Origin of the sequence: Exiguobacterium sp. Leaf187 (assembly GCF_001423925.1) — a bacterium.
Lineage (GTDB): Bacteria > Bacillota > Bacilli > Exiguobacteriales > Exiguobacteriaceae > Exiguobacterium_A > Exiguobacterium_A indicum.
This window is the reverse complement of the sequence record NZ_LMPR01000014.1, coordinates 58,017-104,164: the sequence shown is the minus strand read 5'-3', so window position 1 is coordinate 104,164 and position 46,148 is coordinate 58,017. Positions and strand designations below refer to the sequence as shown.

48 protein-coding genes and 5 riboswitches (1 of these 53 only partly in view) are annotated in these 46,148 nt (G+C 48.5%); of the genes, 22 read left to right on the top strand and 26 right to left on the bottom strand.

What is annotated here, in order from left to right; genetic code table 11:
- Window positions 1–306 precede the first annotated feature (306 nt).
- The 12 genes from ASF99_RS16910 to mtnK all read right to left on the bottom strand — a co-directional run bounded on the left by ASF99_RS16910 (window position 307) and on the right by mtnK (window position 15,899).
- Window positions 307–1,218 (bottom strand): proline dehydrogenase family protein, encoded by a 912-nt coding sequence (locus tag ASF99_RS16910; RefSeq protein ID WP_023467063.1) that lies wholly within the window; start codon window positions 1,216–1,218, stop codon window positions 307–309.
- A gap of 83 nt (window positions 1,219–1,301) precedes the next feature.
- Window positions 1,302–2,606 (bottom strand): NCS2 family permease, encoded by a 1,305-nt coding sequence (locus ASF99_RS16905; protein WP_035398981.1) that lies wholly within the window; start codon window positions 2,604–2,606, stop codon window positions 1,302–1,304.
- 135 nt (window positions 2,607–2,741) lie between these two features.
- A riboswitch (purine riboswitch) is annotated at window positions 2,742–2,843 on the bottom strand.
- A gap of 151 nt (window positions 2,844–2,994) precedes the next feature.
- Complete coding sequence (locus tag ASF99_RS16900; RefSeq protein ID WP_055970225.1) at window positions 2,995–3,528, bottom strand: hypothetical protein; 534 nt, start codon at window positions 3,526–3,528, stop codon at window positions 2,995–2,997.
- 296 nt (window positions 3,529–3,824) lie between these two features.
- Window positions 3,825–5,345, bottom strand: a complete 1,521-nt coding sequence (gene guaA, locus ASF99_RS16895; RefSeq protein WP_051353615.1) for a glutamine-hydrolyzing GMP synthase — start codon at window positions 5,343–5,345, stop codon at window positions 3,825–3,827.
- Between the two features lie 129 nt (window positions 5,346–5,474).
- Window positions 5,475–5,576, bottom strand: a riboswitch (purine riboswitch).
- Between the two features lie 40 nt (window positions 5,577–5,616).
- Window positions 5,617–7,689, bottom strand: a complete 2,073-nt coding sequence (locus ASF99_RS16890; RefSeq protein ID WP_035398986.1) for a transglutaminase family protein — start codon at window positions 7,687–7,689, stop codon at window positions 5,617–5,619.
- Complete coding sequence (locus ASF99_RS16885; protein WP_055970223.1) at window positions 7,686–8,768, bottom strand: DUF58 domain-containing protein; 1,083 nt, start codon at window positions 8,766–8,768, stop codon at window positions 7,686–7,688. Before ASF99_RS16885 ends, ASF99_RS16890 begins: the two co-directional genes overlap by 4 nt.
- On the bottom strand, window positions 8,765–9,721 hold the full coding sequence (locus ASF99_RS16880) for an AAA family ATPase (RefSeq protein WP_023467045.1): 957 nt from the start codon (window positions 9,719–9,721) through the stop codon (window positions 8,765–8,767). Before ASF99_RS16880 ends, ASF99_RS16885 begins: the two co-directional genes overlap by 4 nt.
- Window positions 9,722–10,086: 365 nt before the next feature.
- On the bottom strand, window positions 10,087–11,091 hold the full coding sequence (locus ASF99_RS16875) for an ABC transporter permease (RefSeq protein WP_055970220.1): 1,005 nt from the start codon (window positions 11,089–11,091) through the stop codon (window positions 10,087–10,089).
- Window positions 11,088–12,596: a sugar ABC transporter ATP-binding protein gene (locus tag ASF99_RS16870; RefSeq protein WP_055970217.1), complete on the bottom strand. Its 1,509-nt coding sequence runs from the start codon at window positions 12,594–12,596 to the stop codon at window positions 11,088–11,090. The genes ASF99_RS16875 and ASF99_RS16870 overlap by 4 nt, the downstream gene beginning before the upstream one ends.
- On the bottom strand, window positions 12,593–13,675 hold the full coding sequence (locus ASF99_RS16865) for a sugar ABC transporter substrate-binding protein (RefSeq protein ID WP_029340727.1): 1,083 nt from the start codon (window positions 13,673–13,675) through the stop codon (window positions 12,593–12,595). Before ASF99_RS16865 ends, ASF99_RS16870 begins: the two co-directional genes overlap by 4 nt.
- Window positions 13,676–13,686: 11 nt before the next feature.
- On the bottom strand, window positions 13,687–14,736 hold the full coding sequence (gene mtnA, locus ASF99_RS16860; RefSeq protein ID WP_023467041.1) for an S-methyl-5-thioribose-1-phosphate isomerase: 1,050 nt from the start codon (window positions 14,734–14,736) through the stop codon (window positions 13,687–13,689).
- Window positions 14,733–15,899 (bottom strand): S-methyl-5-thioribose kinase, encoded by a 1,167-nt coding sequence (gene mtnK, locus ASF99_RS16855; RefSeq protein WP_035398993.1) that lies wholly within the window; start codon window positions 15,897–15,899, stop codon window positions 14,733–14,735. Before mtnK ends, mtnA begins: the two co-directional genes overlap by 4 nt.
- 78 nt (window positions 15,900–15,977) lie before the next feature.
- A riboswitch (SAM riboswitch) is annotated at window positions 15,978–16,081 on the bottom strand.
- Between the two features lie 205 nt (window positions 16,082–16,286).
- A riboswitch (SAM riboswitch) is annotated at window positions 16,287–16,388 on the top strand.
- 70 nt (window positions 16,389–16,458) lie between these two features.
- On the opposite strand from mtnK, the gene ASF99_RS16850 reads away from it, so the two are divergent.
- The 6 genes from ASF99_RS16850 to ASF99_RS16825 all read left to right on the top strand — a co-directional run bounded on the left by ASF99_RS16850 (window position 16,459) and on the right by ASF99_RS16825 (window position 20,904).
- The gene (locus ASF99_RS16850) at window positions 16,459–17,649 is read left to right on the top strand and encodes a 2,3-diketo-5-methylthiopentyl-1-phosphate enolase (RefSeq protein WP_055970214.1); all 1,191 of its coding nucleotides are present in this window, start codon (window positions 16,459–16,461) and stop codon (window positions 17,647–17,649) included.
- On the top strand, window positions 17,646–18,305 hold the full coding sequence (locus tag ASF99_RS16845; protein ID WP_055970212.1) for a 2-hydroxy-3-keto-5-methylthiopentenyl-1-phosphate phosphatase: 660 nt from the start codon (window positions 17,646–17,648) through the stop codon (window positions 18,303–18,305). Before ASF99_RS16850 ends, ASF99_RS16845 begins: the two co-directional genes overlap by 4 nt.
- The gene (locus ASF99_RS16840; RefSeq protein WP_023467033.1) at window positions 18,302–18,922 is read left to right on the top strand and encodes a methylthioribulose 1-phosphate dehydratase; all 621 of its coding nucleotides are present in this window, start codon (window positions 18,302–18,304) and stop codon (window positions 18,920–18,922) included. Before ASF99_RS16845 ends, ASF99_RS16840 begins: the two co-directional genes overlap by 4 nt.
- A 16-nt stretch (window positions 18,923–18,938) precedes the next feature.
- On the top strand, window positions 18,939–19,475 hold the full coding sequence (locus tag ASF99_RS16835; RefSeq protein WP_023467032.1) for a 1,2-dihydroxy-3-keto-5-methylthiopentene dioxygenase: 537 nt from the start codon (window positions 18,939–18,941) through the stop codon (window positions 19,473–19,475).
- A gap of 124 nt (window positions 19,476–19,599) precedes the next feature.
- Window positions 19,600–20,088, top strand: coding sequence for an arsinothricin resistance N-acetyltransferase ArsN1 family A (locus ASF99_RS16830; protein ID WP_023467031.1), 489 nt, complete (start codon window positions 19,600–19,602; stop codon window positions 20,086–20,088).
- A 60-nt stretch (window positions 20,089–20,148) separates the two neighbouring features.
- Window positions 20,149–20,904, top strand: a complete 756-nt coding sequence (locus ASF99_RS16825) for an MBL fold metallo-hydrolase (protein ID WP_023467030.1) — start codon at window positions 20,149–20,151, stop codon at window positions 20,902–20,904.
- A gap of 68 nt (window positions 20,905–20,972) precedes the next feature.
- On the opposite strand, the gene ASF99_RS16820 is transcribed toward ASF99_RS16825, so the two are convergent.
- Window positions 20,973–21,611 (bottom strand): pentapeptide repeat-containing protein, encoded by a 639-nt coding sequence (locus tag ASF99_RS16820; RefSeq protein WP_023467029.1) that lies wholly within the window; start codon window positions 21,609–21,611, stop codon window positions 20,973–20,975.
- Between the two features lie 176 nt (window positions 21,612–21,787).
- Here ASF99_RS16820 and ASF99_RS16815 point away from each other — a divergent pair, with 176 nt between their 5' ends.
- The 8 genes from ASF99_RS16815 to ASF99_RS16780 all read left to right on the top strand — a co-directional run bounded on the left by ASF99_RS16815 (window position 21,788) and on the right by ASF99_RS16780 (window position 28,343).
- Window positions 21,788–23,110 (top strand): Y-family DNA polymerase, encoded by a 1,323-nt coding sequence (locus ASF99_RS16815; protein WP_055970209.1) that lies wholly within the window; start codon window positions 21,788–21,790, stop codon window positions 23,108–23,110.
- Window positions 23,094–23,423, top strand: coding sequence for a YolD-like family protein (locus tag ASF99_RS16810; RefSeq protein ID WP_023467027.1), 330 nt, complete (start codon window positions 23,094–23,096; stop codon window positions 23,421–23,423). The genes ASF99_RS16815 and ASF99_RS16810 overlap by 17 nt, the downstream gene beginning before the upstream one ends.
- Window positions 23,424–23,474: 51 nt before the next feature.
- Window positions 23,475–24,287, top strand: coding sequence for a ZIP family metal transporter (locus ASF99_RS16805; protein ID WP_023467025.1), 813 nt, complete (start codon window positions 23,475–23,477; stop codon window positions 24,285–24,287).
- Between the two features lie 359 nt (window positions 24,288–24,646).
- The gene (locus ASF99_RS16800; RefSeq protein WP_023467024.1) at window positions 24,647–25,483 is read left to right on the top strand and encodes an undecaprenyl-diphosphate phosphatase; all 837 of its coding nucleotides are present in this window, start codon (window positions 24,647–24,649) and stop codon (window positions 25,481–25,483) included.
- A gap of 107 nt (window positions 25,484–25,590) precedes the next feature.
- Window positions 25,591–26,184: a LemA family protein gene (locus ASF99_RS16795; RefSeq protein WP_055970207.1), complete on the top strand. Its 594-nt coding sequence runs from the start codon at window positions 25,591–25,593 to the stop codon at window positions 26,182–26,184.
- A complete protein-coding gene (locus ASF99_RS16790) occupies window positions 26,181–26,918 on the top strand; it encodes a TPM domain-containing protein (protein ID WP_055970205.1) in 738 nt (245 codons plus the stop codon). Before ASF99_RS16795 ends, ASF99_RS16790 begins: the two co-directional genes overlap by 4 nt.
- 18 nt (window positions 26,919–26,936) lie before the next feature.
- A complete protein-coding gene (locus ASF99_RS16785) occupies window positions 26,937–27,200 on the top strand; it encodes a DUF1294 domain-containing protein (RefSeq protein WP_055970203.1) in 264 nt (87 codons plus the stop codon).
- A 180-nt stretch (window positions 27,201–27,380) separates the two neighbouring features.
- The gene (locus ASF99_RS16780; RefSeq protein ID WP_055970200.1) at window positions 27,381–28,343 is read left to right on the top strand and encodes an EAL domain-containing protein; all 963 of its coding nucleotides are present in this window, start codon (window positions 27,381–27,383) and stop codon (window positions 28,341–28,343) included.
- A 51-nt stretch (window positions 28,344–28,394) separates the two neighbouring features.
- Here the strand turns inward: ASF99_RS16780 and ASF99_RS16775 are convergent, their stop codons facing one another.
- Window positions 28,395–29,420 (bottom strand): iron-containing alcohol dehydrogenase family protein, encoded by a 1,026-nt coding sequence (locus tag ASF99_RS16775; protein WP_023467019.1) that lies wholly within the window; start codon window positions 29,418–29,420, stop codon window positions 28,395–28,397.
- A 132-nt stretch (window positions 29,421–29,552) separates the two neighbouring features.
- On the opposite strand from ASF99_RS16775, the gene ASF99_RS16770 reads away from it, so the two are divergent.
- Entirely contained in the window at window positions 29,553–30,368 is an 816-nt protein-coding gene (locus tag ASF99_RS16770; RefSeq protein WP_055970197.1) for an aldo/keto reductase, read from the top strand.
- 111 nt (window positions 30,369–30,479) lie between these two features.
- Here ASF99_RS16770 and ASF99_RS16765 read toward each other — a convergent pair whose 3' ends face one another.
- The 3 genes from ASF99_RS16765 to ASF99_RS16755 all read right to left on the bottom strand — a co-directional run bounded on the left by ASF99_RS16765 (window position 30,480) and on the right by ASF99_RS16755 (window position 31,995).
- Entirely contained in the window at window positions 30,480–31,223 is a 744-nt protein-coding gene (locus ASF99_RS16765) for a general stress protein (RefSeq protein ID WP_055970194.1), read from the bottom strand.
- 128 nt (window positions 31,224–31,351) lie between these two features.
- On the bottom strand, window positions 31,352–31,669 hold the full coding sequence (locus ASF99_RS16760; RefSeq protein ID WP_023467016.1) for a DMT family transporter: 318 nt from the start codon (window positions 31,667–31,669) through the stop codon (window positions 31,352–31,354).
- Window positions 31,666–31,995, bottom strand: coding sequence for a DMT family transporter (locus ASF99_RS16755; protein WP_055970192.1), 330 nt, complete (start codon window positions 31,993–31,995; stop codon window positions 31,666–31,668). Before ASF99_RS16755 ends, ASF99_RS16760 begins: the two co-directional genes overlap by 4 nt.
- A 269-nt stretch (window positions 31,996–32,264) precedes the next feature.
- On the opposite strand from ASF99_RS16755, the gene ASF99_RS16750 reads away from it, so the two are divergent.
- Complete coding sequence (locus ASF99_RS16750; RefSeq protein ID WP_055970189.1) at window positions 32,265–32,819, top strand: GNAT family N-acetyltransferase; 555 nt, start codon at window positions 32,265–32,267, stop codon at window positions 32,817–32,819.
- A gap of 141 nt (window positions 32,820–32,960) precedes the next feature.
- On the top strand, window positions 32,961–35,315 hold the full coding sequence (locus tag ASF99_RS16745) for an SH3 domain-containing protein (RefSeq protein WP_235515962.1): 2,355 nt from the start codon (window positions 32,961–32,963) through the stop codon (window positions 35,313–35,315).
- 55 nt (window positions 35,316–35,370) lie between these two features.
- Here the strand turns inward: ASF99_RS16745 and ASF99_RS16740 are convergent, their stop codons facing one another.
- Window positions 35,371–35,664: a putative quinol monooxygenase gene (locus ASF99_RS16740; protein ID WP_055970186.1), complete on the bottom strand. Its 294-nt coding sequence runs from the start codon at window positions 35,662–35,664 to the stop codon at window positions 35,371–35,373.
- 77 nt (window positions 35,665–35,741) lie between these two features.
- On the opposite strand from ASF99_RS16740, the gene ASF99_RS16735 reads away from it, so the two are divergent.
- The 4 genes from ASF99_RS16735 (at window position 35,742) to ASF99_RS16720 (ending at window position 39,778) form a co-directional block, all read left to right on the top strand.
- Window positions 35,742–36,920 carry a M20 metallopeptidase family protein gene (locus tag ASF99_RS16735; protein WP_035399007.1) on the top strand — a complete coding sequence of 393 codons (1,179 nt, stop codon included), beginning with the start codon at window positions 35,742–35,744 and terminating at the stop codon, window positions 36,918–36,920.
- Between the two features lie 62 nt (window positions 36,921–36,982).
- A riboswitch (SAM riboswitch) is annotated at window positions 36,983–37,086 on the top strand.
- Window positions 37,087–37,181: 95 nt separating this feature from the next.
- On the top strand, window positions 37,182–37,712 hold the full coding sequence (gene msrA, locus ASF99_RS16730; protein ID WP_023467010.1) for a peptide-methionine (S)-S-oxide reductase MsrA: 531 nt from the start codon (window positions 37,182–37,184) through the stop codon (window positions 37,710–37,712).
- A gap of 231 nt (window positions 37,713–37,943) precedes the next feature.
- Window positions 37,944–38,543, top strand: a complete 600-nt coding sequence (locus ASF99_RS16725; protein WP_035399009.1) for a winged helix-turn-helix domain-containing protein — start codon at window positions 37,944–37,946, stop codon at window positions 38,541–38,543.
- Window positions 38,544–38,557: 14 nt separating this feature from the next.
- Window positions 38,558–39,778 (top strand): MFS transporter, encoded by a 1,221-nt coding sequence (locus tag ASF99_RS16720; protein WP_055970183.1) that lies wholly within the window; start codon window positions 38,558–38,560, stop codon window positions 39,776–39,778.
- A gap of 53 nt (window positions 39,779–39,831) precedes the next feature.
- Here ASF99_RS16720 and ASF99_RS16715 read toward each other — a convergent pair whose 3' ends face one another.
- From ASF99_RS16715 to ASF99_RS16700, 4 genes are all read right to left on the bottom strand, one after another.
- Window positions 39,832–40,314, bottom strand: a complete 483-nt coding sequence (locus ASF99_RS16715) for a DMT family transporter (protein WP_055970180.1) — start codon at window positions 40,312–40,314, stop codon at window positions 39,832–39,834.
- Between the two features lie 12 nt (window positions 40,315–40,326).
- A complete protein-coding gene (locus ASF99_RS16710) occupies window positions 40,327–40,995 on the bottom strand; it encodes a Crp/Fnr family transcriptional regulator (RefSeq protein ID WP_035399014.1) in 669 nt (222 codons plus the stop codon).
- Window positions 40,996–41,010: 15 nt separating this feature from the next.
- Complete coding sequence (locus ASF99_RS16705) at window positions 41,011–41,439, bottom strand: DMT family transporter (protein ID WP_035399016.1); 429 nt, start codon at window positions 41,437–41,439, stop codon at window positions 41,011–41,013.
- Between the two features lie 135 nt (window positions 41,440–41,574).
- Window positions 41,575–42,513 (bottom strand): NAD(P)H-dependent flavin oxidoreductase, encoded by a 939-nt coding sequence (locus ASF99_RS16700; RefSeq protein WP_055970176.1) that lies wholly within the window; start codon window positions 42,511–42,513, stop codon window positions 41,575–41,577.
- A gap of 96 nt (window positions 42,514–42,609) precedes the next feature.
- Here ASF99_RS16700 and ASF99_RS16695 point away from each other — a divergent pair, with 96 nt between their 5' ends.
- Window positions 42,610–43,149, top strand: a complete 540-nt coding sequence (locus ASF99_RS16695) for a gamma carbonic anhydrase family protein (RefSeq protein ID WP_035399020.1) — start codon at window positions 42,610–42,612, stop codon at window positions 43,147–43,149.
- A 56-nt stretch (window positions 43,150–43,205) separates the two neighbouring features.
- On the opposite strand, the gene paaX is transcribed toward ASF99_RS16695, so the two are convergent.
- From paaX to ASF99_RS16675, 4 genes are all read right to left on the bottom strand, one after another.
- Window positions 43,206–44,090, bottom strand: coding sequence for a phenylacetic acid degradation operon negative regulatory protein PaaX (gene paaX, locus ASF99_RS16690; RefSeq protein WP_023467002.1), 885 nt, complete (start codon window positions 44,088–44,090; stop codon window positions 43,206–43,208).
- A 73-nt stretch (window positions 44,091–44,163) separates the two neighbouring features.
- A complete protein-coding gene (locus tag ASF99_RS16685) occupies window positions 44,164–44,931 on the bottom strand; it encodes an enoyl-CoA hydratase-related protein (protein WP_055970173.1) in 768 nt (255 codons plus the stop codon).
- Window positions 44,928–46,136 (bottom strand): acetyl-CoA C-acyltransferase, encoded by a 1,209-nt coding sequence (locus tag ASF99_RS16680; protein WP_055970170.1) that lies wholly within the window; start codon window positions 46,134–46,136, stop codon window positions 44,928–44,930. Before ASF99_RS16680 ends, ASF99_RS16685 begins: the two co-directional genes overlap by 4 nt.
- On the bottom strand, window positions 46,133–46,148 hold the end of the coding sequence (locus ASF99_RS16675) for a 3-hydroxyacyl-CoA dehydrogenase (protein WP_055970167.1). 851 nt of this gene lie beyond the right edge of the window; the window shows 16 of its 867 coding nt (coding positions 852–867); its start codon lies beyond the right edge, outside the window; its stop codon occupies window positions 46,133–46,135. The genes ASF99_RS16680 and ASF99_RS16675 overlap by 4 nt, the downstream gene beginning before the upstream one ends.

Sequence of the window (46,148 nt, the reverse complement as noted above, 5' to 3'; positions counted from 1 at the left end):
CTCGTTGTGTGACCGAAGTCACGATTGACGAAGCTTGCGCTTCATTCGTTTTTGTATTCCGTAAAATACGATTTTTGCCTCATCGTTCAGTTTTCAAAGTTCGTCTGCCGCCTTAGCGACTTTAATAGATTAACAGGTTGTTTTGATTATGTCAACCATGCTTTTTAAAAAACTTTTCAGCCCCAACGAACCGTTTATAAAAGGCGTCTCGCTGGAACATTTATTAATATAACAACAAAATTCGACAAACACAAGCATTATTTTAAAAAAACTTTGCAAAGAGTTTAAATCCTCTTCGCAAAGTCTTTACCTTCTTAACATGGCTCCTACTGTAAACGCGATATTCGCTGGGCGTTCTGCTAACCGTCTCATCAAATACGTATACCAGTCCACACCATGCGGAACGTAGATAACGACACGATACCCTTGTCGAACTAACTCTTGTTGTCGTTTCGGTCGCATGCCTTGAAGCATTTGAAATTCAAACCGTGATGGATCAATCTGTTTCATTTGAGCAAAGTCAATGATTTGCTGGATGATCTGTTCATCATGTGTCGCGATTTGCGTGTAGTTCCCATTTAACAAATTAACTTTTACTAATTGAAGGTATGTCTCATCTACTGTCTTCTTCGGTTGAATATAGATTTCATCGTCTCCATCGTATGCCCCTTTGACGATACGTACTGTTGCCTGAAGACGTTCTAGATCAAAACGACTACGGAATACATTTGCCTGTAGCGCAATTCCGACGTTTGGATAATGTTCATGTACGCGTTCGAATACTCGAACGATCGACTCGACCATCATCGCTTCTTCCATGTTGACTGTCACGCGCATGTTTCTCTGATAGGCAATCTCTGCAATACGACTCAACTGTTGATAGGCGATATCCGGATCGATTCTTAATCCGATCGATGTTAGCTTTAGAGATACTTGTGCGTCTAGACCATGTTCTTTGATTTGCCCGATGACTTTAATACATTCATTTGCGATGTCTACCGCGTCCTGCTCTGTCTCAATGAACTCTCCTAGACAATCCACTGTAGCGGCTCGTCCATCTTGATTAAATTGTTTCACGGTATCGAGGGTCTCTTCTGCGCCCTGTCCTCCGACGAATAATGTTCCACCAAGCGGCAATCCGACTTTTTTCGCTAATTGAATCAACAGTCTATTCTCAGCCAAGTATTCGAATACAGCTCCAGTAATCTGCTGTAACATCTGAATCACCCTCTCTCTTCTCCCTTACCCTCTCCCAATAAAAAAACGTCTTTCTTCTATATAGAAGAAAGACGCAGTTTGGATTAATGCAACCAGATAAAGTAACCGAGGAATCCGAGTGACAATACGTACATGATTGGGTGCACTTCTTTTGCTCGTCCTTTCGCGATCATCGTGACCGGATAGAAGAGGAAACCGAATGCAATCCCTGTTGCGATTGAATACGTCAACGGCATCATGATGACGGTCAAGAAAGCGGGAACCGCATACTCGAATTTTTTCCAATCGATTTGGAGCAGTGAAGCTGCCATCAACACACCAACGATGATCAATGCGGGTGCTGTGACCGGTGCGGTGATGATTGCGAGCAATGGTGAGAAGAATAAAGCGAGACCGAAGAATAAAGCTGTGACGATCGCCGTCATTCCTGAACGACCACCTGCTGCAACCCCTGCACTTGATTCGATGTAAGAAACCGTCGTCGACGTTCCAAGGATCGAACCTGCTACTGTTGCTGTTGAATCAGCGATCAATGCGCGACCAGCGCGTGGTACTTTATTTTCTTTGATCAGACCGGCTTGGTTTGCTACCGCAACCAGTGTACCTGCTGTATCAAAGAAATCAACGAAGAAGAAAGTTAAGATGACGATCATCATTTGAACCGTGAAGATTTCATCGAAGTGAAGGAATGCTTGTCCAAATGTAGGTGCGATGCTTGGTGGTGCTGAAATGACTTCACCAAGACTTGTTGGAATCGGAATCAAACCGAAGATCATTCCAGCGACTGCCGTTAGGATCATTCCGAAGAAGATCGCCCCTTTGACACCACGCGTCATTAGGACCGCAGATACGACAAGACCAAATACCGCGAGAAGCGTTGTTCCTTTACTTAAATCACCAAGCGAGACGAGTGTTGCTTCATTCGCCACGACGAGACCACCTGTTTTTAATCCGATGAACGCGATGAACAATCCGATACCTGCTGCAACTGCCATTTTCAATGGTTCTGGAATCGCATTGATTATCATCTCACGAATACCTGAAGCTGTTAATACCATGAAGACGAGACCTGAGACGAGAACGCCTGAAAGTGCGGTTTGCCATGGAATACCCATTCCGATGACGACGCTGTAGGCGAAGAAAGCATTTAGTCCCATTCCTGGTGCGAGCGCGATTGGATAGTTCGCCAGTAATCCCATCGTAACGGAACCGATGATCGCAACGAGTGCTGTGGCACCGAAGACTGCTCCTGCGTCCATTCCTGCTTCGGCTAATGTATTCGGATTAACGAATAAGATATACGCCATCGCGAAGAATGTTGTCATGCCGGCGATGAACTCTGTACGCATGTTCGTACCAAGCCCATTGAAATCAAAGAAACGCGCAATCGCATTTTCTTTTGCTTTCGGTTGGTGTGGCTGTTTCAATTGTGTGCTCATGATTGCCTTCCTTCCAAATAAGCCGTCTCCTTGAAAACAAAAAACGGCCCTTACCTAAGCGGTAAAAGCCGTTTCAATAAGCGCACGATGCTGCGTGTGCGCCGTAGTAGGAACCTTTACGGTGTTCCTGTAGAGACTTCCGGGCCCTATCCCCAGAATTATACGGCATTATTTATGTTTTTTTAGTGGTATGAAAAATAAGAACAGACACATCGTAGCACGGTCAAATTCATGGGTCAACCATAAAAGCGAAATTTAACTACTTATTTTATCCGAACGTTCGGTTTTGAAAACGGTTTTTTGAAGGCTATTTCATGATTGTTAGAAATCAGCCCTATCACTGAGCGTATATACTCTTAAAGTAGTCGGATAATAGTCCCTCTCCTTTAAAACGATCCTCTAAAACATTCTGTACCTGTTGCAATTCATTTTCACGTGTTCCGTAAGCATTTGAGAACGATCCAAGATAAGAATAAGCATAAATTGCTTCATTCGGACATAATTCATGAGCACGTCGTAACATGGATGCGCCTTTTTCTTCCCACTCGTTGTACTCTCCAAAATAATAAGGGGTCATCGAAACCATATAACCAAAACACCATAGAAAGTCCTCATGGTTCATAAAATGACGTAAACCATCATGTGTAACTTCCTTTAGTAAAGATTCTAATTCCTCAATATCTATATTGTTCTTTGTAATTCCCAATGGTCCATGTTCAAAGGAGACGTACCAACAAAAAAAGCCCAGTCGAATGACTGTTTTGAGATCTTCGGGATGTTGTCTCCAAGAATTCAAAAGATATCGTTTAGCTTCATTCCATTTTTCTAGTTTTTCTAATTGATCAACTTCAGTCCATGTCCAGTCTATCATGAGGCAGTATCCCTTTTTTCCATTAGATGATGTATTCCATAATACAGGAAGAGTCCACACATCTCAGCAAACTAGAACTAAAGTACCTAAATTCGTCGGTTTAGTTTAAAAACGTCCAACGGTTTCATAATTTCGTTCACAAAAAGCCCCCTTCCATTCACAAATCATGCGAACAAAAGAGAGCTTTCTTTTGAAATAAAGTGGTTGAAGGTGAAACAGATTCATCTTCACCTTTCTCCTTTAAAAGGGTGTTACGACAGGATTCATGAGACGAATCGTCTCAGTAAGCCCAGTACTTATTCCCACTCAATCGTTGAAGGTGGTTTCGACGTCACATCGTACAGGACGCGGTTAACGTTCTGAACTTCATTGACGATTCGAACCGAGATCTTCTCGAGCACGTCCCATGGGATACGTGCCCAGTCTGATGTCATTCCGTCAATAGACGTGACAGCGCGGATTCCGACGGCATAGTCGTATGTCCGCTCATCGCCCATGACACCAACCGAACGGATTGGAGGAAGGACTGTGAAGTATTGCCAGATTTCGCGCTCGAGTCCAGCTTTTTTAATTTCATCACGAAGAATGAAATCAGATTCGCGGACGATTTCGAGTTTCTCATCTGTGATTTCACCGAGGACACGAATTCCGAGACCTGGTCCTGGGAACGGCTGACGCCACACGATTTCATCGGAAAGACCGAGTTCTTTCCCGAGTTCACGGACTTCATCCTTGAACAACGTGTTGATCGGCTCGATCAATTCAAACTGCATGTCTTCCGGCAATCCACCGACGTTGTGGTGTGACTTGATCGTTTGTGCCGTATCCGTACCACTCTCGATGATATCTGTGTAGAGCGTACCTTGGGCAAGGAAGTCCATGTCCGTTAGTTTTGAAGCTTCTTCATCAAAGACGTAGACGAACTCGTTGCCGATGATTTTACGTTTCTGCTCTGGATCTGAGATACCACGGAGTTTGTCGAGGAAACGGTCCTGGGCATCAATCTTGATGACGTTCATGTGGAAGTGATCCGCGAATGTCTTCATGACGCTCTCCGCTTCACCCTTACGCAGTAAACCGTGATCGACGAACATACATGTCAATTGATCACCGATTGCTTTGTGAATCAAGGCTGCGACGACAGACGAGTCGACACCACCAGAAAGTGCACAGAGGACTTTTTTGTCGCCGACTTGTTCTTGAATCTTCGCTACTTCGATTTCGATGAAGTTCTCCATCGACCAATCGCCTGCACATTTACAGACTTCAAAGAGGAAGTTCTTGAGCAATTCTTTTCCGAAGACCGTATGGTTCACTTCCGGGTGATACTGCACACCGTACATTTTCAATTCTTCGTTCTTGATCGAAGCGATCGGACATGACACGTTCGTTCCATCGACGACGAATCCGTTTGGCACAGATGTGACGAGGTCGCTGTGGCTCATCCAGACCGTTTGTTCAAGCGGTAGGTTCGCATACATCGGTGACGGGTCTTGTAACGTCAATGTGGCTTTTCCATATTCACGATGTCCCGCACGTTCTACTGTTCCGCCGAAATGTTGTGACATGAGCTGCATGCCGTAACAGATCCCGAAGATTGGAATACCGAGGTCGAAGATTTCTGGGTCACACCGGTACGCATCCTCTGCGTAGACGCTACGTGGACCACCTGAGAAGATGATACCAGCAGGTGCGATTTCCTTTACTTCTGCTGCAGTGATTTTATGCGAATGCAATTCACTATAGACACCAAGGTCCCGAATACGACGTGTGATCAATTGATTGTACTGTCCTCCAAAATCGAGGACGAGAATCATTTCCTGGTCCAAATGTGCTTCCAAATCTGTTCCCGCCTTTCTGATTTCATGCGCACCCTATGAAAAAAGCCCACTCTTCGCCCATGGATAAAATGGAAAAAGAGCAGGCCGCTTCACAAAAAAATGTATACGAAGGGTCTGCTCCTTCATAGTCAGGTCGTTTAAGGTGACCCGGTAGAGACTCTCGCGCCATATTCGCGAGTATATACAAAGGAGATTGCATGTGTGTGATTTACGTTGTTCCCATTGTAACTGTATCGTTTCGTAAATATCAACCCTCTACATGACGAATGATATTTTCGAAATATTCACGTTTTTTCTCGGCAGATAATGATTCTCCACCATAGACCATCCGTTCGTAAGCATCCGTCAACGGTCGCATCGCGTACGTCTCGTAGTACCCATCGACTTCGTGAGCGAGTTCCGCAAGCGTCCGACCATCTTGATAATGGAATCCTTTTTTATCAAGACGTCGCAAGAGGTACCGGTACATCCGTCGGAATCCTTCTGGTCGCTCGATTTGTCTCCGGAAGAAGAGAATCGCGAGTGTTCGAATGATTGGTTTTCGGAACAGGTAAAGGAACAAGAGAGCGAGTGCCGTCATAAGGATTGGCCAAAACGGAATTGACTTCTGCTCCGTCTGTCCGGCGCTAGTCGTCTGTTCTTCGTCGAGAAGATTTTCCTGCGGACGATTTGGTGTCGTCGTCTCTGTATTATTTTCTGTTTCGCGTTGTGGATTTGTTTGCTCCGTCTCGTTGTTCGTTTCTCGGTCAATCGTATATTGACCTGCTCCGTCGAAGCTAACAGTCGGCTCAAGCGGTACCCAGCCTGGTCCTTCAATGTAGACTTCGACCCACGAGTGGGCATTTTTATTTCGTACCGTATAACTGGTCACGGCGGAGCCGATGACATCGGACTCGCCTCCCGTGAACCCTTTTACCCAGCGTGCGGGTAATCCAGCTGCCCGAAGCAACACAGCGGCGGACGTCGAGAAGTTATCACAGTATCCGAGCTTCGTTTCGAACAGGAATTGATCGACGTAATCTTGATTTTCTCCTGGTACGGCGACTTCCTCCGTATTATATTCGAAGTTTTCTTCTTCGAAATAGTTTTCAATCGCTCGCGCCTTGTCCCACGGTGTTTCTTCACCCTCAACGATTTGATTCGCTAAATCACGGACACGTTGTGGTAATCCATCTGGTAGCTGCAGGTACCGACGTGTGTCATCCGCTGATAAATCGAGCGGCTCATCTGTCTGTAACTGCTCTTCTGTGAAGAGTGGATAGGCATATTCGATTTGATAGTTGCGCTGCTGATTCGTATCGTCGAGATACGAGATTTTTTGATTCTCAGGATCAACCAGTACATTTTGTCGTTGCTGGTCGACCGTCAACCGAACATTATCACCATTGTACGGAACGAACGGCAGTTCACGTGCCATCTCAAACGTTGCCGTCTCATTTCTTGTCTTGACCTCTTTTCCGAAATGCGAGAAGAAACCACGCGCATCGATTTCCGGATTCGATTCCGACAGCACCCACCCCTTGCCGGTATAGATATCTTTCGTCTCGACTCGCCAGTAGCGGTTCCCTTCACTTTCGACTTGGAAAACTTCTCGATCGTCCATCTGAAACGGTCCACCGAGTTGCTCATCATTGTTACCGTAGCCGACCTTTTGAATCGCATTTGACGGCTCTCCTTCACCTTCAAGACCGGACGTCAAATCGTACCAACTGTCTTGCCATGTCGCATTGATGACAGGACTTTGGACAGCAGCGACGATGACAGCACCCATGATGAATAAAGCACTCAGCGGACGAACGTAAGAAGCGCGCGGTCGTTCGTTAACTTCCGTCGCATAGAGTAATAATAAAGATAGAATGATCGGATAGAGAATGAAAGTCTCTCCCGAATAATCCGTCCACGTATCGCAATAGGCGATAAATCCGATGACACCGAAGGCAAGACCAAACACAAATCCGCGATTCGGGAATGTCCGCCGTGCTAAATAAGCGATCAAGAAACTGATCAGTCCGATCGAGAGTGCAAAGGCTGGTCGTCCCGGTAACTCACCATTGATGACACTTTGAACATCTGAGCTGATTTCCGTAAAGATGCCCCATGGTGCTGCTCCCGGCGTCAAAATCAAATAAAACGATAGGAGTAGTCCACCGAGACTTCCGAGTAAAAAGTAACGCCGCGATAGATGCGACAACAGCAACGGCAGAAACAGCATCGGTAAGAAGGACCAAAGATGTTCGAACGTCGTCAGTTCAAGAAGTGGTGGCATGAAACAAGTCAGGACGGCTGCCGCGATAGCGTTCCAAAGTAAGCGTCGCATCATCGCACTCCCCTCCGTTCTGGTGTATAGACATGAACGGTGGCTTCTTGATTAATCTTCGAGATCCATAGTTCATTGTTCGATTCAAGATCCGGCGTGATGAAGAGGACGTTGCCACTCAATCGAAGCGCTTTTGACGAGTACTCCCATGACTCGATGAACGTCCGCGTCCGACTCGGTTGCGCCGTCATCAAGTAATGCGTCAGTTTCGCACCCTCGAGTGGTAACGATAACGATTGAACAGCATGTCCGACGAGGTGAATGCGGTAGCTCAGCCGTCTTTTATTTAGCTGATCCGTCGCTTCTGCCAGCATCGAGATGACGCGTTCGAAAGCTTCACCCGCTTCCGTCCCCTCATCAAAGACGATCGTCGTCTCCCGTTCCTGCTCTCGTTCAAACGTTTTCGTCATTAAACCTTGGCGTTTTGCTGTCGCTTTCCAATCGATCTGATTCATCCGGTCACCACTGACGTATTCCCGGACCCCGACGACAGTAAAGGACGACTGACGAAGATCAAGCGACACAGGGGAGATTCCTCCATCGCCGCGATCCTCCTCATGCGGAAGTTGAACGGCAAGGCGTGCCGGTTCAATCGCAAGATACGTCTCGACCGGAAACATCCGTTTCCGCTTGAACAGACCAAACGGATCCGTAATTTCAACGATACAGCCAGGAATCTGGTAGACTCCTCGACGAATCGATGGAATCGTGTAGTCGATTTGCTCTGTCTTCCGGTAGTGGGCACGGAGCGGACGGCTGATATCGAGTTTTTCTTCGCTGAGTTCGTTTGGAATCGCCTCCGTCACCTCGACGGCTCCGACCAAAAACGGAAAACGCCGGCGAACCCGTAAGGAAACCGGGATATCTGTTCCGGCAACGAGCATCTTATTCGAGACTTCGCGCGTCGCCAGTGCCTGCGTGACGGGCCAAACGAGGAAGAGCGTCCAGTAGACAGTCAGACCGGCCATGACATAAAACAGCAAGGAAGCGACATTTCCGCCATCGACGCGCGCATATGTCCATAAGGCAACCGTCGTCAAAAGGAGTACAGCGTAACGCCAACCAATTTGCCACTTCGTCATAGGGACTCCACGTCTTGTTGGATAGGTACAGCAACCTCTTTTTTGATTTGTTCTAAAATCCGTTCAGACGATTGACCGTGATAACGCGCGTCCGCTGTCAAAATCAAGCGGTGTGACAGGACCGGAATCAAGAGATGTTTGACATCATCCGGTAAGACGAAACTGCGTCCTTCCATGTATGCCCACGCTTGCGCGACTTTCATCAAAGCAATCGAAGAACGGGGACTCGCGCCGAGATAAAGTGAACCGTTCGTCCGGGTCGCTTGGACGAGATGGACGATATATTTTTTGACGGGCTGTGAGACATGGACGTTCTTGACTTCTTCTTTCATCTGGAGCAATTGCTCGCGACCAATCACCGCTTCGAGCGTTTCAATTGGTTCATCCCGTTCGAAACGTGTCAGTAGCTTCATTTCCTGGTGGAAATCAGGATAACCCATTTTGACTTTGACGAGAAAACGGTCGAGTTGTGCTTCTGGTAACGGATACGTTCCTTCGTGTTCGATCGGGTTTTGTGTCGCCATGACGAAAAAGGGATTCGGAAGCGTATGAATCTCACCATCGACGGTGACGTTCGCTTCCGCCATTCCCTCGAGTAAGGCAGATTGAGTTTTTGGTGATGTTCGGTTAATCTCATCGGCTAAGACGATGTTTCCCATTAAAGGACCCGGTCTATATTCGAATTGGCTAGTTTTCTGATTATACATCGATACACCCGTCAAATCTGACGGAAGTAGGTCTGGCGTGAACTGAACACGTTTGAAGGTCAACCCGATCGATCGGCTGAACGCACGAACGAGCATCGTCTTCCCGACTCCCGGTACGTCTTCTAATAGGACGTGACCGCCCGCTAGTAATGCTGCCAATGATTGTGTGATGACATCTTCCTTACCAATGATGACTTTCTCTACGTTGTCGATAATCGCTTGAATCTCCTTAGTGTATGTTCGCATTGTCAGACCCCTTGCTCTCGTAGTAGTTGAATTTTCTGACTTTTTATATCATCTCATATTCCGCTACGCTTTTAAAGAAATACGAGCAGTTTCTAGCACATGAAAAAGGGGGAACGCCGTAGCGTTTCCCCCTTATTTGTTTCAGGAACGAACACATGCCGTGATCCGTTCTTGAACCGTGCAGTTGCACGTAAAACACGAATACATCCGTGTCAATGGACAACGTTCGTCAAGTCCGGTGATCCTCTTCTTTCAGAAGCGACATGCGATCGTTCCCTCTACATTGGTAATCATTCATGTGCATCACCATCCTTTCATATATTGAATATTACCGAATATGTTATAAACGAAACGTCGAATTTTAATTATTTTTTTCGATACCGTGCATAGGTCGTCGCGAGTGCGACCGCAAGGACCAGCCCTTTGATGATATTCAACGAATAGTATGGAACAGACAGCATAACGAGACCATTTTCAAGAATCCCGACGAGACAAGCCCCGACGAGTGTGCCAAGCGCATTCGGCTTCCCTTGTCCCGCGAACGACGAGCCGATGAATGCGGCTGCGACCGCTGGCATCAGATAACCGGAACCGGCATTAATTTGTGACGATCCGACTTGTGACGCAAGTAAAATTCCACCGATTGCCGCAAGTAATCCAGCAATCAGATACGCGAGTGCCCGGTAGCGATTGACACGAATTCCTGTCAGGCGTGCTGCTTCTGGATTCCCACCGATGATATAGAGAAAACGACCGTGTCGCGTATGGCTTAAGAAGACATGTGTCACAGCGACGACGACGAGCATGATGACGATGATCCAAGGCGCCTGGCTGATTTTCGCGAATGCCTCCGGAATCGTGCCGACTGTTGGTGTACCGTCCAGGCGCGGCATTCCGGCACTGATTGAACCACCACCGGTATACGTCATCGCGACACCTTCGACGATAAACATCGTCGCAAGCGTCGCAAACAAATCCGGAATCTTAAACCAAACGATGAGTAAGATGTTCACCAGAGCAACGCTAAGAGATAAGAGAAGTGCTAAACCAATCGAGACACCGAGCGGCAGACTGTACCAGACGAAGAACGAAACGACGAAAGAACTCGCAAGCGTCGCGGTCGAACCGACCGATAAATCAAATCCATTGACCGTCAAAGAGACGGTCAAGCCGATCGCGATAATCGTCACGATGGAGATACTTCGTAAAATATTAATCAAATTCGTCCCTTGTAGGAATGTTGGAGCCGTCGTCGCAAAAAACAGGACGAGGGCAAGGATCGCGAGGACGATCCCCCAGTCGTTCAAGAATCCGAGGACAGGACGTAACCCCTTCCCTCGGTTCGTTTGTTTTGATACTACCTCATTCATCGTTGCCCTCCTCCTGTCGCATACCACAACAAGGTTTCTTCTGATGTATCCGCCGTCTTCGTTTCATGGACGATCCGTCCATCGAACATGACGTAGATTCGGTCCGTGACGGTCAAAAGTTCATCCCATTCACTCGTCGCGTAAAGGATCCCTTTTTGTTGTTGCGCGAGTCCGTCAATCAGACGATAGATATCTTGTTTGGCTCCGACGTCGACACCTTTTGTCGGTTCGTCCAAGACGAGTACAGAAACATCGGTCAGTAACCATTTTCCGATGGCGACTTTTTGTTGATTCCCACCGGATAGTTGACCTACTTCCTGTTTCACGTCTGCCACTTTAATGCCCAGCTCCTTGACCCATTGCGATGCCTGATCTGCTTCTTTGCGACGATTCATCAGCCCCCAACGGTTGACGAAATCATGAGCTGCCGCTGCTGTTAGGTTTTCTGCGACAGAATCGGCAACGAGGATCCCTTCTTTTCGTCGTTCTTCTGGAACGAGACCGATCCCCGCTTGAATCGCAGCTTGTGGATTGCGAAGGCGATGGGCTTTTCCACCTATCCGAACCTCCCCTTCCTGAAACGGACGATCACCGAACAATGCTTTGCATAATTCCGTTTTACCGGCACCGACAAGACCCGCGATACCAACGACTTCACCTGCTTGAACCGTCAAGGAGATATCGTGGACGTCCGCATTCGCAGCACTCTCGACCGTCAGTACGTTCGTTGCATTTACCTGTGACGTTTTCGCAACAGACGTAAGCTGACGCCCAAGCATTTGCTCAACGACATCTTCCTTCGTGATGTCTGTCAAAAGATGTCGCGAGATGAGTTGACCGTCGCGCATGACCGAGATGGAGTCGCAAATCTCATATAGTTCCTGTAAACGATGCGAGATGAAGATGATCCCAAGCCCCCGTTCGGCTAAACGACGCACGACTGAAAAGAGATGGCTTGTTTCCGCCTGACTGAGCGGTGCCGTTGGTTCATCTAAAATCAAAAAACGGCGTTCTTGGACGAGGGCGCGAGCAATCAGTACGAGTTGCTTTTCAGCAAGCCGCAACTCCTCGACACGTGTCTTGACGGAAATATCCGCCTGTAATGTTGCTAACGCTTCTTTGGCACGCTGTATGTAACGGCGTTGGGATACGAAGCCAGTCATCGTTCCGTCCGTCAACAGATCGAGACAGATATTCTCAGCGACCGTCAAATACGGGACAAGCGCCACATCGACCTCTTGTTGGACGAGGTCGATTCCAATCTGTTTCGCATCACGCGGTGACGTGATGGTCAACTCCTTCCCGTCGAGACGGATCGTTCCTTCGTCCGCTGTTTCCGCTCCGGATAAGACTTTCATCAACGTCGACTTACCGGCACCATTCGCACCGACAAGCGCGTGGATTTCACCGGATTTCACTTCAAACGAGACTTGTTTTAAGGCTTGCACTCCCGGAAACGCCAGTGAAATCCCGGTCATCTTCAAGTGATGATTGGTAGACGTCATTGTTTCTTATGGACGTCACGCAACCGGTCCATCCACGGTTCATTGAATTTGTCCGATGTACTCCATCCTTTGATGATCGTATCGAGATTGTACATCGTCGTGTCCTGCTTCAACGCCTTCTGCTCCACGAGTTTCGCGTCGAGATCAAAGCTATCCGGTGTCTTCTCGCCAGCGATTTTCTTAGCCAGTAATCGCATGTCCGTTTGTCCAATCAAGAATGGATCCACCGCACTCGTCGAGACCCAGTTACTGCCTTTTTCACGCATCAGGTTGATATCCTGATTCGAGACATCGATCGAGATTAGCGGGATTTCTTGACGTTTATTATCCTTGAGCGATTTGTAAGCCCCTTTTGCGACTTCGTCCCACGCTCCCCAAACCGCATCAATGCTTCCTTTCGGATATTTCGCGAGAATCGCATTCATCTTCGTTGCGATATCCCCTTGGACATCTTGGAAATTTGTCGGTCCAACTGTCTCAAGCGTTTTGATTTTACCGTCTGCTTCGTACGTCTTATAGATTTCCTGACGACGATCGAGCGGGGCAAAACCTGGTCCGAACCAAAGTTTGATGACACGGACTGGCTTTTTGTCCGTCACCTTCGTCACTTCATCAAGCGATAGCTTCGCGAGTTGATGATCGTTTTGGAACGTTTCCGTCACACCTTTTAACGCCGTTCCTTTTTTCTTCGTGACCGTATCGAACGTCACGACCTTCAGCCCTTTGTCGACCGCTGGTTTAATCATGTCATAGGCGTAGTCTTCCTTACCATGCGAGATGATGAGCCCATCATAATCTTGCTGAATCGCTTGCGCGACAAGCTCCTTGAACTTGACGTCGTTACCTTCCGAAATGAACGTGCTGACTTTAAAGCCAAGCGCTTCGCCTTCACTTCGTGCGCCATCAAGGAATTGTTTCGTATGGTCGTCCGATGCTAGGTTGCGGATCACGGCGATCTTGACGTCTGATTGAACCCCTTTTGGTACATCCTTAACGACCTTCGTCGTCGTGGCTTCTCCATTCGCACAAGCCGCTAGTAACAGTGCCGGTGCTAGGACGGCGTAAGCTAGTTTTTTCATGACATATCTCCTTATCCGAGGGGTTGAAGCCCTGTTAATTGTTCAATCGTTTCTTCATTCGGTTGCGTGATGACACCAAGTTCGGTGATGATGCCCGTGATGAATGTGTGTGGTGTGACATCAAACGCCGGATTGAAGACAGCGACGCCTTCCGGTGCTGTCGCGACACCTTGGACAGTCGTCACTTCTTGCGGATCACGTTCTTCGATTTCGATCGCGTCTCCGGAAACGAGCGAGAAGTCGAACGTCGAGAGCGGTGCTGCGACGTAAAACGGAATACCAAAAGCTTGCGCGAGCAATGCTAATTGGAACGTCCCGATTTTATTCGCGGTATCTCCGTTTCGTGTAATGCGGTCGGCACCGACGATGATCGCATCGATCTGTTTTTCTTTCAGCGTATGGGCGACCATGTTGTCCGTAATTAACGTGACATCGATCCCGGCACGTTGAAGCTCCCATGTCGTCAATCGTGCTCCCTGCAGTAACGGTCGCGTCTCACTCGCAAAAACGGATAATTCAATGCCGCGTTCTTTTGCGATGTAGAACGGCGCAAGTGCTGTTCCATAAGCAGCGGTCGCAATCGATCCAGCATTACAAATTGTTAGAATCCGGTCGCCTGACTGGAATAATTCCAGTGCATGAATCCCGATTTGACGTGACGTCTGCGCATCCTGGTCGTATAAAGCGACCGTCCGTTTTTCCAACCGTTCGCGAATCTCTTCTACCGACGTCCCGTCTTGAATGATTGGATTCAATTGATCGAGGACATTTCGCAAGTTGACGGCCGTCGGTCGTGTCGCGAGTAACGTCGCCGATGTCTCAAGCAAGGCTTGCTTGTAGACCGGAAGCGCCGCTTCAAACCGGTATGCTTCTTGAACGAGCACGAATCCCCCAAATAAACTGATCGCAGGTGCGCCCCGAACGCGCAGTTGTTTAATCGCCTCAACGGCTTGCGCGAGATCAGCAATGACTTCATAGTGCTCTTCCTGCGGTAGACGTGTCTGATCGAGAATCGTCAAGACACGGTCTTCGTAACGGATACTTTGAACGAATGTAGTCATCGGCTAAGTTCCTCCGTTACGTCAAAGTTTCGTAAATCATCGAATGTCCGACATTCTGTACGGCGTTTGATTAACGCTGTTCCTAGACGGAGAGCGTGACGTTTCCGCTCTAAGCGTTCCGTCGTTGAATTGATTGATTCTAAATCAGCGACCAGTGCTAGACCGATCGTCCGCCGAATCAATTCGCAACCGGCGAAGCCAAGGGCATCCTGCAAGATCGTGCTCAGTACATCATCGACGAGTCCTGGTGCCTGGAACGGTTCGACGGCTTCCCGTTCCCATAAGGCACGGAACGTTGAAGCGAACGTCAGCCAGAACGTATCGATATCCTTGATTCGGGCGTCACGTCGTGTAGGGTAATCCGGATATGCCGCGAAGAATAAGTGGGCGATGAACTGTCCGACATCGAATCCAAATGGACCATAAAAGGCGAATTCAGGATCGATGACTTTCGTTTCCGTCGCTGAGGCGAAGATGCTTCCTGTATGTAGATCGCCGTGCAGCAATGCATCTCCTTTCGTGATGAAGAGCGCTTCGAGTTTTGCGACTTCGCGTTTCAACTCATCGTCTGCCCATAGACGTGCCACCTCTTCTTCGAGTCCGGCTTCAATCTCGTTCGTCTCCGCGTCATGAAACGGATCCGTGAAGATTAATTTTTCCGTGATGTCGCACAAGTCTGGATTGTAGTACGTTCGGGCGACACGTTTCTTTTCAACCGGACCAAGCGCAAAGTCCGATGTATGGAATAACGTCCGAGCGAGATAAGAACCGATATGTTCCGCAAGCAACGGATACTGTTCACCTGCGAGTAAACCGCTTCGAACGATCGTCAAATGTGAAAGATCTTCCATGACCGTATACGCCTCTTCGTGACTAGCATGAAAAACACGTGGTACGAACGGTACGGCATGTCGCGCGAATTCACGGAGTGCGGATTGCTCGATCCACGCTCGTTCGAGCGATAACGGCCAGCTCTCCCCGACGACCTTCGCATATGGTAATGCTTGTTTTAAAATCAAGCGATGTTCGCCTTCTCGAATCCGAAAGACGAGGTTGAGGTTCCCGTCGCCAATCTCTTCTGCTTCGACGGCTCCATCGCCGATCAGTCCTAATGTCCGAACACGATCAATCGCGTCCTGTTCTGTGAATGCTTTATATGTCATCTCAGTTTCCCCCTATGTGATACACGAAAAAGCGCCTCTTTTCGTCATCGAAAAGAGGCGCAGAAAAGTCACTGCGTCCTCTTATCTCTCAGACGAAACGTCTGTTGGATGTAGCACCGTGCCTAGTGGTCGGTTGCTGCGGCGTCATCGGGCCAATTCCCTCTGCCAACTCGCGATAAGAGTCGTATGTAGTTGTCGTGTGTGATATTGATTTGAATCTTACGCAATCGACTTCCTCGCTGTCAAATCGAAATCAAGCAGAAACGGACATCATTTTTAAGTCATCTATAGAAAGAGTATTTCCAAAAAAATAAATTTTCTAAAAATAGTTTGACAAGTCACGATTCTCATGTAAAAATTGCAATTAGATTTCACAATTTCATCCAATTCTTATCAAGAGCAGACGGAGGGACAAGCCCTACGATGTCGCAGCAACCGACCTTTTGGCACGGTGCTAATTCTTGCAGCTACTAAGCTGACAGATAAGAGTCCACGTTCGAATCATTCATGGTCTCTTGTCGCTGACGAGAGACCATTTTTTTGTTGAAGGAGGAAAGACATGGCTTATATCACTGCTACTTATCAATTGACTGCCCGTGATCGACTCGAGCAGCGCGCTGAACAACTCGCGCTTGGTCTGACAGTCGGTTCTTGGACGGAACTGAATCATCTCGAACAACAACAACTCGCCTCGTTCAAAGGGGAAGTCGTACATACCGAAGAGCGCGATGGCAAAGGATATATCACGATTCGTTATCCGGAACATAACGTGTCGCGCGACTTTTCTGCGATTCTGACGACCGTCTTCGGGAAACTCTCACTCGACGGTGAAATCAAATTAACGGAATTGCTACTACCCGATACATTTACGTCGGACTTTCCAGGTGCGAAATTCGGGATTGAAGGGGTCCGTTCCTTGATCGGTGTCGAAGATCGCCCATTATTAATGAGCATCTTCAAAGGAGTCATCGGACGCGATTTATCGTTTCTTCGTGATCAACTCGAAGGACAACTCGCTGGTGGGATTGATCTCGTCAAGGACGATGAGATCCTATACGACAATCCATTGACACCAACGATTGACCGGGCACGAATTGGACGTGAGGTCATCGACGCTCACTTCCACCGGACCGGTAAACGCGCGTTATATGCAATCACACTCAGCGGTCCCGTCTTTACGCTCAAGGATAAAGCCAAGCGATTGATTGACGCTGGAGCGACCGCTTTCTTGCTGAATACCTTCACATACGGACTCGACGTCTTACGCGAACTGGCAAGTGATCCGGAAATCAACGTCCCAATCTTCAATCATCCGGCCTATAGCGGTGCGTTGATCGCTAGCCCGAATCACGGAGTCGCAGCTCCTGTCTTACTTGGCACATTACCGCGTGCTGCTGGAGCAGACTTGACGCTATTCCCGTCGCCTTACGGCAATGTCGCTTTGCCAAAGGATGTCGCCCGTGGTATCGCGGTCGAAGCGACCCGTCTCGGTCAGACGAAATCGACCTTCCCGGTTCCTTCAGCCGGTATTCATCCTGGACTCGTCGCTCAACTCGTACGGGACTTCGGGATCGATTCCGTCATCAACGCCGGTGGCGGCGTACATGGTCATCCGCAAGGTGCTGCGGCTGGTGTCACCGCTTTCCGTCAGGCACTCGATGCGGCACTCGCAAATGAATCCCTATCGACGGCAGCATCGCGTCATGAAGAATTACGGATCGCCCTCGACGCTTGGGGGATCAAGTCATGACCGTACGGATTCTTTGTGACTTCGACGGTACCGTGACGACACAGGATAATATCATCGCACTCATGCAGGCATTTGCGCCAGCGAGCGACTTCGAACCGTTGAAACACGGTGTACTCGACCGGACGTTATCGATTCAAAGTGGTGTCGGGCAAATGTTCGCACTTCTGCCATCTGATGGGAAAGCGTCCTATCTTGACTTTTTACTGGAGCGCGCCGTCATTCGCGACGGATTTTCGGAGTTGCTTCAGTACAGTCGTCGTCAAGACATCGATTTCTCGATCGTCAGCGGCGGAATGGACTTTTTCGTCGAACCGATCTTAGCGCCATTCCTTGAGCAGGAGCGCATCTATTGCAATGTCGCAAATTTTGACGGTCCATTCGTTCATATCGATTGGCCACACGCCTGCGATACCCATTGCACGAACGGGTGCGGCTGTTGTAAAACGTCCGTTGCTCGGACACTACGTAAAGACGGTGACGTCATCATCGTCATCGGCGACTCGGTGACGGACTTCGAACTCGCAAAACAAGCGGATCGTGTCTATGCCCGTGATTATCTGATCACGTTGTGTGAAGAGAACGATATCGCCTATACACCGTTTGAGACGTTCCATGATATCGTTCATGATTTAACACGAGCGGAGGTGACAACATGACATTCATGCGACGCTATGAAGAGCTACGCGCCATCAAACAAGAGCTTGCGGCTCGCGATTGGTTCCCTGGTACGAGTGGCAATCTCGCCATTCGGACATCCGGTGTCCCGGTTGAATTCCTTGTGACGGCAAGCGGAAAAGATAAACGGCAGACGACTCCTGACGACTTCGTTCATGTCGATGCGACCGGTCAATTGATCGGTGAGCAATCCGGGCGTCCTTCTGCTGAGACATTGCTCCATGTCGAAGTGTTCAATCGAACGGACGCCGGTTGTTCCCTGCATGTCCATACGATTGCGAACAATGTGATTTCGGAACTCTATGGCGATCAAGGCAGCATCACCTTTTCCGGTCAAGAAATCATCAAGGCACTCGGACACTGGGAAGAGGATGCGACGGTCACGGTACCGATCATTCCGAATCATGCGGACATTCCGACGCTTGCCGCTGCTTTTGCACCTCATGTCACAGCAGACAGTGGTGCCGTCCTGATCCGCAATCACGGAATCACGGTCTGGGCACCGACCGCCTTTGAAGCAAAGAAACACCTCGAAGCCTTCGAGTTTTTATTCAATTACACGTTGACGTTGCAATCATGCCGTCAATCCATTCATTAAAAGGAGGAATCATCTCATGGCAACAGTCTTATTCCAAGAAACAAACACACGGTATACGGATCAAACGGAAGTCGCTGACTTCCTTGCGTCACGCGGCGTTCTTTACGAACAATGGGACGTTTCGAAACTTCCAGCGCCTCTCGTTGAGAACTTCACACTGACGGATGCAGACAAACAAACGATTCTCGATACGTTCGCTCCAGAAATCAAAGACGTATCAGAACGTCGTGGGTATCAGACAGCTGATATCATCTCACTTTCGGATACGACACCGAACCTGGATGAGTTGCTCGTCAACTTCCAGAAAGAACATCACCATACGGATGATGAAGTTCGTTTCATCGTCAGCGGTCATGGCGTCTTCGCGATCAAAGACGAAGAGGTCGGCTACTATAACATCGAACTCAATCCTGGTGATTTGATTTCCGTTCCTGTTAACACACGCCACTACTTTACGCTTCAAGACGATCGTAAAGTCGTTGCTGTTCGGATCTTCGTCACGACAGACGGCTGGGTTCCGATTTACGAAAACGAGACGTCAACGGTCTCTTAAGAACGATATAAGCGCTGATTTCCTTTATGTGAAGGAAATCAGCGCTTTTCTTATCGCACAAACATATCACTACATTGATACGTAACCGATATAATGAAGGAAAAGCGATGAGGAAGTGAGCGTCATGCATATTCGTCCCGTAACGGAACACGACTTACCAGCGATTCTCGCCATCTATAACGAAGGCATCGAAGATCGAATCGCAACGCTTGAGACCGACCAAAAGGACTTATCCTTCATGACCCAGTGGTATGTAGAACGCACCGATCGATATGCCGGATATGTCGCTGAAGATGACACAGGTGTCCTCGGCTTCATTTCCCTCGATCCGTATAATCCGCGTCCTGTCTACGCATCCGTCGGTGAGATTTCGGTTTATATCACCCGGACTCATCGTGGACAAGGGATTGGCACACGTTTGCTTGAAACGGCTGAGCAACACGCCCGTGATCATCAGATGCATAAACTCATTCTCTTCACCTTCCCATTCAATAAAATCGGACAAAAACTCTATATCCGCTCCGGGTTCCGGATCGTCGGAACGTTTAAGGAGCAAGGACAGTTGAACGGCGAATATGTCGACGTCATGGCGATGGAGAAACGCTTGCGATAGGATTCATTGAATGCCAGACGGGGAATAGTCAATCCGAGTCATTGAGAGAGGATGAACCTAATGGATATTCAACAAATTCGCAATGCAACACTCGTTGTCACGTATGCCAATCAAGTCTTACTAATTGATCCGTTCCTCGGCGAAAAAGGCAGCTTGCCTCCCTTCGGTCAAACACCGAATGCCGTCGCCAATCCACTCGTCGACTTACCGGTCGATGTCAAGACACTGCTCGATCCTGACGCGATCTTCGTCACGCATCTGCATGCCGATCATTTCGACGATGCTGCAAAACAACTTCTACCCAAGCATTTGCCACTCTATGCGCAGCAAGAAGAAGACGCGCAGCAAATCCGAGAAGCCGGCTTCACGAACGTCTCTTCCTTCGATTCCGGTGTAACGATCGGTGATATCCAGGTCCATCGAACAGGTGGACAGCATGGTGTCGGTGAAATCGGCGAACGGATGGGACGTGTGTCTGGGCTCGTCCTCACCCATCCGGACGAACCGACACTTTATATCGCAGGTGATACGATCTGGTGTGACGAGGTCGCGCATGCAATCGAACAACATACGCCCGATATCATCGTCGTCAACAGTGGCGCCGCCCAGTTCTTGACCGGAGAGCCGATCACGATGTCACAGCGTGATCTCCTTGCCGTACACGAAGCGGCGGCGGAAGCGACGATCATCGTCTCGCACCTCGAGTCCGTCAACCACTGTCTCTTGCGACGTGATATGATTGCTGACTTTTTAGCCGCCTTCCACCTTTCTGCCCATTTCCTGATTCCAGAGGATGGCGAAACGATGTCATTTTAAGAACAGTAACCTTCATTAAAAAGAAGTCCTGCTTTTCGAGTAACAATCGAAAGCAGGACTTCTTTTTGTTATGGGATGACAAGACCTAACAAGCGAGCAAAGGCGACTGCTTGCTCTTCCGTAATGACAGCGCCTGGTAAAAATCGCGGATCGATCGTAATACCAGAGAGTTCCGTCTGCCGGAGGTCGAGACCTTTTAACGGTGTTTCAATCCATTGGCTATCTGTAAGCCGGACCGCTTCGAGTTTCCAATGGGTCGGCTTCACTTCGAAGAACTGTGCTTCTTTCATCGTCGTTTCGCTCCAGTGTTGATGACGGACCGTACTGCGAATGAACTGTGCGTAATCCGCAAGCCCTTCCTGAATCGTTAAATGGTCAAGCGTACAATCTTCAAACTGGATGCCCGTCATCCGGCATCCGACGAAGGACACACGGTGAAAACGAGTTTCTTGGAAGTGACATCCCGTTAAGTCGCATTGCTCAAAACGAATATCTTCGAACGAACCACGGTCAAAGGTCAGATTCGCGAACGAGACATTTTGAAAACACACTTGATAGGCATCGATGCGTTCTGTCAGTTCACTCGGCATCGACTCTTTCTCATAACGCGCTCCTTTTAGATACGGGTCATCGATTTCGACTTGATCGAACGTCTCTGGCTGAAGCGTCTTCGGTAATTCTGGTAATCGGATAACGGTCTCTTTCAATGAAGGTTCCCCCTTTTTTCTCTCCCTTAGTGTACCAAACTCCTTTTATATGAGGAGAAATCGTTCGAATTCCCCTTTTTTCAACAGTTTTTATTTTGAGACACTTTGAGACCATGCTATAGTCAAGGAAAATCAAAATAAGAACATACGTTCTTTTATGTAAAGGAGTGATTCAGATGTTTCCTTCCGTCGTTTTACCACAAGATAAACGTATTTTTTGCGTCGACAGTGTGTCCTTCTACGCCAGCTGTGAATGCCAGTATCGCAATCTTCCTCCCTTGACGACACGCCTGGCGGTCGTCTCCGATTTAAAACGAAGCGGATCCGTCATTCTCGCTGCCACCCCTGCCTTAAAAGCACTAGGAATCAAGACAGCCGGTCGACTGTACGAAATCGAGCAATTGCCATACGCTGTTCGTCGTACGATTCAACTCGTCGAACCACGTATGCTCGCTTATATGAAGACGTCGATTCGTGTCCTGGATGTCCTGCACCAATTCGCCCCACCTGAAGCCATCCGCGTCTATTCGATTGATGAAAGTTTCATTGACATGACCGGAACCGATCGCCTATTTGGTTCCGACCTGCAAGCTGCCCTCAAAATTAAAGAAGCAATCCTGAAACAGACCGGCATCCACGTCCGGATCGGGATTGGTCCAAATAACGTCATCGCGAAACTGACGCTTGATTTAATCGGGAAAAAAGAAGGCATCGCGCGATGTGGATATGCTGATGTCGCACGACGTCTTCATGACTTTCCGATTCGGAAGATGTGGGGAGTCGGACACCGCATGGAACAACATCTGCAGATGATGGGGATTGAAACAATCGGTGACCTTGCCATGCGCCCTGTCGAAGAGTTACACGAACGCTTCGGTGTCATCGGTGCCGAACTGTGGCATCACGCTTGGGGACTCGACGCGTCACCGACACTGCTCCCCCCGCGTCATCTGTTCGAGAAAGCTCCTCAACGGACGATTGGACACGGTGTGACCTTAATGCAGGACTATTATCAGTTCGAACGCATCCGGAATGTGCTCAATGAACTGGTGCAGGATGTCGCCGCACGTTGCCGCTTTTCGAATCAAGTCGGCTGGACCGTTCACATCGGTGTCCGTTATTCTCGAAACGTCGTCCGAAGTGGCTTCTCCCGTCAAGTGCGGTTGCCTTACCCGACATCCGATGAACGCATCATTCTGCGTCACGTCTTACAATTGTTCGAACCGAATTGGCTCGATGGGGAACCTGTTCGATTTTTATCCGTTGCAGTGGGGCATTTGACTGCCGATCAAGGCACCTTACAGTTGTCTTTGTTCGAGGATAATGCGCGGCTCTGGAAACGGCGACGGTTATTAAAAGCAATGGATGTCGTTAACCTCCGCTACGGAAAAGGAACGATTCGCCTCGCTGTCTCGTTTCTTGATACGAGTGTCGCCAAACGTCGCCTTCGTTTTGTCGGCGGTCATCCGGGAGGTGATCTTCATGACAGCGTATCGTGATCGGGGAAATTTAAAATGGATTCCTTTTCTCATGCCGGAACATTTGCAATTGCTGCGGGAATACTATGTCCAGATGCATCAGCTCGACTTGCCTGAAATTGATGAACAGTTGCAAGAATCATGGCACTTTCTGCTTCAAGAAGCTTTAATAGAAGGAAACGAACTTGAAATCACGTATTATAAGGAAAGTAGCTACGTGACGGTCGTCGGTTTCGTCGAACGATTAGAACCCGAACGTTCCGTTCTCTTTCTGCGCGGACGTGAAGTCATTGAAATTCCCTTCACACGAATCGTCCGGATCGAAAACGGGTAAGCTCTCATACAGATGGATGCTTTAAATCGTGCCCGGAAAGAAGGAATAGTCATGTTGGATTGGTTTACTTCTCTCCCCGTCGTCGTGCAAGCACTGCTTGCCGGAATGATGACGTGGGGGTTAACCGCACTTGGTGCGGCACTCGTCTTTGTCTTTACGACGATTGAAAAACGCGTCATGAACATGATGCTCGGTTTTGCTGCCGGCGTCATGATTGCTGCGTCATTTTGGTCGTTGCTTGCTCCTGCGATCGAGTTCACAGAGCAAGATGGTGGAATCGCTTGGATTCCTGCCGCCATCGGTTTTCTCGCTGGTGGATTTTTCGTTCGTCTCCTCGACTTCGTCACACCGCATTTGCACTTATCTGCACCACTCGAAACAGCGGAAGGTCCTTCGACAGGACTCAAGAAAACGACGTTATTATTTCTTGCGATCACGTTGCACAACATTCCCGAAGGTCTTGCGATTGGTGTCGCTTTTGGTGCCGCCGCCTTGAACATGGACGGGGCGACCGTCGCCGGTGCCTTGACGCTTGCACTCGGTATTGGGATTCAAAACATGCCGGAAGGAGCTGCCCTATCGATTCCATTACGCGGTGAAGGGATGTCGCGCCGGCGCGCCTTCCATTACGGTCAATTGTCAGCGATCGTCGAACCGATTGCCGCGATGGTCGGAGCAGCCGCGGTCTTCTTCGTTCAACCGCTTCTCCCGTATGCGTTATCGTTTGCTGCCGGAGCGATGATTTTCGTCGTCGTCGAAGAATTGATTCCGGAATCACAAGCAGAAAACGGATCCGATTTAGCAACGCTTGGTTTGATGGTCGGTTTTACGGTCATGATGATTCTTGACGTCGCTTTAGGATGAAGCCGTTGCAAAACGAGCAGTGGATGATACCGTCTTCTGCTCGTTTTTCTGTTTGTAGATTCAGGCGCATTCTAGCAAAACCAATCGATTTGAAGTTTTTCTGACCTTGTGTCCTAACAGAAAAATTTCCCTATCTCTCATAACTATCTCAATGTGAATGGACACGACGGAGTGTCTTAGTCATATCCTATGGAATCTAGATAACTGCTCACTCTTATTCAAACGAATCTAGGCATCGGGTTTCGTCTGAAGCGCATCATACTTTCTCAGACCTGCGCCCGATATTCCGATTAGTTCTATCTCACAAGAATAAAACATGATATGTTTTTAACTAGCACATCGTATAGAAGGAGATTACCATGACAATCATTGAACTTTTAAAAGCGCTCTTACTCGGTTTCGTCGAAGGGATGACGGAATTTGCACCGGTCTCTTCCACGGGTCACATGATCATCGTCGATGACATGTGGTTGCAAACTACCGATTTTCTCGGTAAATATTCGGCGAACACCTTTAAAATCGTCATTCAGCTCGGATCGATTCTTGCGGTCGTCGTCGTCTTTTGGAAACGCCTCTTCAGCTTGATCGGTTTGTATAAGATTGAAGGCGAACATGACGCAGCAGGGACACACAAGTTAAAACTACGGCACGTCTTGATCGGTCTTCTACCAGCAGCTGTTCTCGGATTGTTATTCGAAGATTTCATCGATGAGAACCTCTTCTCGATTGAGACGGTCATCATCGGTCTTGCAGTCGGTGCCCTCTTGATGATTGCAGCCGATAAATTCGGACCAAAGGAACCCAAAACGACATCGCTTGATCAGATTACATATCGCCAAGCAGCACTCGTCGGTCTGTTCCAATGTATTTCCCTTTGGCCTGGCTTCTCTCGTTCTGGTTCAACGATTTCCGGAGGGGTCTTCCTCGGGATGAATCACCGGACGGCAGCTGACTTTACGTTCATCATGGCTGTACCGATCATGTTCGGTGCTAGTTTCCTTTCGCTCGTTAAGAACTGGGAGAACATTCAACCGAACCACTTCGCATTCTATGCTGTCGGTTTCGTTGCATCGTTCGTGTTTGCTCTCTTATCGATTCGCTTCTTCTTGAAGCTGATCAACAAGATCAAACTCGTTCCGTTCGCCATCTACCGTCTTGTCTTAGCAGCTGTCTTAGCTGTCATCGTCTACATGTAAGTTCAAACCGTTAGCTATTTTAGCTGACGGTTTTTCATTTTTTTGAAACTAATTCAGTCGCTTAAGGGTATATAGGGATGAGACATAACTAAAGGAGTGAATGCCACATGGCACGCAGAAGTCGGAGTAGATCAAAACTCCCATTCATCATCGGAGTCGTTATTGTCGCCGTGATTGCCTTTTTAGCAATTGGACAATACAACAGCCTCGTCAATGTAGAAGAAGATGTATCGAATAAATGGGCGCAAGTCGACAACCAGATCAAACGTCGTGCAAGTTTGATTCCGGATCTTGTTAATACGGTCAAAGGTGTCGCGGGTCAAGAAGAAAAAGTATATGGAAAAGTCGCAGAAGCCCAAGCTGGTCTTGCACGTGCTGCGTCAACCGAACAACGGATCGAAGCCGACCAACAAGTCACGTCTTCGCTTCGTGGATTGATTGCCTTACAGACGACCTATCCGGAACTAAAATCAAGCGGAAGTTTCCAAAAATTGATGGATTCACTGGAAGGAACAGAAAATCGTCTCGGGATCGCCCGCAAGGATTACAACGATGCTGTAACCCTCTATAACAAAAAACGTCGGAGCTTCCCAACGACACTCTACGCATCCGCCTTCGGATTCGAGAAAAAACCGTATTACGAGATTTCAGACAGCGACCGGGAAAATCCGACCGTCGACTTTAACAGTGATTCGAAATGATTCGGCGGTGGACGCGACTTCTGTTGAGCGCGTTCCTCGTCTTCTTCCTCTTCGTTCCAACAGCTAGTGCCGTTTCAGAACGGACGGGAGCAGCCTTCTTCATTCAGGATGATGCTCAGCTGCTCACCCCTTCGGAAGAAGCCGAACTCGCGCAACTCGGTCAGGAACTCGAACGATATACGACGGCACAAGTCGTCCTCAAGACGGTTCCCGATCTAAAGGGACAGGATTTAAGTTCTTACGCCAATGAAACATTTCGGCGCCAAGGCATCGGTCAAGAAGGAAAAGACAATGGTGTTCTTGTCGTCGTCGCTCCAAACGAAAAGGATCGCCAATTCCGGATCGAGGTCGGGTATAAACTTGAAGGAATTTTGACAGACATCACAGCTGGACGAATTCTCGATCAATATGCGGTTCCTTATAAAGAGAACGGCGAGTATGGAAAAGCAGCGTCTGAAACATACAAAGCGGTCGTCAGTGTCATTTCAAAGGATCAATCGCTCGAGTCACAAGATCCTCCGAAAACACAAAATGACGACGGGCTTCCGCTGTGGACGAAGATTCTAATCGGTGCAGGGTTACTAATCTTATTGTTCCTCGATATGAAGTTCACCGGTGGTATGTTCTTCTTTGCGATTTTGAACATCTTCTCCGCGATCATGCGCGGTGGTGGTGGAAATGGTGGCAGTCGCGGTGGTGGCGGAAGTTCCGGCGGTGGTGGTGCCGAACGGTAGAAAAGGAGTCGTTTTTTCATGAGGATCATCTTAGGGTATTACCTCCTCCTGACACTCATCGGATTTGTCTCGATGTGGCAGGATAAACGTCGAGCGCAACAACATGCTTACCGGACATCCGAAGCAACACTATTGACGATTGCTTTCCTCGGTGGTGCACTTGGTTCTTGGATTGGTATGTACACAGTCCGGCACAAGACACGGAAAGCGAAGTTCCAATGGCTCGTTCCAATAGCTGCTATCTTGCATCTCGCTTTCTGGTTTATTTACACTTCACAATAAAAGAATGTGACCGATAGAGAAAAGAACGTACGGAAATGTGTCCGTCGTTCCTTTTCTTTTTTTGTATAAGGTCAATGATTATGAATAACAGGTTTAATTTCTTTTTTGTTCAGGGTAAAGAATTTAACCAATTTAATAAATACATCTTTTTTTGATGTACTGAGAGGTGGACATCCCTTTATGTGGCATCCTTGCGCCGAATGTACGACATCAATCCGTTTCGTTGAAGCGGGAGCACTCCATATTCAATCACCAACGCCAGAAATCTATTCCTATCAATCGTTCGAACAGCTCGAACAGTTATTGACATCGCTCTTACGTGTAGCGGATTATCCAGTGTCGTGTCGCGCCACACAATCGCGTTACGTGACAGCACCTATCCTAGCTTCAGCGCTTCTAGAACAACTGAAGCATCGATCTGCGATTGATTTCATCCAGCATGGGGTCATGACGAGCCACCTACAACCGATTTATGATATCCAGCGTAACGTGCTCGTCGCGAACGAAGCCTTGCTACGAGCAGCTGATGACAATACGCCGATTTCACCAGGTGTCCTGTTTTCAACGGCCTCGAAGATGGGACTTCATTCCCGTCTCGATCAACGAGCGCGTGAAGAAGCCATCCGTGCGACGCACCATATTGGTGGCACAACAAAAACGTTCATCAACTTCCTTCCTTCGACGATCTATAATCCGGAGTATTGCCTGCGCCATACGTTTGAGATCGTCGAACGTTATCAAGTCGATCCGAGTCGGCTCGTCTTCGAAGTCGTCGAAACGGAAAAAATTGAAGACGTCAACCATTTGAAACACGTCTTCGAACAGTATAAAAAGCAAGGTATTCAAGTAGCACTGGACGATGTTGGCGCTGGTTTCTCGACACTCGATATGTTGTCCTTGCTTCAACCGGATTATATTAAAATCGATCGTTCCTTCATCGATCACTGCGATACAAACTCAGAAAACGAAGCCTTTTTACGAAAAGCCCGCCATCTGACACGAGAAATGGGGATTCAAATCTTAGCGGAAGGTATCGAACGGCAAGAAGAACTCGATCTTTGCCGCGAACTCGGCTTTGATCTTGGTCAAGGATACCTACTCGGTCGCCCTGCTCCTTACGCTCGTTTTGCGAAAGCACAATAAAAATACGCACATGGACCGTCTGATGATTCGGTCCATGTGCGTATCTTTATGTTAAGTCGTCGAAACGGAAACCGTCTCGTTCCGTGTGATAGCATCGACTAATTGTTCTGTTGATACAATCGGACGCAACAGACGACACAGTTCCTCTTTTGATGTCCGTAAAGCAAGTGCTTCGACGACATCGAGCGATAATGCGAAGTCTGCGAGTGTCGTCGGCTGTTCTTGTACAAGAAGATAGTCACGCAACTCTGCATAATCGTCATCATGTCCGAGTAACTTCTCCTGAACGAGTAGTCCGTAACCGACCTTACTCCCGTGTAAAAACGCATGCGTTTCTGGATGAGGTGATAACGCGTTATGCACTGCGTGTCCGATTGCACCACGCGTCGCCGCGTCACCAAAACCACCAATGCTTCCGGCTAACGGAATGACGGTTTCGACGAGATGTTGGATTTCAACGGGATACTCACGAAAACGCGTTTCCGTTATATTCGTCGACAAGATAAGATCCTTACAACGTTCAGCTGTCCGAAGCGCCATCTCAATGATGGGATCTTCAGCCGATGATCCGCTTAAGGCACGTGCTTCATACCACTTCGCTAGCGTATCGACGAGTCCCGCTACAAAATAAGCATACGGACTTGCTGCGATGATCCGATGATCGAGTAAAAGGGCTTCAATCACGACGGGGAACGTATCAAATCGGATGTACTGTCCCTCTTCGTTATACATGACACTGAGCGGAGTCCACGGAGCACAGTTCGAGACGATCGTCGGAATGACGATGACCGGGCGTTGTAATTGAAACGCGACCTGTTTTGCCGTATCGATGACACTCCCACCTCCGAGCGCGAGAATCACATCGTATGGAGCACATACCTGTTTGAAAGCTTCCACTTGTTGATCCGTACAATGCCCTTCAAATGAAAGACGTGGTAATGCTGGTAAAGCAAAAGCGGCTGCTTCATAGGCTAGACGTCCATGAATCAGGACTGCTGAACGATTACCTATCACTTCTTTGAGTTGATCGAGCGCGTTTTCCTCATGTATGTATTGCAAAACAGCTTGTCGAATCACAGAATCGCCTCCTAATATTTGTTATCGCTCAGTATACGCAAAAGAACCCGCTTCAGCAATCATTCGATTTTTATAAGAGGAGCGCGTACACTAGAAAAGAGAAGAATTTACTAAAAAGGAGTCGATGAATCGATGCAACAGATTACGTTAAACAACGGTATCAGCATGCCCCAACTCGGATATGGTGTCTTTAAAGTACCGGAAGAAGAAGTATATGAAGCGGTCAGCGAAGCACTCCGCGTCGGGTATCGTTCGATCGATACGGCGATGATTTACGAGAATGAAGAAGGTGTCGGTCGCGCACTGCGTGACTCCGGCATTCCCCGAGAAGAGATCTTTCTGACGACGAAAGTCTGGAATTCCGATCACGGCTACGAAGAGACACTTGCCGCTTTCGAGACGAGTCTACAAAAGCTTGGTGTCGATTATGTTGACTTGTATCTGATTCATTGGCCGATGCCAAAAGAAGATCGTTATGTCGAGACATGGCGGGCGCTCGAACATCTCTATGCCGAAGGGAAGACGCATGCTATCGGTGTTTCGAACTTCCATATTCCGCACTTGGAACGAATTTTAGCCGAAGGATCAATCGTTCCTGCCGTCAATCAGATTGAACTCCATCCGTTCCTTAGCCAAGAAGCGATCCGAGACTTTTGCCGCAAGCACGGTATCGTCGTTGAAGCTTGGAGTCCGTTGATGAAAGGACGCGACGCGTTGACGCATCCGGTCATCGTCGATATCGCGAATCGTCATCAGAAAACGCCGCCTCAAGTCGTCCTCCGTTGGCACTTGCAACACGATATCGTCGCGATTCCGAAATCCGTCACGCCAAGCCGCATTCGCGAAAATCTTGATGTCTTCGACTTCAGCTTGTCAGACGCTGATATGCAAGCCATCGATCAATTGAACGCCAACGTGCGTACAGGATCAAATCCGGATCATAAATAAGACGAGACGATTCTCGTTTAATCTCCATACAAAAAGAAGGTACCTTTCGGAATTGATCCGGAAAGTACCTTCTTTGATGATGACCCTGATGCGTGATTCTAATCTATTATTTTAGCGGTCTAAATTATTTCCATGGTCTTGCTTGGCGATGTCATCCGATTGATGTTTCGATTGACGACGTTCTTCGCCGTCTTGCGTTGCATCATGTTCTTTTTCCTCGCGTTCTGTTTCCGGACGTCGGAAATCGTCATCCCGACGCATTGCAATATCCGGTTCTCGGTTCCCGTCGAGTTTTTTCGCGTGATCGATTGCCTGCTCGTCTTGCGGCATCTTGTCCGTACCGGCACGGTGCAAATCAATTTCCGCATGCTCTTCCTTCGAATCTTTATCAACATCAAGCGGATTACCGGAGCCGAGCTGTGCATTGGAATTCGCATCTGATGACGTATGCGTCTCTTCGCCACTACCATAGCGAACTTTAACATCAGGATGCGTATTATCTGTATTTAAATGTGGATCGAACTGGATGTCTTGGACTTCAAGTAACAGAACGAAGCCCCCACCTTCGACTTCCGTTTTGCGTTGTTCGATTTCATTGTCTGATAGATCAAGTGACCCAAACAAATCATCGACTTCTTGATCGCGTCCTTTGTTCCCGCGAATTCGATCAATCCAAGACGGTTTCGTCGTCGCGATTTCTGCATCCATTTGGCTACGAACGAGTGCGATGTTCGACTTCTCTTTGACGATGACGTAGAAGTCTTCCTCCCGATGCCCTTGAATGTGCAATTCGTCCATTTTTGAGATCAATTCTTCTTCTGAATAGAATGTTCCGATATATTGTTTCGTTTTCATGGATGTTCTCCCCTTATCGACACGATTTGTCATGCGTGACTTCTATAAGGAGTATTTCCTCTTTTGCGTTAAAATATGCCAAAAAACATGCGTTCCATTAAAACGTCATCTGTTTGACATGTAAACGATCATTCGCCGACAAGTTTCAGACCAATCGTCGCACTTAAGACGAGACCGATACAAACCAGTCGCTTCCAGTCTTTTGATTCGTTATAGAGCACCATGCTGAGGATCGCACCGCCCGCTGCTCCGATTCCCGTCCATACCGCATACGCCGTTCCCATCGGTAAACCATTCATCGCAAGTGTCAAAAATAAGAAACTGAGTCCGAATCCTGTTCCCATCAACAGTAAATTCTTCGCATTCTTATTTTGATTGAACGTATTGATCAAGACGACACCAAACATCTCAAAGATTCCGGCAATGATTAAATAAATCCAACTCATGCTGATTTCTCCTCTCCACTGACTAACTTCAGACCGATGACGCCGACGAGTAAGACAGCGATCAATGCTAATTTCATCACGGAAGCGGCTTGGTCGAATAACACGATGTCCGTCACGATCGTTCCTGCTGTTCCAAGACCGACGAAGACGGCATAGACCGTTCCGACTGGTAAATGGTTACTCGCTTTGATCAGCACGGTAAAGCTAACGATGATACAGACGATCGTTGCAGCCCACTCAAGTGGTGTTGCCGCATGTTTTAATCCAATGACCCAGCCCACTTCAAAACACGCCGCGACGATGATCCCAATCCAATACTTTGCCATAGTAATTGCCTCCTGATAGGTAAATTCAAATGAAAAAGCCCGGGAGTAAGCGAGGTGATTCGCTTTACTCCCGGGCTTTTATCCCTCCGTTGCATGGACAAACGTCCATGTTCCTCCCTCGGTCCAGCCGTACGGAACCCTAGAGGATACTCCCTATTCCATTCGATACAACCACCCTAGCACGCCCTTTTTCCCGTGTCAAACAGGAATCCGTTCCCCATCTGTCAAATAGAATCAAAGTGACTTCATCTGAAAGAGGAGGATGCTGCATGCGTTATAAAATCAATGATCAACTTCGGATTCGTCGTTTTACACCAGAAGATGTAGAAGCGGTTCACGCTTATGCCTCACAACCCATCGTCAGTCAATTCCAGTCGTGGGGACCGAATACCGAAACGGATACGAAACAATTCCTACACGATGCGCTTGAAAGTGAACTCGAGACACCAAGACGTCGTTATGTCTTTGCCGTGACGTTTCCAAGTGACGTCGTCATCGGTGCCGGTGAACTCGTCATCACAGACGTTGAGAATAAAATCGCCGAAATCGGATACGTCCTCTCGCCTGATGAATGGGGGAACGGATACGCGACGTCAATCGCCTCTTTCCTTCTCCAATTCGGTTTCGAAAAACTAAAACTACACCGAATCACGGCAACGTGTGACCCACGAAACGTCGCTTCCGAACGTGTCTTGCAAAAGGTCGGCATGACGAAGGAAGGACAGCTTCGCGAGACGGTCTATCTCGAAGACCACTGGCGTGATTCCTTGATTTACGGCATGCTCGACTGGGAATGGCAAGTGGATCACGAACAAGATAACTAACATATGACTTCAAACGGTGTGCCGAGGCATACCGTTTTTTCATGAACAACCTCCTATTTTTTTGATTTTTATCAATTTTTAAACAAGCGCATGCTACACTATTCATAATGACAAATTTTAAGAATTGGAGTGAACCTCTTGATGAAAAAATGGACTGCTCATGTTGCTGGACTTGCCGCAACGTTAATGTTGAGCTCGGTTTTATCCGCACCCGCTTTTGCTGAATCGCCACCTGTTCAACCGACAGCAGAAACACAAACAGTCACCGAGACAACCGGGACGGCTTATTTGAAAGAGGATGCTGCGTTGCTACAAACGGCTGATTCCAGAACGGTCATCCAACAACTACCAGCAGGAACGACATTCAAGACACTCGGTACGGACGGTGACTTCACTCGTGTCAGTTGGCAAGAAGGTACTGCTTATGTCGCAACAAACGCGTTAACGCAAACAGCACCTGTTTTTCAAAAACAAGCAACGCTGATGTCGAAAAGTTCACTCTCATTAGTTGCTTCACCATTTGATCCCACCGTCGTGACGACACTTCCCGCTTATCAGCGAATCGATACATACGGCACCTTCGACACGTTCACGCGTCTGAAATGGAACGAGCAATACGTCTATGTATCAACGACACAACTCGAGCAACTTCCGAAATTGGTTGGGACGCGTTATGCCAAACGAGCGACTTCTCTTTTCGTTGAGCCGAAGACGACGAGCGCGAAGACTGCCGTCACTCAAAATCAAGCATTCGAAACGTTCGGAACGACGGGTACTTTTACACGTGTGGCGACTAAGACCGGTTACGCCTTCGTATTGACGACTGATTTAGCTGATACGCAGGTCGTGAGTCATCCAGAAACAGGAGTGCGTTACGTCCAACAGCAGACGACGGTCTATGCCACTGCGACTACAAAAGGAGAAGTCGTACAATCGCTTCCTGTGAATACTTCTCTTCAGACGTACGGCGTCGAGGGTTCATTTACACGAATCAAACGAAACGACGAGTATGCCTATGTATTGACGACACATCTCGGTACGTTGAAATACTATCCAAAGACCGCACGCCTCTATGTTCAGCGCGCTACACCGATCTATAGTGCACCGAATGCTTCCGGCTCCATAATCGATCAACAAAAAACAAATACTTTATTAACGATCTATGGTAAAAGTGGCGTCTACAGTCGAATTATTTTCCGCGGAGTCCATGCCTACGTTAAAACAGCTGATCTTGGTAGTGAAAAAGTATACGCCGCAACCGGAACACGGTACGCCAAACGCAACTTGTCCGTCTATACGTCTGCTTCAACGAAAAGTAAAATGATGTATTCTGTCAAACGAGCTGATAAACTAACGATTTACGGCACGAGCGGTAGTTACACACGATTAAAAAAAGGGACGGTCTATGGTTACGTCAAGACGAGTGATCTCGTCACGAAAAAGCCGGATCTGTATGACGTTACCGGTCAACGTTACGTGACAGAGGACGACGTCGTCATTCGGTCACAGGCAAAACTGTCGGGTAAAAAAATCGGTACGTTGAAAAAAGGAAAATCGATCACCATCTATGGAAAAAGCGGTTATTTTACACGTGTCAAATATAACAATATCTTTGGTTTCGTCGATTCGAGTCGGATCGGACTAAATAAACCAAAAGCAAAAGCGAAAAAAGGGACAACGTTTTATGTCCATCTGGACCAAACGCCACTCTTCTCTGCTGACGTCGCTTACAGTCGGCCAGCTGCCTATTTGAAAAAAGGGACAAAATTGATTGGTCTGAAATCAATTGATGATGATTTTTGGCAAGTTCGCTTAGTCAGCGGTCAAACGGGTTACGTCCTCAACCCTTATATCAGCACGAGCAAACCCGATATGAAACTGACACAAAAAGCAATCAATCGAACGAAAATCTATACCGTCAAACAGACGACATCCTTCTTTTCGAGTCCAACCAGTCCAAAAGGCAGCGGACTCGTTGAGCAAGGCAAACGTGTTTATCCGCGTCACCGGGTCGGAAACTTCTATGTCATCCAGTCAGGCTGGACACCCGTCTATCTTCCGGTCTCAGCTGTGACGATTACGTCCGATAAACGGGTCATTAAAAAGAATAACACGCGCGGTGAAAAGCTGATTCAAGCAGCCGTCCAACATATCGGTACACCTTACACATGGGGATCGCAAAATGCCGTGAACGGTGGCTTCGATTGTTCCGGTTTGATTCACTACGCGACAAATAAGGCTGGAAAATACGGTGGTCGGACGAACGTTCGCGGCTACTGGTACGGTGCTTTCTTTACGAATCGCCGGACGAGTATCTCGAGTGGTAAACGCTCGGATATCGTCTTCTTCCAGAACACCTACACGGATGGTCCATCGCATATCGGAATCATGCTCGATAGCGAACACTTCATCCATGCGGGCGGTTCACAGCTCCAAATCAATTCGATTTATGAACCGCGTTGGCAAGAACATTTCCTCGGCTTCAAATCGATGTAATAAAAAAGACGAATCCGTCGAAATCGACGGGTTCGTCTCTTCTTATCGCAACACGTCAGAATGTCATCTCGACGTATTTCGTTACTTGTCGATCCATCAAGTATAACTCGATCTGTTCACGGTATGCTTTATAGTGATCGGATGCGATATGCGCTTCGAGCGCCTCTTCATCACGATACACTTCATACAGCATGAATTGATGCTCATCCTCAATCGATTGGTGCAAGGAATAGCGTAAGCATCCTTCCTCTTTTTGTGCGGCATGATAGACCGTTTCTAAAATCGGAAAGACTTGATCCGCGAGTCCTGCTTTGATTGTAAGTACAGCGTTGACGACGATTTCTCCCATGTTTCATTATCCCCTTTCGTGATTACCTGTATCTGTACCCATTTTCACGAAAAAACACACGTCAAAGGAGCTTGAAGATGCAAACTCAACTTTTTGAAGCACTCGAACAATTCGAACCGACGATGATCGCGTTACGGCGTGATTTCCATCGACATCCGGAACTCTCTTTTCAGGAAGTCCGCACACCAGAACGAATTGCAAACTTTTACGCGGAACGGGGCATCCCTCACGAAACAGCCGTCGGAGGTCGTGGTGTCGTTGCGACGATCGAAGGCAAACACCCTGGCCCAACGATTGCGGTCCGTGCAGATTTTGATGCTTTACCACTTCAAGAAGAGACAACACTTGCTTTCCGGTCAATCCATCCCGGTGTCATGCATGCTTGCGGACACGATGGGCATACGGCGATGGTGATGGCTCTTGCTGCTACGCTCTATCCGTTACGGGATCAATTGCAAGGAACGATTCGAATCATTCATCAGCATGGAGAAGAGGTCTTTCCTGGCGGAGCCATCCAAATGATCGAAGCCGGCGTTCTCGAAGGCGTCGATGCGATTTTCGCGACACATCTCGAAAATGATTTACCGGTTGGTACGATTGGGTTTCGGGAAGGACATACATTATGTGCGATCGACGAATTCGAAATCATCGTTCATGGTCAAGGTGGGCATGCCCAGGCACCGCACAAAACAAAAGATGCGCTCGTCGCTGGGGCACAACTCGTCTGTAACTTACAACACCTTGTCAGTCGACGGGTCGATCCGTTCGAACCCGCTGTTCTTGCAATCGGATCCTTCCACGCAGGAACGGCGCCGAACATCGTCACGGGTGAAGCACGCATCGTCGGGGAGATCCGGACGTTCAATGAAACCCTGCGGCATCAGCTCCGACAAGAAGTCGACCTTGTCGCCAAAACGACGTGTGCCGGCATCGGTGCTACTTATTCGATTGACTTCACGACGGGTTACCCGGCGCTTTGGAATCATCCGGACGAGACAAAACTCGTTCAGGAAGCTGCTTCTTTCTTACCGGAAGCATCTGTCCGGTCACTCACACCGATGATGGCGGCGGACGACTTTGCACATTATCTAACACACGTCCCGGGAAGTTACTTCTTTACCGGCTCCGGATATACGGACGGTCGCATCAATCATCCACAGCATCATCCACAGTACGAGATCAACGAACAAGCGTTATTGGTTGGTGCGAAAACACTCGGAGCGACGGTTTTACGTGCCTTGAAACCTAAGGATTGACTTTATTTCTATGTGAATGGTATCATCACAACAATGATAACGAATGACATCAACTTCATATACCCTTATCAAGAGTGGACCGAGAGATCTGGATCGATGACGTCCCAGCAACCTGCGTATAGCAAGGTGCTACGACCAGCAAAGCGAAAGCTTTGGTTGATAAAAAGCGGCGACTCCTTTTGCAACCAAGCGAAGGAGTCGTTTTCGTTTTTCTCGCTGTCAGACATACAATGGGAATTTCCCACGGAGAGGAAGAGACGGATGGAAAAAGCAACATTTGCAGGTGGATGTTTTTGGTGCATGGTGACACCATTTGAAGAATTACCAGGAATCGAGGGAATCGTATCAGGTTACATGGGCGGTCACGTCGACAATCCGACGTATGAGCAAGTCAAAACAGGAACGACGGGACATCTCGAAGTCGTCCAAATCACGTTTGATCCGAGCCTATTCCCGTACGAGCGTCTGCTCGAACTCTACTGGCCACAAACGGATCCGACGGATGCAGAAGGTCAATTCCAAGATCGTGGCACGCAGTACGCACCAGCGATTTTCTATCATACGGATGCGCAGCATGAAGCAGCAATCGCTTCCCGTGACGCCCTTGCTGCAAGCAATCGTTTTAAACAACCCATCGTGACGCGGATCGATGCCGCTTCTGAATTTTATCCGGCGGAAGAGTACCATCAAGACTTCCATAAGAAAAATCCAGAACACTATAAAAAAGATCGTGCTGCCTCTGGTCGCGATGCTTTCATCGAGCAGGAATGGAAAGATACGACGACGGTCTAATCACCTCGAACCACATACAGTAGCTGAGACTGATTTCAAACATCTCGTTCTTCCCCTACTTTCCAGTAGAAAGTGGAGGATGACCGAGATGTCACTGGAGTCAGTTTTTTTGTATGTAAACAAATGGTGTCTTCTTTACCAACACCCTCACATAAATTTGTAATCGTTTACAAATGAAGTCTTTTGTTTTACGGTTAATAAAAATTAACCGGTTAAAAAGGAGATTATTGCATGGAACAAAAAGCGATTCACATATTAGAGAGCTATGAACAGTTAAAAGTGATCAGTGATCCGTTACGAACAAAAATCCTCATGTTTCTCGTCGAAAAACCACATACGGTACATCAGTTAGCCCACTTGCTGACGTTATCCCGCGCAAAGATCCTCTATCATGTACGAGAACTTGAAAAGCATGACTTGATTCGCCTCGTCCGGACGGAAGAACAGGGCGGCAATCTATTGAAATACTATCAAGCGATTGCTCGAGGCTACATTCCTGCCGATCATCTACTGAACTTCGTCGAGACGAATGAAGCGACCCGGCAGTCGTATCTTGAGGTATTGGACCGAGCAAAGACACGCGTCCTCACCGCTCCAACTACTGCTTTTTCTCCTGTCTCTTCAAACGTTGAAGACTGGATGAGCTTATCGCTTCAAAAGGAACTGACGATGTCTGAAGCCAATTTTCGGCAATTTGCTACCAAATATCGTGCTCTATTGGACGAGTTCACACGGTCCCCTTCACTAGACGAAGAAGATAAAAAACACTTCTATATCATGACGACTGCCTTTGCAATTGATGAACCACTATTTGAGAATGACGACGTCTAAACCGGAGGTGCCATATGCTGCCTGTTGAAATGGATACGCAACAATCGCTGTTTAAAAATCGATCTTTTTTATTTTTATGGGGGTCCAGTATGTGCTCTGCCCTCTCCCTATCAACCTATTTATTTGTTGAACAATGGTATGTCATCCATACGCTAAACCAGGCGTCATATCTCGGATTCATCCTCATGGCCACCTTGTTACCCCGTATTTTTCTCATGTTATTCGGTGGCGTCCTATCCGATCGCTATAAACGTTCGACGATCATGCGCATCTCGAGCGCTTTACGGATCAGTTTCATTCTCTGTCTTCTCGCATTACTTCATACCGATCAGCTTACATTGCTGACGATTTTAGGATTCGCCTTGCTATTCGGTAGTGTGGATGCATTCTTTTCGCCGGCGAATGCTTCCTTACTGCCTACACTCGTTCCGAAAGAACAGCTCACTAAAGCCAATTCATTGATTCAGACATCTAATCAAATCGCTCTCTTTTCAGGTCCGATTCTTGGTGGAGTCATCCTCAGCCATTCTTCTTACTCGTACGTCTTTCTCGTGATTTTCGGAACACTCTGTCTGACGCTTCTCTTCACGTATGGTATTCGTGAATCTAAGATCAAGCGAGCACGTCAGCATTCAGCTCTCTTTGAACTAAAAGAAGGGCTACATTACGTCTTTCACTTTCAGCAACTCAAGCAGACACTTTTTCTTGTCATCTGTGTCAATTTCTTTTTCTTTGGACCACTCTTACTCGGAATTCCCTTACTCGTCCATGATGTGCTTCAAGGAGATGCGATGGATTTAAGTTATATGCAAGGGGCTTATCAAATGGGAATGCTCGGAGGGGCGCTCTGGAGTGGTTTTACGCAGAAGAAAGAAAACGGGCTTACTTCATCAGTCCGATTGATTGGCGCATTAGGTCTGCTTCTCTTCCTGCTTAGTCAAGTCCAACAGATTTCGTTGTACTTGATCGTCCTGTTATCACTTGGTGTCCTTTCTTCCATCATCAATATTCGCTTCATTACGTTCATCCAGTCTCAGTGTGCGGAACAGACGATGGGACGTGTCATGAGTGTCGTGAATGCCGCGTCAAATGGTCTCGTTCCATTATCTTACGCGCTCCTTTCGTTTTTACTGTCGTTTCACGTTTCGATCACGACAATCATGTTGTACTGTGGTCTTCTCATTATTGTTCTCTCGCTTTATTTTAGAAAACGCATGATCCAGGTCGAAAACTAGTCAAAAAAAGACAGTGGATTGGAATGCCACCGTCCTTGTTCTGTATTCGGTTATTACGAAACACGTTCTATCTGATCCTTTGCCTGTTGTTCCGGCGCCACGACTTGATACCGCTTCAAAACGAAGATCCCACATACCATGACAGCGAGACCGACGAGCTGACCGAATGATAAGTCGATTTGCGGTAAACCGAACCAGCCGAACGTATCAACAGCAAGAGCAAAGCTTAACTGCGAAATCAGAACGACAGAGATCGCGACGGACGGACCAAGCAACTGAATCCCACGCATGACACAAAAAACGACGCCGACACCGACAAGTCCACCAAACCAATAGAGTGGCGATACGTTTTGGATCTGCCCGATTGTTCCACCACGAAACAGAACATACGTGACACTTGCTCCGATGAAGCCAACGAAGAAGACCAACGTCGTTGTCGCCCAAGCACCGAACGCGTCACTCATCCGGGCGTTCAATACCGTCTGTAAACTGATCAACATCCCTGCCAATACGGCACACACGATGCCTATTACCATGTTCGTTCCTCCTTACTCATAGCTATTGCCGTTCGCCTTCTCGCGAATCCGCTCCAGATCAACGATGATGATTTTCCCACGTCGTCGAACGAGAATCTCTTCTTCACACAACTTCGTGATGATCCGGTTGAGATGGCGATAACTTGTTCCAAGCCAGTCAGCAACGTCATGCAGGTTCGACGTCCGCATCTCCTGATAAAACAAACTGTCACTAGCTTCGGACGCAATCGATAATAAGTAGCCTGCAAATCGCTCCTCGACCGTATAGAGTACGTGGTGCGACGCTGATTTCGAATCGGCATACCACTTCGCTGTGATCGTGCGTAATAAGAATTGCAGAAAGACATTCGTCGTATTGTGCTCGCGTAAAATCGCATACGGCACGCTCAACACATCGACATCGGTCACCGCCTCAACTGTATTCAACACTTCTCGTTCATTGATGAACTCGGCGTCACCAATCACTGTCAGTGGTGTTTTGAATCGTAAAATCCGTTGTTTCCCTTCTGACGAAGCAGCAGAAATCTTGACCTTGCCTGCGACGATGAAGTACATCCGGTCGATTGTCGCACCGGTCGTACAGAGGAGTTCTCCTTTTCGGAAGGTTTCTTCACGCAACCAAGCGCGCGTCTCTTCCGTCAAAATCGTATCCAGTCCATATTGTTGGATGACGGTTTCCATGTTCGTTCCCTCCCTTTAGGCAAGTGAGAAAATCGCAACTCCTACAAGCATGAGACCCACACCAACCCACTGACCACGATTTCCTTGTTTTTTTAAGACACCGAACCATCCTTTTAAATCAATCAGAAAGGCACATAAAATCTGCGCGACGAGTAACAAACACATCGCCCATGTCATCCCGAGTTTTTGGATCGCTGTGAGTTCCGTTACGACGACTAGCACGCCAATCAAACCACCGCTCGCATAAATCCACGGTAACTGACGGAATCCGCCGATTTTCCGATCTCGTACGAAGCTATAAATGACTAAACAACCCATCAGACCAACAAAGTGGACGATCAATACGGATAACCACGGTCCGACGCCTGTCGCAAGGCGCGCATTGAATATACCTTGCAGGGCGATGAACAGACCGCTCATCAAAGCAAACACGACTCCTTGCACGTCATCTCCTCCTTTAATCTCTACACTAGAGTAGACCTTATTCGTGCCTCACTTGAAAAGGACAAATGTCCCGTTTTCAAAAAAACATGAAAAACCCGCTTTCCACAAGCGGGTTTACGGGTCATCATTGTATGTTCATGTCGCAAAACGAGCAGTCGTCCGCTTCAGCTGTTCCTCTGCTTCCGCCATCATGCGCGTAAACAACTCAGCAACCGTTGGCACATCACGAATCAAACCGGCAACCAGTCCAGCGTTGACATATCCTTTCTCTTCATCGCCTTCAAGAGCGCCTGTAATATGATACGACTCATTCGTCTGATCGAGAAAAGCAGCAGGTGTCTCTGCTGTGAGTCGTTCGACGTAAGGACCATCAAGGACACGTCGGACGAATCCGACGGAACGTCCGATGATGCGTGTATCGGTATCGGTCGCATCCATTAAGTGCGCCTTGTATGCCGAATGAACCTTCGCCTCTTCCGTCGCGATCAATCGTGTTCCAAGCTGGGCACCAGCCGCACCAAGCAACAGAACAGCTGCTAGTCCACGCCCGTCACCAATCCCACCCGCTGCCAGGATCGGAATGTTGATCCGATCGACGAGTTGCGGAATCAAGGTCAGCGTCGTCAACTCGAGCGGTGAATTGATACCTGCCGCTTCAACTCCCTCCGCTACGAGTATATCAGCGCCTGCCTGTTCTGCCTTTAACGCCTGTTTGACTGAAGCGACAACCGCGATCGTTTTGATGCCAGCAGCTTGAAGTCGCGCTATGTAAGGTGCTGGATTTCCTGCCGACAAGGAGACGACCGGAATCTTTTCTGCGATCGCGAGATCAATCAGTGCTTCTGTATAGGGAGACACACGAATCGCAATGTTCAAGGCAAATGGTTGATCCGTCAGCATTCGTGTCTCGCGAATCCGCGACGCCACTTCGTCGACCGACAATGTCCCGCACCCGAGCGTTCCGAGTCCCCCGGCATTCGAAACCGCTGCCGTCAGCGCCGCATGACTAATGTTACCCATTCCTCCTTGGATCAAAGGATATCGAATTTTAAAGAGCTCACAAATCGGAAACATGTCTTTCCTCCGTTCTCGCCTTCACTCACATGCTATACTGACATGGAATGAATAGTAGTTCATCTTATTATATTATAGAAACGAGGTCATTCTGTTATGAAGATTCCGTATCAATCGATTCATCCGAACGTCGCCTCCGATGTGTTCATCGCTCCTGGCGCTTATCTGATCGGAGACGTCACGATCGGTTCCGAGTCTACCGTCTGGTTCAACGCTGTCTTACGCGGTGACGAAGGACCGATTACAATTGGGAAACGATGCAGTATCCAGGACAACGCGACGATTCATCTCTATGAAGGGGCACCCGTCGTCATTGAAGATGAAGTAACGGTCGGACATAACGCGATTTTACATGGTTGCAAAATCGGACGTCGTTCGATCGTCGGAATGGGTGCGACCGTTCTTGATCATGCAGAGATCGGTGAAGAATGCATCATCGGGGCGAATACGTTAATTCCATCGGGAAAAGTTTTCCCACCCCGTTCGCTGATCATCGGCTCTCCCGGTAAAGTCGTGCGTGAACTAACAGAAGCGGATCTCGCGATGATTCAGGAGTCGATTGATTCTTACGTCGATAAAGGATATGCTTTCCGAAACATTCTCGCAGAATCAGCTGAACAGAACACATCTGAATGACACGAATGCGGGGCGGATCAACTGATCCGTCCCGCTCTTTTCATTCGAATAAATGCTCACCGCTCTGCAAACAGCGGATGTTCCGCCGCGTCGTACGAGGCACTGCGTTGCGACACATCGTGCGTCTCTTCAAAGATTGATTCGAAGAACCGACTCGCTGGTTGTGCGAGCAATCGGTAATATTGTTCGAACAAGAGCGCCGCGTGATGTCCGCTCCAAGCATCCGGTAGCAGTTCTTGCGGTAATCCAGGATCCGTGAATAGAAACTTCCGGTATTCATGTACGAGCATCGTCCGTTCGACGAAACACTGTTCATCCGTCATTTCTCCGAGTTGGAGCTGACTCTGATGGACGATGTATTGCCGGCTGTAATCCGTAATGAACGTCTCGTAACGCTCCTGCAATTCTTCCAGCGGAAACGCACGCTCGACAAGGGATTGATCCTGCTTCGGACCGTGGTATTCACCGACGAAGAAATCGACATACTCTTCGATCTCGTACGACGCGATCAATCGTTCCGCCTCTTTTTCAAGTGGGTTCGGTGAGATCCAAACGCCGTTCGATAAGTTGCCAAACCCACTCCACGTCAGTTCTTTGCGGAGCTCATCGCGAATCTGGCGTTTATCCTCCGGAATCGTGTACATCAGCGTCCGCCACTTCCCGTCCCAGTCGTGCGGTGTTGATCTGTAGATCCGGCGTGCGGCCTCCTCCATCCGTTCCACCCCACGTGGTGTCAATGAATAGAAGCTTTTATTTCCTTGTTTCTCGGAGACGAGCCAGCCTTGTTTAACCATTCGGGATACCGCGACCCGAACGGCCTGCTCGTTATGTCCGAACTCTTTGACGAGTCGAATTAAACTCCCGACCCAGATTTGATTGCCGTAATGGCGAATGTAATCGCCGTAAATCGTAAAGATCATCGATTGGGTGTTCGCACTCATGGTATTCACTCTCTCTTCAGTCGTTCATAGTGTGTATCGTTAGTATACGGGTTATTTCAAACGTCGACCATCCTCATCTTCCTTCAAAGCGTGGTGGTCGTTTTTCAGCGAAGGCTTGTAGCGCTTCCTGACGATCAGCCGTCGGAATGACGACTTCATAAGCTTCTGTTTCGAGCTGTAGTCCTTCTTCGAGTGAGACATCCCGCCCTTGATCAATCGCTCGCTTCGCTTGGCGCAAGGCAATCGGACCATTCTGTAACATCTGATTAGCAAACTCAAGGCACGTCGTCATCAACGCTTCCCGGGCAACAACGGCTGTCGCGAGTCCGTACCGTTCTGCTGTCATCGCATCGATTTTTTTCGCCGTGAAGATCAATTCCTTTGCCCGCGTCTCCCCAATCAGTCGTGGCAAGCGTTGTGTTCCACCGGCTCCTGGAATGATCCCGAAGCTAGTTTCCGTCAAGCCGACGAGTGCATCCTCGACGAGAAAACGGAAATCACAGGCAAGGATCCACTCGAACCCACCGCCGAGCGCGTGACCGTTGACGGCTGCGATTGTTGGTTGCGGCAATTGTGCGATCGAAGTGAAGACATTCCGGATCGCAAGGACATTGCGCCGGACTTCTTCTTCGTTTAAATGCACGCGTTCTTTTAAATCGGCGCCGGCGCTAAATGCTTTCCCCGTTCCCGTAAACAGGACGACCCGCGCTTCCGGGTCGACCGATAACGCATCGACCTGTTCTTGCAAAGCGACAAGCGTCGGATAATCGAGACAGTTCAAACGTTCTCGACGATCAATCCGGACGATTGCGGTATAGCCTTCTCGTTCTAAGTGAATCATACGAGTCCCTCCCGATCGACGACAAGTGCGATCCCTTGTCCGACTCCGACACACATCGTCGCAAGACCATACGTCCGGTTCGTCCGGCGCATCTCATGCAATAATGTCGTCAAAATCCGCGCCCCACTCGCACCGAGTGGATGACCGAAGGCGATCGCACCGCCGTTGACGTTGACTTTTTCGCTTGGTAAACCAAGTGCTTCGATACAGGCAAGACTTTGAGCCGCAAACGCTTCGTTCAACTCGATTTGATCGAGCTGTTCGACCGTCAACCCTGCCCGTCGGAGGACTTTTTTCGTCGCGTCGATCGGTCCAATCCCCATGATGGCAGGTTCGACCCCTGCCGTCGCACTCGCCCGGTAATACCCGAGCGGCGTCAAACCGAGTTCGTTTGCTTTTTCTTCACTCATCAATAACAACGCCGACGCACCGTCGTTGACACCAGATGCATTCCCCGCCGTCACGGTACCACTTGGGAATAATGGACGAAGTGTCGCCAGTTTCTCACGTGTCGTCTCGGGACGAGGATGTTCATCGCGGTCGAAGACGCTGACGTTGCCTTTCCGGTCCGTTTGTGTGACCGCAACCAGTTCGTCCGTGAAGCGCTCTGCCTCGATGGCTCGTTTCGCGCGTTGTTGGCTTTCGAACGCAAAGTCGTCCTGTGCTTCGCGCGAGATTCCGTACTGACGGGCGACGTTCTCAGCTGTTTCCGGCATCGAATCCGTTCCGTATTGATCTGCTAAACGATCATTGACGAAGCGCCAACCAATCGTCGTATCGTACATCGTCTGATTACCCCGTGGGTTGGCTTGATCCGGCTTCGCGAGAACGAACGGTGCACGCGTCATACTTTCCGTTCCACCAGCGATATAGATATCACCTTCACCTAAGGCAATCCCACGCGCCACCGCGATGACGGCATCCAGTCCTGATCCACATAAGCGATTGATCGTCGTACCGGCGACTTCGACCGGTAGACCAGCTAGTAGTCCCGACATCCGGGCGACGTTACGATTGTCTTCTCCCGCCTGATTCGCATTACCGAAAATGACTTCCTCGATCGTCTTCGGATCGACTTGTGGATTACGCTCAAGCAACGCTTCGATGACGCGTGCTCCTAAGTCATCTGGACGAACCTGACGCAATGCGCCGTTATAGCGACCGATCGGTGTCCGAACGGCATCGATGATGGCGACCCGTTTCATGATGTCACCTCG

What these genes read in the sequence shown, in the direction of transcription:
- ASF99_RS16910 (WP_023467063.1), bottom strand. Translation starts at nt 1,218, where the DNA reads ATGTTACAGCAGATTACTGGAGCTGTATTCGAATACTTGGCTGAGAAT.
- ASF99_RS16900 (WP_055970225.1), bottom strand. Translation starts at nt 3,528, where the DNA reads ATGATAGACTGGACATGGACTGAAGTTGATCAATTAGAAAAACTAGAA.
- guaA (WP_051353615.1), bottom strand. Translation starts at nt 5,345, where the DNA reads ATGATTCTCGTCCTCGATTTTGGAGGACAGTACAATCAATTGATCACA.
- ASF99_RS16890 (WP_035398986.1), bottom strand. Translation starts at nt 7,689, where the DNA reads ATGATGCGACGCTTACTTTGGAACGCTATCGCGGCAGCCGTCCTGACT.
- ASF99_RS16885 (WP_055970223.1), bottom strand. Translation starts at nt 8,768, where the DNA reads ATGACGAAGTGGCAAATTGGTTGGCGTTACGCTGTACTCCTTTTGACG.
- ASF99_RS16880 (WP_023467045.1), bottom strand. Translation starts at nt 9,721, where the DNA reads ATGCGAACATACACTAAGGAGATTCAAGCGATTATCGACAACGTAGAG.
- ASF99_RS16875 (WP_055970220.1), bottom strand. Translation starts at nt 11,091, where the DNA reads ATGAATGAGGTAGTATCAAAACAAACGAACCGAGGGAAGGGGTTACGT.
- ASF99_RS16870 (WP_055970217.1), bottom strand. Translation starts at nt 12,596, where the DNA reads ATGACGTCTACCAATCATCACTTGAAGATGACCGGGATTTCACTGGCG.
- ASF99_RS16865 (WP_029340727.1), bottom strand. Translation starts at nt 13,675, where the DNA reads ATGAAAAAACTAGCTTACGCCGTCCTAGCACCGGCACTGTTACTAGCG.
- mtnA (WP_023467041.1), bottom strand. Translation starts at nt 14,736, where the DNA reads ATGACTACATTCGTTCAAAGTATCCGTTACGAAGACCGTGTCTTGACG.
- mtnK (WP_035398993.1), bottom strand. Translation starts at nt 15,899, where the DNA reads ATGACATATAAAGCATTCACAGAACAGGACGCGATTGATCGTGTTCGG.
- ASF99_RS16850 (WP_055970214.1), top strand. Translation starts at nt 16,459, where the DNA reads ATGGCTTATATCACTGCTACTTATCAATTGACTGCCCGTGATCGACTC.
- ASF99_RS16845 (WP_055970212.1), top strand. Translation starts at nt 17,646, where the DNA reads ATGACCGTACGGATTCTTTGTGACTTCGACGGTACCGTGACGACACAG.
- ASF99_RS16840 (WP_023467033.1), top strand. Translation starts at nt 18,302, where the DNA reads ATGACATTCATGCGACGCTATGAAGAGCTACGCGCCATCAAACAAGAG.
- ASF99_RS16835 (WP_023467032.1), top strand. Translation starts at nt 18,939, where the DNA reads ATGGCAACAGTCTTATTCCAAGAAACAAACACACGGTATACGGATCAA.
- ASF99_RS16830 (WP_023467031.1), top strand. Translation starts at nt 19,600, where the DNA reads ATGCATATTCGTCCCGTAACGGAACACGACTTACCAGCGATTCTCGCC.
- ASF99_RS16825 (WP_023467030.1), top strand. Translation starts at nt 20,149, where the DNA reads ATGGATATTCAACAAATTCGCAATGCAACACTCGTTGTCACGTATGCC.
- ASF99_RS16815 (WP_055970209.1), top strand. Translation starts at nt 21,788, where the DNA reads ATGTTTCCTTCCGTCGTTTTACCACAAGATAAACGTATTTTTTGCGTC.
- ASF99_RS16810 (WP_023467027.1), top strand. Translation starts at nt 23,094, where the DNA reads ATGACAGCGTATCGTGATCGGGGAAATTTAAAATGGATTCCTTTTCTC.
- ASF99_RS16805 (WP_023467025.1), top strand. Translation starts at nt 23,475, where the DNA reads ATGTTGGATTGGTTTACTTCTCTCCCCGTCGTCGTGCAAGCACTGCTT.
- ASF99_RS16800 (WP_023467024.1), top strand. Translation starts at nt 24,647, where the DNA reads ATGACAATCATTGAACTTTTAAAAGCGCTCTTACTCGGTTTCGTCGAA.
- ASF99_RS16795 (WP_055970207.1), top strand. Translation starts at nt 25,591, where the DNA reads ATGGCACGCAGAAGTCGGAGTAGATCAAAACTCCCATTCATCATCGGA.
- ASF99_RS16790 (WP_055970205.1), top strand. Translation starts at nt 26,181, where the DNA reads ATGATTCGGCGGTGGACGCGACTTCTGTTGAGCGCGTTCCTCGTCTTC.
- ASF99_RS16785 (WP_055970203.1), top strand. Translation starts at nt 26,937, where the DNA reads ATGAGGATCATCTTAGGGTATTACCTCCTCCTGACACTCATCGGATTT.
- ASF99_RS16780 (WP_055970200.1), top strand. Translation starts at nt 27,381, where the DNA reads ATGTGGCATCCTTGCGCCGAATGTACGACATCAATCCGTTTCGTTGAA.
- ASF99_RS16770 (WP_055970197.1), top strand. Translation starts at nt 29,553, where the DNA reads ATGCAACAGATTACGTTAAACAACGGTATCAGCATGCCCCAACTCGGA.
- ASF99_RS16765 (WP_055970194.1), bottom strand. Translation starts at nt 31,223, where the DNA reads ATGAAAACGAAACAATATATCGGAACATTCTATTCAGAAGAAGAATTG.
- ASF99_RS16760 (WP_023467016.1), bottom strand. Translation starts at nt 31,669, where the DNA reads ATGAGTTGGATTTATTTAATCATTGCCGGAATCTTTGAGATGTTTGGT.
- ASF99_RS16755 (WP_055970192.1), bottom strand. Translation starts at nt 31,995, where the DNA reads ATGGCAAAGTATTGGATTGGGATCATCGTCGCGGCGTGTTTTGAAGTG.
- ASF99_RS16750 (WP_055970189.1), top strand. Translation starts at nt 32,265, where the DNA reads ATGCGTTATAAAATCAATGATCAACTTCGGATTCGTCGTTTTACACCA.
- ASF99_RS16745 (WP_235515962.1), top strand. Translation starts at nt 32,961, where the DNA reads ATGAAAAAATGGACTGCTCATGTTGCTGGACTTGCCGCAACGTTAATG.
- ASF99_RS16740 (WP_055970186.1), bottom strand. Translation starts at nt 35,664, where the DNA reads ATGGGAGAAATCGTCGTCAACGCTGTACTTACAATCAAAGCAGGACTC.
- ASF99_RS16735 (WP_035399007.1), top strand. Translation starts at nt 35,742, where the DNA reads ATGCAAACTCAACTTTTTGAAGCACTCGAACAATTCGAACCGACGATG.
- msrA (WP_023467010.1), top strand. Translation starts at nt 37,182, where the DNA reads ATGGAAAAAGCAACATTTGCAGGTGGATGTTTTTGGTGCATGGTGACA.
- ASF99_RS16725 (WP_035399009.1), top strand. Translation starts at nt 37,944, where the DNA reads ATGGAACAAAAAGCGATTCACATATTAGAGAGCTATGAACAGTTAAAA.
- ASF99_RS16720 (WP_055970183.1), top strand. Translation starts at nt 38,558, where the DNA reads ATGCTGCCTGTTGAAATGGATACGCAACAATCGCTGTTTAAAAATCGA.
- ASF99_RS16715 (WP_055970180.1), bottom strand. Translation starts at nt 40,314, where the DNA reads ATGGTAATAGGCATCGTGTGTGCCGTATTGGCAGGGATGTTGATCAGT.
- ASF99_RS16710 (WP_035399014.1), bottom strand. Translation starts at nt 40,995, where the DNA reads ATGGAAACCGTCATCCAACAATATGGACTGGATACGATTTTGACGGAA.
- ASF99_RS16700 (WP_055970176.1), bottom strand. Translation starts at nt 42,513, where the DNA reads ATGTTTCCGATTTGTGAGCTCTTTAAAATTCGATATCCTTTGATCCAA.
- ASF99_RS16695 (WP_035399020.1), top strand. Translation starts at nt 42,610, where the DNA reads ATGAAGATTCCGTATCAATCGATTCATCCGAACGTCGCCTCCGATGTG.
- paaX (WP_023467002.1), bottom strand. Translation starts at nt 44,090, where the DNA reads ATGAGTGCGAACACCCAATCGATGATCTTTACGATTTACGGCGATTAC.
- ASF99_RS16685 (WP_055970173.1), bottom strand. Translation starts at nt 44,931, where the DNA reads ATGATTCACTTAGAACGAGAAGGCTATACCGCAATCGTCCGGATTGAT.
- ASF99_RS16680 (WP_055970170.1), bottom strand. Translation starts at nt 46,136, where the DNA reads ATGAAACGGGTCGCCATCATCGATGCCGTTCGGACACCGATCGGTCGC.